At 35.3% G+C, this 57,671-nt stretch carries 56 protein-coding genes, 1 tRNA gene and 1 pseudogene (1 of these 58 running past the window's edge); 35 read left to right on the top strand and 23 right to left on the bottom strand.

Features of this window, described 5'->3' with window-relative positions; all coding sequences use genetic code 11:
• The first annotated feature begins 304 nt into the window (after positions 1 to 304).
• A complete protein-coding gene (locus ABD792_RS12850) occupies positions 305 to 655 on the top strand; it encodes a hypothetical protein (RefSeq protein ID WP_345006629.1) in 351 nt (116 codons plus the stop codon).
• A 5-nt stretch (positions 656 to 660) separates the two neighbouring features.
• Positions 661 to 2,979, top strand: coding sequence for a S8 family peptidase (locus ABD792_RS12855; protein WP_345006631.1), 2,319 nt, complete (start codon positions 661 to 663; stop codon positions 2,977 to 2,979).
• Positions 2,980 to 3,192: 213 nt separating this feature from the next.
• Here the strand turns inward: ABD792_RS12855 and ABD792_RS12860 are convergent, their stop codons facing one another.
• From ABD792_RS12860 to ABD792_RS12870, 3 genes are all read right to left on the bottom strand, one after another.
• Complete coding sequence (locus ABD792_RS12860) at positions 3,193 to 3,768, bottom strand: BfmA/BtgA family mobilization protein (RefSeq protein WP_345006632.1); 576 nt, start codon at positions 3,766 to 3,768, stop codon at positions 3,193 to 3,195.
• A 450-nt stretch (positions 3,769 to 4,218) separates the two neighbouring features.
• The gene (locus tag ABD792_RS12865) at positions 4,219 to 5,490 is read right to left on the bottom strand and encodes a site-specific integrase (protein WP_345006633.1); all 1,272 of its coding nucleotides are present in this window, start codon (positions 5,488 to 5,490) and stop codon (positions 4,219 to 4,221) included.
• Between the two features lie 217 nt (positions 5,491 to 5,707).
• Positions 5,708 to 5,782, bottom strand: a tRNA-Pro gene (locus ABD792_RS12870).
• 184 nt (positions 5,783 to 5,966) lie between these two features.
• Here ABD792_RS12870 and ABD792_RS12875 point away from each other — a divergent pair.
• The 14 genes from ABD792_RS12875 (at position 5,967) to ABD792_RS12940 (ending at position 20,424) form a co-directional block, all read left to right on the top strand.
• Positions 5,967 to 8,261 (top strand): TonB-dependent receptor domain-containing protein, encoded by a 2,295-nt coding sequence (locus ABD792_RS12875; RefSeq protein ID WP_345006635.1) that lies wholly within the window; start codon positions 5,967 to 5,969, stop codon positions 8,259 to 8,261.
• A gap of 180 nt (positions 8,262 to 8,441) precedes the next feature.
• Positions 8,442 to 9,566, top strand: a complete 1,125-nt coding sequence (locus ABD792_RS12880; RefSeq protein ID WP_345006636.1) for a PQQ-dependent sugar dehydrogenase — start codon at positions 8,442 to 8,444, stop codon at positions 9,564 to 9,566.
• A gap of 184 nt (positions 9,567 to 9,750) precedes the next feature.
• Complete coding sequence (locus tag ABD792_RS12885; protein WP_345006637.1) at positions 9,751 to 10,152, top strand: c-type cytochrome; 402 nt, start codon at positions 9,751 to 9,753, stop codon at positions 10,150 to 10,152.
• A 66-nt stretch (positions 10,153 to 10,218) separates the two neighbouring features.
• Positions 10,219 to 10,827, top strand: coding sequence for a uridine kinase (gene udk / locus ABD792_RS12890; RefSeq protein ID WP_345006638.1), 609 nt, complete (start codon positions 10,219 to 10,221; stop codon positions 10,825 to 10,827).
• Positions 10,824 to 11,159, top strand: a complete 336-nt coding sequence (locus ABD792_RS12895; protein WP_345006639.1) for an FtsB family cell division protein — start codon at positions 10,824 to 10,826, stop codon at positions 11,157 to 11,159. The genes udk and ABD792_RS12895 overlap by 4 nt, the downstream gene beginning before the upstream one ends.
• Positions 11,152 to 12,537 (top strand): methylmalonyl-CoA mutase subunit beta, encoded by a 1,386-nt coding sequence (locus ABD792_RS12900; RefSeq protein WP_345006640.1) that lies wholly within the window; start codon positions 11,152 to 11,154, stop codon positions 12,535 to 12,537. The genes ABD792_RS12895 and ABD792_RS12900 overlap by 8 nt, the downstream gene beginning before the upstream one ends.
• Position 12,538: 1 nt before the next feature.
• Entirely contained in the window at positions 12,539 to 13,171 is a 633-nt protein-coding gene (locus ABD792_RS12905) for a hypothetical protein (protein WP_345006641.1), read from the top strand.
• 38 nt (positions 13,172 to 13,209) lie between these two features.
• Positions 13,210 to 15,333, top strand: a complete 2,124-nt coding sequence (gene scpA, locus ABD792_RS12910) for a methylmalonyl-CoA mutase (protein WP_345006642.1) — start codon at positions 13,210 to 13,212, stop codon at positions 15,331 to 15,333.
• Between the two features lie 54 nt (positions 15,334 to 15,387).
• Positions 15,388 to 17,238, top strand: a complete 1,851-nt coding sequence (locus ABD792_RS12915) for a sensor histidine kinase (RefSeq protein ID WP_345006643.1) — start codon at positions 15,388 to 15,390, stop codon at positions 17,236 to 17,238.
• Positions 17,239 to 17,396: 158 nt separating this feature from the next.
• On the top strand, positions 17,397 to 17,837 hold the full coding sequence (locus tag ABD792_RS12920; protein ID WP_345006644.1) for an RrF2 family transcriptional regulator: 441 nt from the start codon (positions 17,397 to 17,399) through the stop codon (positions 17,835 to 17,837).
• A gap of 55 nt (positions 17,838 to 17,892) precedes the next feature.
• A complete protein-coding gene (gene ric / locus ABD792_RS12925) occupies positions 17,893 to 18,624 on the top strand; it encodes an iron-sulfur cluster repair di-iron protein (RefSeq protein ID WP_345006645.1) in 732 nt (243 codons plus the stop codon).
• A 155-nt stretch (positions 18,625 to 18,779) separates the two neighbouring features.
• Positions 18,780 to 19,991 carry a hypothetical protein gene (locus tag ABD792_RS12930; RefSeq protein ID WP_345006646.1) on the top strand — a complete coding sequence of 404 codons (1,212 nt, stop codon included), beginning with the start codon at positions 18,780 to 18,782 and terminating at the stop codon, positions 19,989 to 19,991.
• Positions 19,963 to 20,208: a hypothetical protein gene (locus ABD792_RS12935; protein WP_345006647.1), complete on the top strand. Its 246-nt coding sequence runs from the start codon at positions 19,963 to 19,965 to the stop codon at positions 20,206 to 20,208. Before ABD792_RS12930 ends, ABD792_RS12935 begins: the two co-directional genes overlap by 29 nt.
• A gap of 78 nt (positions 20,209 to 20,286) precedes the next feature.
• Positions 20,287 to 20,424 (top strand): hypothetical protein, encoded by a 138-nt coding sequence (locus ABD792_RS12940; protein ID WP_345006648.1) that lies wholly within the window; start codon positions 20,287 to 20,289, stop codon positions 20,422 to 20,424.
• Here the strand turns inward: ABD792_RS12940 and ABD792_RS12945 are convergent, their stop codons facing one another.
• The 6 genes from ABD792_RS12945 to nirK form a co-directional block, all read right to left on the bottom strand.
• Entirely contained in the window at positions 20,425 to 22,425 is a 2,001-nt protein-coding gene (locus tag ABD792_RS12945; RefSeq protein ID WP_345006649.1) for a TonB-dependent receptor plug domain-containing protein, read from the bottom strand.
• Positions 22,426 to 22,537: 112 nt separating this feature from the next.
• Complete coding sequence (locus ABD792_RS12950) at positions 22,538 to 23,383, bottom strand: hypothetical protein (protein WP_345006651.1); 846 nt, start codon at positions 23,381 to 23,383, stop codon at positions 22,538 to 22,540.
• Between the two features lie 396 nt (positions 23,384 to 23,779).
• On the bottom strand, positions 23,780 to 24,178 hold the full coding sequence (locus ABD792_RS12955; RefSeq protein WP_345006652.1) for a hypothetical protein: 399 nt from the start codon (positions 24,176 to 24,178) through the stop codon (positions 23,780 to 23,782).
• 129 nt (positions 24,179 to 24,307) lie between these two features.
• On the bottom strand, positions 24,308 to 25,021 hold the full coding sequence (locus tag ABD792_RS12960; RefSeq protein WP_345006654.1) for an SCO family protein: 714 nt from the start codon (positions 25,019 to 25,021) through the stop codon (positions 24,308 to 24,310).
• 2 nt (positions 25,022 to 25,023) lie between these two features.
• Positions 25,024 to 25,749: a formylglycine-generating enzyme family protein gene (locus ABD792_RS12965; protein WP_345006692.1), complete on the bottom strand. Its 726-nt coding sequence runs from the start codon at positions 25,747 to 25,749 to the stop codon at positions 25,024 to 25,026.
• Positions 25,750 to 25,807: 58 nt separating this feature from the next.
• Positions 25,808 to 27,286, bottom strand: coding sequence for a copper-containing nitrite reductase (nirK, locus tag ABD792_RS12970; RefSeq protein ID WP_345006655.1), 1,479 nt, complete (start codon positions 27,284 to 27,286; stop codon positions 25,808 to 25,810).
• A gap of 270 nt (positions 27,287 to 27,556) precedes the next feature.
• Between nirK and ABD792_RS12975 the strand changes: the two genes are divergently transcribed.
• From ABD792_RS12975 to ABD792_RS13005, 7 genes are all read left to right on the top strand, one after another.
• Positions 27,557 to 28,321, top strand: a complete 765-nt coding sequence (locus tag ABD792_RS12975) for a ParA family protein (protein WP_345006656.1) — start codon at positions 27,557 to 27,559, stop codon at positions 28,319 to 28,321.
• A 4-nt stretch (positions 28,322 to 28,325) separates the two neighbouring features.
• The gene (locus ABD792_RS12980) at positions 28,326 to 29,240 is read left to right on the top strand and encodes a ParB/RepB/Spo0J family partition protein (protein ID WP_345006657.1); all 915 of its coding nucleotides are present in this window, start codon (positions 28,326 to 28,328) and stop codon (positions 29,238 to 29,240) included.
• Positions 29,230 to 29,847 (top strand): DUF5683 domain-containing protein, encoded by a 618-nt coding sequence (locus ABD792_RS12985; RefSeq protein WP_345006658.1) that lies wholly within the window; start codon positions 29,230 to 29,232, stop codon positions 29,845 to 29,847. The genes ABD792_RS12980 and ABD792_RS12985 overlap by 11 nt, the downstream gene beginning before the upstream one ends.
• Before the next feature lie 2 nt (positions 29,848 to 29,849).
• Positions 29,850 to 30,554, top strand: coding sequence for a 4-hydroxy-tetrahydrodipicolinate reductase (gene dapB / locus ABD792_RS12990; RefSeq protein ID WP_345006660.1), 705 nt, complete (start codon positions 29,850 to 29,852; stop codon positions 30,552 to 30,554).
• Between the two features lie 64 nt (positions 30,555 to 30,618).
• Entirely contained in the window at positions 30,619 to 32,214 is a 1,596-nt protein-coding gene (gene lepB / locus ABD792_RS12995) for a signal peptidase I (protein ID WP_345006661.1), read from the top strand.
• A gap of 50 nt (positions 32,215 to 32,264) precedes the next feature.
• On the top strand, positions 32,265 to 32,888 hold the full coding sequence (locus ABD792_RS13000; protein WP_345006662.1) for a WbqC family protein: 624 nt from the start codon (positions 32,265 to 32,267) through the stop codon (positions 32,886 to 32,888).
• Positions 32,888 to 33,196: a DUF6122 family protein gene (locus ABD792_RS13005; protein ID WP_345006663.1), complete on the top strand. Its 309-nt coding sequence runs from the start codon at positions 32,888 to 32,890 to the stop codon at positions 33,194 to 33,196. Before ABD792_RS13000 ends, ABD792_RS13005 begins: the two co-directional genes overlap by 1 nt.
• Here ABD792_RS13005 and ABD792_RS13010 read toward each other — a convergent pair whose 3' ends face one another.
• The 8 genes from ABD792_RS13010 to ABD792_RS13045 form a co-directional block, all read right to left on the bottom strand.
• Positions 33,197 to 34,219, bottom strand: a complete 1,023-nt coding sequence (locus ABD792_RS13010; protein WP_345006664.1) for an endonuclease/exonuclease/phosphatase family protein — start codon at positions 34,217 to 34,219, stop codon at positions 33,197 to 33,199.
• 4 nt (positions 34,220 to 34,223) lie between these two features.
• On the bottom strand, positions 34,224 to 35,072 hold the full coding sequence (locus ABD792_RS13015; RefSeq protein ID WP_345006666.1) for a rhomboid family intramembrane serine protease: 849 nt from the start codon (positions 35,070 to 35,072) through the stop codon (positions 34,224 to 34,226).
• Positions 35,072 to 35,818 (bottom strand): rhomboid family intramembrane serine protease, encoded by a 747-nt coding sequence (locus ABD792_RS13020; RefSeq protein ID WP_345006667.1) that lies wholly within the window; start codon positions 35,816 to 35,818, stop codon positions 35,072 to 35,074. The genes ABD792_RS13015 and ABD792_RS13020 overlap by 1 nt, the downstream gene beginning before the upstream one ends.
• Positions 35,819 to 35,821: 3 nt before the next feature.
• Complete coding sequence (gene mutL, locus ABD792_RS13025; protein WP_345006668.1) at positions 35,822 to 37,675, bottom strand: DNA mismatch repair endonuclease MutL; 1,854 nt, start codon at positions 37,673 to 37,675, stop codon at positions 35,822 to 35,824.
• Between the two features lie 3 nt (positions 37,676 to 37,678).
• Positions 37,679 to 37,966: a riboflavin synthase subunit beta gene (locus ABD792_RS13030; RefSeq protein WP_345006669.1), complete on the bottom strand. Its 288-nt coding sequence runs from the start codon at positions 37,964 to 37,966 to the stop codon at positions 37,679 to 37,681.
• 18 nt (positions 37,967 to 37,984) lie between these two features.
• Positions 37,985 to 38,218 carry a hypothetical protein gene (locus ABD792_RS13035; protein ID WP_345006670.1) on the bottom strand — a complete coding sequence of 78 codons (234 nt, stop codon included), beginning with the start codon at positions 38,216 to 38,218 and terminating at the stop codon, positions 37,985 to 37,987.
• 251 nt (positions 38,219 to 38,469) lie between these two features.
• Positions 38,470 to 38,955 carry a 6,7-dimethyl-8-ribityllumazine synthase gene (gene ribH / locus ABD792_RS13040; protein ID WP_345006671.1) on the bottom strand — a complete coding sequence of 162 codons (486 nt, stop codon included), beginning with the start codon at positions 38,953 to 38,955 and terminating at the stop codon, positions 38,470 to 38,472.
• A 1-nt stretch (position 38,956) separates the two neighbouring features.
• Entirely contained in the window at positions 38,957 to 39,727 is a 771-nt protein-coding gene (locus ABD792_RS13045; protein WP_345006672.1) for a tetratricopeptide repeat protein, read from the bottom strand.
• 136 nt (positions 39,728 to 39,863) lie between these two features.
• Here ABD792_RS13045 and recF point away from each other — a divergent pair, with 136 nt between their 5' ends.
• The 4 genes from recF (at position 39,864) to ABD792_RS13065 (ending at position 41,942) form a co-directional block, all read left to right on the top strand.
• Complete coding sequence (gene recF, locus ABD792_RS13050; protein WP_345006673.1) at positions 39,864 to 40,943, top strand: DNA replication/repair protein RecF; 1,080 nt, start codon at positions 39,864 to 39,866, stop codon at positions 40,941 to 40,943.
• A 66-nt stretch (positions 40,944 to 41,009) separates the two neighbouring features.
• Positions 41,010 to 41,306, top strand: a complete 297-nt coding sequence (locus ABD792_RS13055; protein WP_345006674.1) for a DciA family protein — start codon at positions 41,010 to 41,012, stop codon at positions 41,304 to 41,306.
• A gap of 98 nt (positions 41,307 to 41,404) precedes the next feature.
• The gene (locus ABD792_RS13060; RefSeq protein WP_345006675.1) at positions 41,405 to 41,596 is read left to right on the top strand and encodes a cold-shock protein; all 192 of its coding nucleotides are present in this window, start codon (positions 41,405 to 41,407) and stop codon (positions 41,594 to 41,596) included.
• A 154-nt stretch (positions 41,597 to 41,750) separates the two neighbouring features.
• Complete coding sequence (locus ABD792_RS13065; RefSeq protein ID WP_199112962.1) at positions 41,751 to 41,942, top strand: cold-shock protein; 192 nt, start codon at positions 41,751 to 41,753, stop codon at positions 41,940 to 41,942.
• A 131-nt stretch (positions 41,943 to 42,073) separates the two neighbouring features.
• Here the strand turns inward: ABD792_RS13065 and ABD792_RS13070 are convergent, their stop codons facing one another.
• A complete protein-coding gene (locus ABD792_RS13070) occupies positions 42,074 to 42,493 on the bottom strand; it encodes a nucleoside-diphosphate kinase (protein ID WP_345006676.1) in 420 nt (139 codons plus the stop codon).
• Positions 42,494 to 42,581: 88 nt separating this feature from the next.
• On the opposite strand from ABD792_RS13070, the gene ABD792_RS13075 reads away from it, so the two are divergent.
• The 7 genes from ABD792_RS13075 to ABD792_RS13105 are packed head-to-tail and all read left to right on the top strand — an operon-like array spanning position 42,582 to position 48,790.
• Positions 42,582 to 43,601, top strand: coding sequence for a DHH family phosphoesterase (locus tag ABD792_RS13075; RefSeq protein WP_345006677.1), 1,020 nt, complete (start codon positions 42,582 to 42,584; stop codon positions 43,599 to 43,601).
• Positions 43,594 to 44,142, top strand: a complete 549-nt coding sequence (gene gldI / locus ABD792_RS13080; protein WP_345006679.1) for a gliding motility-associated peptidyl-prolyl isomerase GldI — start codon at positions 43,594 to 43,596, stop codon at positions 44,140 to 44,142. The genes ABD792_RS13075 and gldI overlap by 8 nt, the downstream gene beginning before the upstream one ends.
• 7 nt (positions 44,143 to 44,149) lie before the next feature.
• A complete protein-coding gene (locus tag ABD792_RS13085) occupies positions 44,150 to 45,280 on the top strand; it encodes a peptidylprolyl isomerase (protein ID WP_345006680.1) in 1,131 nt (376 codons plus the stop codon).
• A gap of 17 nt (positions 45,281 to 45,297) precedes the next feature.
• Positions 45,298 to 46,224: a prolipoprotein diacylglyceryl transferase gene (gene lgt / locus ABD792_RS13090; RefSeq protein WP_345006681.1), complete on the top strand. Its 927-nt coding sequence runs from the start codon at positions 45,298 to 45,300 to the stop codon at positions 46,222 to 46,224.
• 5 nt (positions 46,225 to 46,229) lie between these two features.
• Positions 46,230 to 46,718 carry a DUF192 domain-containing protein gene (locus ABD792_RS13095; protein ID WP_345006682.1) on the top strand — a complete coding sequence of 163 codons (489 nt, stop codon included), beginning with the start codon at positions 46,230 to 46,232 and terminating at the stop codon, positions 46,716 to 46,718.
• A 10-nt stretch (positions 46,719 to 46,728) separates the two neighbouring features.
• Positions 46,729 to 48,159, top strand: a complete 1,431-nt coding sequence (locus ABD792_RS13100) for a sulfatase (RefSeq protein WP_345006683.1) — start codon at positions 46,729 to 46,731, stop codon at positions 48,157 to 48,159.
• A gap of 25 nt (positions 48,160 to 48,184) precedes the next feature.
• Entirely contained in the window at positions 48,185 to 48,790 is a 606-nt protein-coding gene (locus tag ABD792_RS13105; protein WP_345006684.1) for a hypothetical protein, read from the top strand.
• A gap of 473 nt (positions 48,791 to 49,263) precedes the next feature.
• Here ABD792_RS13105 and secDF read toward each other — a convergent pair whose 3' ends face one another.
• The 4 genes from secDF to ABD792_RS13125 all read right to left on the bottom strand — a co-directional run bounded on the left by secDF (position 49,264) and on the right by ABD792_RS13125 (position 55,618).
• Positions 49,264 to 52,260, bottom strand: a complete 2,997-nt coding sequence (gene secDF, locus ABD792_RS13110; protein ID WP_345006685.1) for a protein translocase subunit SecDF — start codon at positions 52,258 to 52,260, stop codon at positions 49,264 to 49,266.
• Positions 52,261 to 52,477: 217 nt separating this feature from the next.
• Positions 52,478 to 53,083 (bottom strand): hypothetical protein, encoded by a 606-nt coding sequence (locus tag ABD792_RS13115; RefSeq protein WP_345006686.1) that lies wholly within the window; start codon positions 53,081 to 53,083, stop codon positions 52,478 to 52,480.
• A 321-nt stretch (positions 53,084 to 53,404) separates the two neighbouring features.
• Positions 53,405 to 54,331 carry a malate dehydrogenase gene (mdh, locus tag ABD792_RS13120; protein WP_345006688.1) on the bottom strand — a complete coding sequence of 309 codons (927 nt, stop codon included), beginning with the start codon at positions 54,329 to 54,331 and terminating at the stop codon, positions 53,405 to 53,407.
• A 270-nt stretch (positions 54,332 to 54,601) separates the two neighbouring features.
• On the bottom strand, positions 54,602 to 55,618 hold the full coding sequence (locus ABD792_RS13125) for a DUF6588 family protein (protein ID WP_345006689.1): 1,017 nt from the start codon (positions 55,616 to 55,618) through the stop codon (positions 54,602 to 54,604).
• Between the two features lie 428 nt (positions 55,619 to 56,046).
• Between ABD792_RS13125 and ABD792_RS19210 the strand changes: the two are divergent.
• A pseudogene (locus ABD792_RS19210) lies at positions 56,047 to 56,133 on the top strand (PorT family protein); the annotation flags it as partial.
• 89 nt (positions 56,134 to 56,222) lie between these two features.
• Here the strand turns inward: ABD792_RS19210 and gyrB are convergent.
• A protein-coding gene (gene gyrB, locus ABD792_RS13130) for a DNA topoisomerase (ATP-hydrolyzing) subunit B (RefSeq protein WP_345006691.1) crosses the window boundary here: on the bottom strand, positions 56,223 to 57,671 show its 3' portion. It continues 501 nt past the right edge of the window; 1,449 of the gene's 1,950 nt are visible here — the last part of the coding sequence; its start codon lies off the right edge, out of view — the gene reads right to left on this strand; it ends in the stop codon at positions 56,223 to 56,225.

Consider the following 57,671-nt stretch of genomic DNA (forward strand, 5'->3'; position numbering starts at 1 on the left):
ATGTTTCTAAGATATTTGTTTTGTAACAAACAGTCTTAAATTTTATGTCCGAATAAAGGTAACAACTCCAAAATGCAAAAAGAACTATTTTAAAACAAAATGTATTAACGCTTTGTTACCGTAAATATACATCAAAGTTTAATAATTCACACCATAATACACTAAGTTTAGCAAATTGTATTAACACTAAAATTTAGCCTCCATAAACAGATTTTTTTGCAAAAACACGCAACCATTTTAAGAAAACATCATCTTATGGTTAATAATGATACTAAAATCAAAGAATATTCTTAACTTTATTCCTATGGAAAATCTTACAAAAATGAAATTTATTTTTTTAATTCTTTGTGCTACCTTAATTGGTTGTACCAATAATGATGATGATGAAATTGTTCTTAAAAACGTTAAGGGAACTATAATCGGAACTGTTTCTTGTGATACAGAATCAAACGGACCAGCTTATGAAATCCAAATTGAAAATTTAGATACAATAGAAAAAATAATTGTATCCAATTTGCCAATTGAATTTAAACAGGATGGAACTAAAATCAGTTTTGATATGGAAAAATCAATTGAGGACTTTGGTGCATGTGTGTCTTTATACTCTCCTGATATATTTTACAAATTAAAAAATATAACAATCGTAAATAACTAGAGCAAATGAAATTTAAAACTACTTCTGCACTACTTCTAATTTTAGCCATTTTTATGTTGCCAACGGGCCTAATAGCTCAAGATTACTATTGGTCTAATAACAAAAAAATACCACTTATTAAAGAGGACAAAGCCTTTTTAATTAGAGCCAATGAAAAATCTGAAACTGAATCGAATCTGACACGAGAAGTTTCAATTGAAAGCCTCATGCGAGTCAACCGAAAATCCCTTTTGGTAAAACTAAAATCATCAGAAAGGTCTGTATTAGAAGAACTTTCTGCAATTTCCGATAATAAGATAGCGTCATTTAAGACAGAATTAGGTTATGAGGCAATCCCTACTGGCGAAATTCTTTTTAAGCCGAAAAAGGGAATTACATTTGATAAAATAAACGAATTGTCAGGCGAACAGCTAAGTATTGTTAAAGAAAAATATGGAACATTTAGTGTGTACGTAACTGATTATAGGGAACTATTGAATCTTTCCAATAAAATATATGAAAGTGGTTTAGTGGAATATTGCCAACCTGATTTTATTATGGAAGTTGAAAAATTCCAAAACGATCCGCTTTACACTGACCAGTACTATTTGAACAATACTGGACAATTAGGTGGTACTGCTGGAATTGATATTAATGCTCCACAAGCTTGGGGAATTTCTACAGGACTTCATAATGTGAGAGTAGCGGTTTTGGATGATGGGGTTGAAAACCACGAAGACATTAATGGAAGAGTTGTTGCAGGTTTCACGGCAACTGGTGCTGGTAATGGTGCTCCGGGAGCTGGTTCAGCACATGGTCAAGCTTGTGCAGGGATTATAGCTGCATCACATAATAATCTTGGAATTGCTGGTGTAGCACCATGTGCAGATATAATACCTATTCGTATTCTGGGCGTTGGCGCATCTGTTGGTCAAATTGCAGCTGCCATTGACTGGGCATGGGATGACGGAAATGCAGATGTTTTGAGCAATTCGTGGGGATTTACAGATCCAAACGCCTATCATGATGCAGTTGAAGATGCAATAGCAAGGGCAAGAACACAAGGAAGGGGTGGAAATGGCAGTATTGTTGTTGCAGCCTCTGGGAATTCACAACAAACCTTCAACGGGGTATTACATCCTGCAAATGTTCCAGGTGTGGTAACAGTAGGAGCTGTAAATAATAATGGTAATATCTGGAATTACAGTAGTAGAGGCTCAGAAATGGATTTGGTTGCTCCTTCAGGAAATACAAATAATAATGGTGATGTTCGTACAACTGATAGACCTGGAGGAAACGGATATAATAATGGCAATTATACTAACACATTTGGAGGTACTTCTGCAGCTTGTCCTCAAGCATCTGGAGTAGCAGCCCTTATGTTGTCTGTAAACCCTACGCTAACCGAAGCACAGATTGTTTCGATTCTAAAGAATACTGCCACAGACATGGGAACTTCTGGTTTCGATAATACTTTTGGATATGGAAGATTAAATGCCCAAGCCGCTTTAAATGCTGCTCTGCCTCCAATCAATGGCGATAACACAATTTGTTCCACTGGTTCAACATTTTCGATAAACAACCTTCCTTCAGGAGCCAACATTACTTGGAGCAATAGCAGTAATCTTACTAGAAATTCATCTCAAGGTGCCAACCCTTGTACATTTTCTGCTATAGGTTCTGGAAGTGGCTGGATACAAGCAAGTATAACATCCCCTAATAGTTGTGGAAATCCAACAATAATTCGAAAAAATGTAGATGTCGGTGTTTCATCAAGCAATATTGTTATAGGTAATGTTCCTTCTTCCATACCAGTTAATACTCCAATAGAGGCTGTTGCAGGCTACCCTCCTATGTTCCATTGTGATTTATTGGACGTAGAGTGGAGGTATATGCCCAATTCAACGATAATGAACGGCAGTTTTGCCTGTCCATCAAACAATAATAGCCAAAAACGTATCATATTCCATTCACCAGGAACATATTATATACAAGCCAAAGTCAAGACAAGTTGTGGATGGAGTAATTGGAGTGGACCAGTAAACATAAATGTAACAAGTGGAGGTTATTATTATTCTGTATACCCCAACCCTGCATCAACGGATATTTTTGTTTCCGAAATACAATCTGAACGCGTGTACGATTCAAACCTCACTACAGACGACAGCCCCACTAATATTAAACTTGAACTTTATGATTTTACAGGAAACACGGTGCGAGACCTAAATTTAAATTCTAAGAAAAATGAAAGCAAATTGGATGTTTCAGGTTTGCCTAAAGGCAATTACTTTCTTCGTATTGTGAGCAAAGAAGTAGATGAAGTCCATCAGATACTTATTGAATAAGAGAAAATTATACAATCTTAAACGAAGAAGAATCAAAAGACCAAGCAGTAAAAGCTTGGTCTTTTGATAAAACTAAGAACGTGAACTTGCTGTCAAATGCTTTTTCATCCATACCAAAACTTGGCTAATCTTTGATTCGATAAGTTTTGGTATGTGCCCTAGCGGCAGCGACACATAACACTGGGAAATAAAGATTGGTTTGAAAACAAAGAATCAATAATCTTTAAGATTCCTTTTAAAAATAGCAAGTTCCGTTGCATCCATTTCCAGTTTATGATATACCTTACCAAATCGAGGTTTGACTAGGGTAATTTTTTCCAATAATTCAAACATTCTTTCTCGCTCTTCATTTCTTTCGTTTATCATGGCATCATACTTTTTTTTGGGTACGGTATCTTCTTTTAAGTTCCATTCTTCACGGGTAAGCTTTTCAAACATAGGTTCAATGAACAATGTTTCTTTCCGTTCTGCACATTCCAAACAAGTATTTCCCTCAAATAAGACTTTTAGCATATCATGGGTGGGCTTGTGATATTTGCGTTCATGCTCCCGAAGCAGTTCAATAATATAATCCAAACGTCCTGCCATATATTTTTGGAACTTATAAAAGCTCATCATAAATGTACTTTTTGGAGTGATGTTGGCTTTTTCAAAGAAATCAATCATGGTATCGATGGTCTCTGTATGTGATTTGGTAATCGTCTTGGAATATTCCCTAAACCGTTCAGCCGTGATACGATTTATACTTATAGCCGAAAACGTGTTTTTTTGCTGTTTTTTTATTTCCATTACTGTAGTTTTTTTCAATGCTTATAAGGCTTTACAATCGCTTTGACGCAAAATTGGTATACCGTTTTATTTTTATTAAAAATTATCAATTTCGTAATCATCTCATAATCAATATTCTAATTTCAATTCTTTCAATAAGGCAAATTTGTTTACTGTAAATTTTTCCAATGTTCTTGGGGCTTTCCAAGGGGTTTGTTTCAAAATTGCACCATTGAAAAAAGCAAAACACTTTATAAATAATTGATTTTCAACGATTTGAATAAACGTAACGTCGCTTTAGCGCGTTACCCTCTTGCTATTCAAATCTTATCCGCTGCGCTACTAATTTTTGAATACATCAAACCGAGTACAAATAAACCTCACATTTAGTGTTGCTCCCTATCTGATTTTACATGACGCTTATCTTTCCGAATGCTACAAAAACCTGACAGGAAGCTTGTGCAAGATTGGTTATGGTAAAAATTGGGGCTGCCCACTTTGTTTTACTTCGCTCGACTTTTGCTCCTTTTCTTTATAGTGGTGAATCAATAGGTCCATATCTTCTCCTACTTTCTTTTGCAGTACCCTTGCATAAATCTGTGTAGTGGATAATTTGGTGTGTCCCAATAACTTGGACACTGTTTCTATGGGTACACCATTGGACAGGGTTACCGTTGTTGCAAAAGTGTGTCTTGCAGAATGAAATGTAATATGCTTATGAATGCCACTGGCTTTTACAATTTCTTTCAAATATTGATTGGTCTTTTGATTGCTGAGCACAGGAAGTAGTTTTTTGGTAGCTTTACTTTCTTGCATGTACTTCTCCATTATCTGTTTTGCTTTTGGGAGCAAAGGTATTTTTACCGTTTCATTGGTCTTTTCCCTTTTGGTATTTAGCCAATAGTTCCCATCTATACCAATCAATAGTTGCGTAGACATCAGTTCTTTTACATCAACATAGGACAATCCTGTATAACAACTAAAAAGAAATATATCCTTTACACGTTCGTAAGTTGGACTTTTGAACGTAGTATTGTCAATAAGGTCAATTTCTCTTTGGGTAAGATAACTTCTTTCGTTTTTAATATAGCTGAGCTTGTAGTTCCTAAAAGGGTCTTTGTCCAACCATTCTAGTTTTACAGCAAGATTGGTCATTTTCATCAACCGTTCCAGATGTTTCATCGTACCATTGTTAGTACAGGTCTTTCTTGCTTTTTTTGGTTTATATGTTCTTATGTACTGTTCAAAGTCTGTTATGAATCGATAACTTAATTGTTTAAGGTAAATATCCTTTGTTTTCCGTTTTTCCATTAAAAACATATCTAGGTACTTCTTGGTGGAATAATAGTTTTTCATGGTACCTGGCTTTAAAACATTATGCATGGTCGTATTGTGGTACTCTACCAGTTCCATGAGTGTTTTATGTTGGTCATCCTCGCCTAGATAACGAGCTTTTACAGCTTGTGGAGTAATCATCTTGTGTTCTTGGAGCAATTGCTTATGGCTGTCCAATATATGCCCATAGGCTTGATCCAAATAATTGTTCAATATTCGGAGGTTTTGAGTGTTTCCTCTTGCCCTACCTTTGGAAGCATCCCAATGGTTCACCGGAACACTCCTTTTTAAACTGATTTCCGTGCGTTGCCCATTGACCGTGATACGAGCATAAATGGATAGGTTTCCTGAATTTTTACGTGTGTTCCTTGTAAAGAAAAGAACGGCGAAAGTGCTGTCTGTCTGCATGTTGTACGTCTTTAGATTAAACTTTGTTTTTAACAAAGACGAAAATCAAATCGCTTTAAAAGCTCCTTAAATTTACAACAATTAATGTACCATACAGTTCACCGAATCGTTCACCAATGCATTGGTTTTAAATGATATCATTTGATATCAATAAAAATGAAAAGCACTGATAATCATAAGATTAACAGTGCTTTGATATTGCCGAAATGGCAGTTCGTCGGGGTGGCAGGATTCGAACCTGCGACCTCCTGCTCCCAAAGCAGGCGCGATGACCGGGCTACGCTACACCCCGAAGACAGTGTAATTGTCAAATTCCAATAAACAAAAATACAGCTTACTGTAACAGGCTGCAAATATACCTTTTTTTTCAATTCATTATTAAATTAATTTCAAAAAAATAGATTCTTATTTTATGTCCTCAACAATATGTTTAAAAAACAAGTATTTTAGCTTCTTCAATATATAACTTAAACTACGTGCATTTTATAATAGATAAGCTCTCTTTTCTCTTTATATGTATTGCCTTTTCTTGTTTCGGACAATCAAAAATAGAAGGAAAAGTTTTAGATGGAGACAGCGGTTTTCCCATCCCACATGCTAGCATTACAAATCTTAGCGATAATAGCGTTGTTTTTACGAATGCCGAGGGCATGTTTCAACTTGTTAAAACAGGCACCTATCTATTTGAAAAGGAAGGTTACACAAAAAAAGAATTGAATATAACCGATATTAGATATCAAATAATACAGCTAAGTATTCTCCCTTCTTATCTTTCTGAAGTCATAATTAGTACCAACCAACTGCCAAAAACCTTAAAAAAAGTAAGTGCAACAATAAGTATCATTTCAAATCAAGACATATTAAAAAACAACAATATAAACATAGCTTCGGCATTAAATAAAACACCCGGTATTTTTATGCAGTCTGGAGCATTAAACACAAACCGAATCACCATAAGAGGTATTGGTTCCAGAAACTTATTTGGTACAGCTAAAATAAAAGCCTACTTCAAAGACATACCTCTAACAACTGGTACAGGCGAAACAAACATAGAGGATTTTGAACTTGGCTCTATTGCCCAAATACAAATACAAAAAGGCGCTTCAACTCTTTATGGTTCTGGTCTGGGAGGCTCAATTAACATCATACCCCAAAACGCCTACTTTAACCAATCTAATATAAACAGTCAATTTACCATAGGATCATTTGGACTGGCTAAAGAAATGGTCAATATAAATCATGGAACTTCCAAAACTAGTTTTAGAGCAATTTACAGTCATACCCATAGTAATGGTTACCGTGAAAATAACAACTATAACAAACAAACCATTACCTTAAACTCTAACCACTATTTTAACAAAAAAAGCGACCTATCGTTCCTTGGCAGCTATATAGACCTAAAGGCCTTTATCCCTAGCTCTATAGACGAAACATCTTTTATCAACAACCCACAATCTGCAGCTTACACCTGGAAACAATCAAAAGGTTATGAAGACACCCAAAGAGGCCTTTTTGGAGGCACTTGGAACTATCAACTTAACAAAGACCTAAAAATCATTACGAGTATTTTTACATCTTTCAGAAAAGCCTACGAGCCCAGACCTTTTAATATCCTAGCCGAAAACACCATTGCACTTGGTTTTCGATTTCGATTTTTAGGAAACAACAAACTCTTTAAAAAGCCCCTTAATTGGACATTGGGAAGCGAATTATTTAAAGACAACCATAAATCGGGCACCTTCGAAAACCTATATAATGACTTTCCTGAAGGAACGGGCAGTGTGAAAGGTAATCGCTTATCCGATTATAAGGAAAAACGACAATATTGTAACATATTTCTGGAAACCAACTACGAACTCTCCAAAAAGACAAGCCTATCGGCAGGGGTTAATTATAACAAAACATCGTACAATTTAAATGATAGGTTTCCTCCTTCAGAAACCAATCCGGACCAATCTGGAACTTTCAAATTCAAAAACATATGGTCTCCCAAATTTGGGGTTATTCATCAACTTTCAAAACATATCAGCTTTTATACAAACATAAATCATGGATTCTCTCCTATTTCCCTTAATGAAACACTTTTACCTGACGGACAAATAAATACTCAATTAAAACCTGAAACCGGATGGAATTTTGAATTAGGCTCGCGAGGTCAATTATTAAACAATCGATTATTCTATAATGTGGCTGTTTATCGATTGGATGTTAAAAACCTATTGGTTGCTAGAAGAACCAACCAAGATGAGTATATTGGTGCCAATGCCGGGCACACACAACACGACGGAATTGAATTAGACATTAACTACAAGCTAATCGATAACAAAGTCCTTTTTGTAAAAGTCTTTATGACTTATACTCGCAACAATTTTAATTTTAAAAATTTCATAGACGACACTAACGATTATTCTGGAAATAAACTAACAGGCATACCTTCCAATATTCTAAATCTTGGAATGGACACAAAGCTTAACACCTACTTTTACGGAACTATCAATTTCCAACATGTTGGTTCTATGCCAATCACAGACAACAATAGTGTGTTTACAAAAAAGTACAACCTTGCCAATTTTAAAATTAGTTATACAAAACCTATAAATAAAACTTTAAAGCTAAATGCTTTTTTCGGAATCAATAACCTATTCAATACCAACTATGCATCACAAGTTTTAATCAATGCCCAAGGGTTTGGTGGAAGTGCTCCAAGATATTACTACCCTGGAAATCCAAGAAATTATTATACTGGAATCAATATTAATTATATCTTTTAGTATATCTTTAAATCTGAAAACAAAACGCATGATTATGACAATAATCATAAAGTAAAAATCGCAACACACTATTTTATAAATGACATCAGTTATTATTTGAATTTACCGTAAATGAAAACAAAAAGAAAAATGTTTTTGCCTCGCTAAATCCAATTGGTAAATGGTATAATATCCAAAACAATGAAACAGACGGTATCCTTATTAACAGCCATCCTTATAGCATGCTTTTCCTGCGCACAACAATCAGAATCCGAAGTAAAAGCAGAAACTCCAAATGTAATTGACTATACTACCGAAATGGTTGTCCCCGATCTTAACATTCCTTGGGGCATGGCATTTCTTCCCGATGGCAGTATGCTCATTACAGAAAAGTCGGGAGAAATCATTCATTTTAAAAATGGTAAAAAAACCAACATTACTGGTGCTCCTACTATTGTTAATCGCGGACAAGGAGGACTATTAGATATTAAATTACATCCAAACTATATAACCAACAGATGGATATATTTATCGTTTTCCTCTCCAGAGGGTGAAGGAGAGGGTGCGAACACAGCCATCATGCGAGCTAAATTAAAAGACACCTCCTTAATAGATCATCAAATAATTTATAAAGGCGCTCCCAATACCAGAAAAGGACAACATTTTGGTTCACGCATAGAGTTCGATAACCAAGGCCACTTATATTTTTCAATAGGAGACAGAGGTAATCGTGACGAAAATCCGCAGGATGTCACTCGTGATTGTGGAAAAATATACAGACTTAATGACGACGGCAGCATCCCTGAAGACAATCCCTTTGTTAATACACCTAATGCTAAACAAGCAATCTTTAGTTATGGCCATCGTAATCCCCAAGGTTTAATAAAACATCCCGAAACAGGAGCCATTTGGGAACACGAACATGGCCCTAAAGGAGGCGATGAAATCAATATCATTCAAAAAGCTAAAAATTACGGTTGGCCAATCATTTCTTATGGCATTAATTACGACGGTTCCTCTTTTACAGATATTACAGAAAAAGAAGGCATGGAACAACCTCTTTTTTATTGGGTTCCTTCAATTGCACCATCTGGTATGACATTCGTATCTTCCGACATCTATCCACAATGGAAAGGTAACCTCTTGGTAGGCTCATTAAAATTTAAATACTTAGAACGACTCGTGCTCGATGATAATAAAGTGCTAAAACGCGAAAAGCTATTAGAGGACATAGGGCGGGTTAGGAATGTGATTCAAGGTCCCGATGGTTATATATATGTAGCTGTAGAAGGAAAAGGTATCGTAAAAATAGTATCCAACAACTAAGTATCTAAATCATTTTTTACAGTTAATACATACACTAACTTTTCAGTATTTATTAAAATTAAATCCATATTATAAAAATCCACAAGAAAACGAGTGCAACGATTGCCTGTATACAGGTAAGCTGGATTGCATGAGTTCTTGAATTCTTAAATAGTTTATTTAAAAGTTAAAAATTTCAAAACACATGAAAGTATTTTTAGTCCTACTAGTTTCCTTAATAACACTAAGTTTTATAAATATTGACCGACAAGATCCTTTAAAAGAAAGTATTGAAAGGGGAAAAGATATCTACACCGAGTTTTGCGTTACCTGTCATTTGCCTTCAGGGGAGGGTGTGGAAAACGTATATCCTCCATTGGCAAAATCAGATTACCTAACCAAAAACAGAAGTGCCAGTATAAAAGGACTTAAATATGGTTTAAAAGGAGAAATTGTTGTTAATGGTAAAACCTATAATGGATTTATGGCTCCATTAGGTCTCTATGACGACGAAATAGCCGATGTGATGAACTACATCAATAATAGTTGGGGCAACAAAAATGATTCAATCGTTACTAAAGAAGAAGTCTTAAAAATCAAGAAATAGTTTAATCGTACTTAACTGGATGCTTCATTTTAATTAAATTTGTAAGACGAACTAAACACAACACGCATGCTCATTATTGGAATTGCTGGAGGTACCGGTTGTGGAAAAACAACCGTTGTTAATCAAATTTTAAACGAATTTCCCGATGGTGAAGTGGGTGTTATCTCCCAAGATTCATACTACAAAGATACAACACACTTAACTAAGGAAGAACGTATAAATATTAATTTTGACCACCCCAGATCCATCGATTTCGATCTATTAACTGCTCACTTAAAAAACTTAAGAAACAATGCCCCTATTCAACAACCCGTTTACTCTTTTATCGAACATAATAGAACCGGAGAAACCGTACTAACTAAACCCAGAAAAGTTATCATTGTTGAGGGCATTTTAATACTTACAAACCCAGAACTAAGAACCTTATTCGATATTAAAATATTTGTCCATGCAGATACAGACGAACGCTTGATTAGACGATTGAAAAGGGATATTTCGGAACGAGGGAGAGACGTTAACGAAGTACTTACACGCTATCAAACAACACTAAAACCCATGCATGAGCAATTTATTGAACCCATGAAGCAGTATGCCGACATTATTATACCCAATAATAAGTATAATACAGTTGCCATAGATATTGTTCGTTCCATCATTAATGAAAGATTACAATGACATTGTTTAAAATAAATAATAAACGTCTTTTTTTAAAACCATTAAAAAACATATTTGTTATTATCTTGGTTATTTTTATTGTCTGGATGTTATTTTTTGATGCAAATTCATGGCTTATCCACAACGAGCTGAATAATGAAATTGAAGCGCTCGAAGCCGAAAAAGAATATTACAAACGTGAAATTGAAAAAGACAAAAAAGCCATAAAAAAGTTAAGTACAGATGAAGGCCTTGAAAAGTTTGCACGCGAAGAATATTACATGAAAAGGGATAATGAAGAAATATACATCATCGAATACGAAGACAGCTTAAAAAACAAACAAGATGACTAAACCTTTGTTCAAAGAATTTAATCCTGTTTCGTCAAAACAATGGAAACAAAAAATTCAATTCGACCTCAACGGTGCAGATTACAACAGCACTCTTGTTTGGGAATCAAATGAAGGCATTGCAGTAAAACCGTTTTATCATGCTGATGATCTTCTCAAACATCCAAAGGTTTCCAACACCAAAACAACACAATGGCTTGTCTGTCAGTCTATTTTTGTCACAAACACAACCACATCAAACCTTAAAGCTATTAATGCAATTAAGAAGGGCGCCGAAAGTATCAGGTTTATTGTACCATCTAAGGATATAGCAATTAAAGAACTTCTCCAAAACATAAACCTCGATACCATCCGCATTTACCTTGAACTCCAATTTTTATCGGAAACCTATATTAAAACGATACGTTCAATCCCTACAAAAGCTGGTATCTATACCTTAACCGATAGCATTGGGCATTTGGCAAGAAATGGCAATTGGTTTTATAATTTGAATAAAGATTTTGAACTATTTACCAACTATTTTTTAAATAACACTTCAAAATCGCAAACCTATACGAGTGTAGACACAACACTTTATCAGAATGCTGGCGCCAACATCGTGCAACAACTGGCTTATGCATTGGCTCATGCCAACGAATACTTAAATCTCCTTAATACCAAAGCCCCAAACGCTTTACAAACCATTAGAATGGTTTTTGGAGCATCCTTAAGTTCCAATTATTTCTTTGAAATAGCTAAACTTAAAGCATTGCGATCCTTATGGCTAACACTTGCTAAAGAATACAACATAATTTCGGATTGCCATATTATTGCCTATCCAACAAAGCGAAACAAAACGCTCTACGACCCTAACACCAACATGCTTCGCACCACAACAGAGTGTATGAGCGCTATACTAGGCGGTGCCAATACCATATGCAATTTACCTTACGACACCATATACCACAAAGACAATATATTTAGTGAACGCATTGCCTGCAACCAACTACTTATTTTAAAACACGAAAGCTATTTCGATAAAGTTAACAATCCAACAGACGGAGCCTATTACATAGAATCCATAACACAACAACTAGCCGAAAAGGCATTGGATTTATTTAAGGAAATAGAGACCAGTGGCGGTTTTTTAAAACAACTTAAATCTGGTACTATTCAGCGAAAAATAAAAGAAAGTGCTTCCAAAGAACAAAACCAATTTAATACAGGAAAGGAAATATTACTAGGCACTAACAAACACCCCAATGAACAAGATAAAATAAAAGCAACATTGGAACTGTATCCATTTGTGAAGACACACCGACGAAAAACCTTAATAGAACCTATTATAGAAAAACGATTAGCAGAACAGATAGAACAAGAACGATTAAAAAAAGAACATTAAAATGAACACAAAAATCAAATTTATTGCAGCTTTATTAATTTTCACACTATTTAATTGTAAACAAAAAACCACATTATCGGAATACAAATATGCCGACAAAAACACCGTCCTAAACTGTGAAGATGCCAAATCTAAATTATACAACGAAGCTTTATTCTCTTTCGAAAACGACATCTTAAACTTTTATGGTAAAAATAACAACAAACAAAGCCTAACAACAGCCTACGCTCAATTTATACGTAACACGCAATACAACAGGGTGAAGTTTAATGAACTGGTCTCAGAGCACTCATTAGAAATATTCAACGTCTTAAAAGAGGATACAAGTTTATGGCAGGTTGGGAACACCCAAAGTAATTTAAATTACTATAGTCCTTTATTTAAATGTATTGCAAGCAACATTGAAAACAAAGATTTAAAAACAACACTTAACGCCCTTCTGGACACCCATAGTATGAGCCAAAAACTTTTTGCGCCCCCGCTACAATCTAATTATAGATTTGCCATTAAGGATAAGTATTTAGCAGCATATATTGCCTTCGATCTGTTTTATGCTAAACTTTTTGATGTTGATTTAACTGTTGTAAAAACCCAGAGTCAAAGTGTTGATTTCAATAAGAAACCAACCAAATAGCAAACTAAAATTAAGATAATTATAAAATAAGGTGCATAATGCAACGTAAAGACCTTCAACACATCAACTTACAAGAGCCTGAAGAAAGCCTAAGCACAACTGCTGAACATAGCTTCTTAACTGCTGAAGGTATTCGCATTAAACCTACCTATTCCCCAAAAGACCTAGAGTCCCTAGAACATCTCAACTTTGCTGCTGGCATTACACCCAATCTACGTGGTCCCTACAGTACTATGTACGTACGCAGGCCTTGGACAATACGGCAATATGCTGGATTTTCAACTGCCGAAGACAGTAATGCCTTTTATCGTCGTAACCTTAAAGCTGGCCAAAAAGGACTATCGGTTGCATTCGATCTTGCTACGCACCGTGGCTATGACTCCGACCACGAACGCGTTGTTGGTGACGCAGGAATGGCTGGTGTAGCCATTGATAGTGTGGAAGATATGAAAATACTCTTCGATAAAATTCCATTAGACAAAATGAGTGTTTCCATGACCATGAACGGTGCTGTTTTGCCCATCATGGCTTTTTATATTGTTGCAGCCGAAGAGCAAGGAGTACAACCCCATCAGCTCTCTGGTACTATTCAAAATGATATTTTAAAAGAGTTCATGGTACGCAACACTTATATCTACCCCCCTACGCCTTCTATGAAAATCATTTCAGATATTTTTGAATTTACAAGCAAGCAAATGCCTAAATTCAATAGTATCAGTATCTCTGGTTATCACATGCAGGAAGCAGGTGCTACTTGCGACATTGAGCTAGCCTATACATTGGCAGACGGCCTAGAATATATTCGTAAAGGACTCGAAGCCGGTATGGATATAGATACTTTCGCTCCCCGCTTATCTTTCTTTTGGGCCATTGGGATGAATCACTTTATGGAAATAGCTAAAATGCGTGCAGCGCGTATGCTTTGGGCCAAATTAGTAAAACAATTTCATCCGAAAAATGAAAAATCACTGGTTTTAAGAACCCATTGCCAAACATCTGGATGGAGCTTAACAGAACAAGACCCTTTCAACAACGTCGCCCGAACTTGTATAGAAGCTTCGGCAGCTGCCTTTGGCGGCACACAAAGCCTACACACCAATGCGTTAGACGAAGCTATTGCCCTACCAACCGATTTTTCGGCCAGAATTGCTAGAAATACCCAAATCTATTTACAAGAAGAAACTAAAATAACAAAAACTGTTGACCCGTGGGCAGGTAGCTATTACCTAGAAAAGTTAACACACGACATATCCCACAAAGCATGGGAGCTAATTGAGGAAATCGAATCCTTAGGTGGCATGACAAAAGCTATTGAAGCTGGCATACCAAAAATACGCATTGAAGAAGCCGCTGCCAGAAAACAAGCCAGAATTGATTCTGGAAAAGACATTATTATTGGCGTTAATAAATACCAATTAGAAGAAGAAGCTCCAATAACCACACTCGAAGTCGATAACAAAACGGTGCGTTCCCAACAAATAGCAAGACTGAACAAAATTAAAGCTAACAGAAATTCCAGAAAAGTAGAAATGGCTTTAACTAATTTAACCGAAGCTGCTCGCAACGGTCAAAATAATTTATTAGCTTTAGCTATTGAAGCTGCTCGCGAACGTGCCACCCTCGGAGAAATTAGCGATGCACTCGAAACGGTATTTGGAAGATATAAAGCACAAATAAAATCATTTTCAGGCGTGTATAGTAATGAAATAAAAGATGATGACTCCTTTAAAAGAGCTAGGGAACTGGCAGATATTTTTGCAGAACAAGACGGCAGAAGACCTCGTATTATGATTGCAAAAATGGGGCAAGATGGTCACGATCGAGGAGCAAAGGTGGTTGCTACTGGCTATGCCGATGTTGGTTTTGATGTAGACATAGGTCCCTTATTCCAAACCCCTCAAGAAGCAGCAAAACAAGCTGTAGAAAACGATGTGCATATATTGGGCATTTCATCCCAGGCTGCCGGACACAAAACTTTGGTGCCTCAGGTCATTAAAGCTCTTAAAGACTATGGAAGGGACGATATTATGGTTGTTGTTGGAGGAGTAATACCAAAACAGGATTACCCCTTTTTATTTGATGCCGGTGCCGTTGCCATCTTTGGTCCCGGAACTAAAATAAGTGAAGCTGCCATTAAAATCCTTGATATTTTAATAAATTAGTTCTATCTTTTATCCTATTGGAAAACCTACTTATTAAGCAAAATTAATCTAAATATGATTAAAGCCCCCAAAGAAACTGAAACTGAAACCCTTACAACTGACGCTAAAAATAAAATACTGAATAAAGCCCTTCTTATTTTTACGCCTACCATAATTGTAATTATTATTGCCTGCGTAGCAATAATATTAAACCAAGAGAAGCTTGAAATTGAGGTTTACCAACATACAGAAAAAACAATTGTTGATGCTAAACTTAAAAGTATAAACGATCAATTATCCCATGTGCTAAGTGATCTTTCCACCCTTAAGTCCAATAGCTTAATAAAAAACATCTGGGATAATAACAATAGCGACTATATAGAAACCCTCTCCAAAGATTTTGCAGACTTTGTTCATTATCAAAAAAAATACGACCAGGTACGTTTACTAGATTTAAACGGTATGGAAATTATACGTATAAACTTTAACAATGGAAAAACTACCATTGTTCCAGATGATAAATTGCAAAATAAAAAGAACCGCTATTATTTTCAAGAAGCCATTACCTTAAACAAAGACGAGTTTTTTGCTTCCCCTTTCGATCTTAATGTCGAAAATGACAGTATTGAAAAACCCATTAAACCTGTAATTCGCTTTGCAACGCCTGTCTTTGACAATAATGGAAAGAAGCAAGGTATTTTAATTTTTAACTATTTAGGGAAAAACATATTAGACTTGGTCGACCTCTATTCGAACCCTAAATTTTCAAGTCAACCCATGCTTTTAAACACTGAAGCTTATTGGATTAAAAGTCCTTTTCCAGAAAAGGATTGGGCCTTTATATTCAAAGACCGAAACCACCTTAAATTTTCATACAACTACCCTGATGCTTGGAATAATATAATAAATCAAGATTCCATTCAATTAATAAATAAGAATGGTTTATTTACCTCCCAAACTATATATCCATTAATGCCCAACAATACGTTAAATATTGGCAATGTTGGGCAATTCCAAAAAAGCCACAAAAATTACTCATGGAAAATTGTTTCTTTTATCCCTTACCAAGAACTATACGGAAAGCAACATACTCGAAGGTATATTATTATTAGCCTATTAACACTATTCGCCATAGGACTATTTTACTTCTCATGGCGGTTTTCCAAAGCTCAATACTTAAAACTAAAAGCTATTGATGCTCTAAAAATTAGTAATACTACCAAAGACAAATTCTTTTCCATTATAGCACATGATTTAAGAGGGTCGTTTAATGCGCTTTTGGGACTAAGTGATTTAATGGTTACAGATATAAACAGTGGAGTTACCAATGAAATCAAAAATTATGGAGAAATGATAAATTCAACTATAAACAGTACCCATGGTTTATTAAACAATTTACTAGATTGGTCTAGGTCCCAAACAAACCAAATGAACTTTAAACAAGAAACTTTTAATCTTTTTTCATTGGTTTTAGAGATCTTTGAATTCTTAAAATTTCAATCGGAACTTAAACATATTGCGCTAAAAAACTTTGTCCCTATGGACTTAGATATTTATGCGGATAGAAACATGCTAAATACTGTAATTAGGAATATTGTTTCGAATGCTATAAAATACAGTAACAAAAATGGTTCTGTAACCATATCGGCTTTAATAGACAACAACAATATACGCTGTGCAATTACTGACGATGGTGTTGGAATGTCTAAAGAGACCTGCGACAGATTGTTTAATGTAAAGGATATTAAATTAATTAGTAAAAAAGGAACTAATGATGAGCATGGAACCGGTTTAGGGTTAATCCTTTGTCGCGAACTCATTGAAAAGCATAACGGATCTATAGGTGTTGATAGTATTGAAGGAAAAGGTTCCACATTTTGGTTCGAAATACCTATTATTAAGCCTCCCAAAAATGATACTAACTAATTAGCAAAGTACAACCTTGACATAGAGATTAATCTCCTCAAATTACACTACACTCCTGTCTCCACAACCCCACAAACCATGCATATAAAATTTTAAACTAAGATAAACTTGTCTTAATTGAAATTATTTTCTACATTTGCCAAACAAAACCATTAATTATGTTTTCAAAGGCTTGTGAATATGGAATTAAGGCGTCTATTTTTATAGCTATAAATTCTTTTGAAGGCAAACGTGTTAGCCCTAAAGAAATAGCCAAAGAAATAGATTCACCCCAAGCTTTCACAGCCAAAATTTTGCAAGCTTTGGTTAGGCACGGTGTTATAAACTCGGTTAAAGGTGCTTACGGTGGTTTTGAAATAAACAAAAAGGATATTGCTGCAATTAGACTATCACAAATTGTGAATGCAATTGATGGTGATAAAATTTATAAAGGATGTGGGTTAGGACTCCATACTTGCGATGAAAGCAGACCCTGCCCTGTACATGATAAATTTAAAATAGTGCGGGACGAACTCAAAGACATGTTAGAAAACACAAGCTTAGAAGAATTAGCATTTAATATAAAATCTGGAACTACCTTTTTAAAAAGTATTGCATAAAAAACTAAAAAAATTTAACCACAAATAAGACAATTTTATCCTAAATAAAACAATTATGGAAGTATTAAACAACAATTCCCAAAAACAAATCGGACAGTTTGTTGCCGAAGACTATAGAACTGCGGCTATATTTAGCAGCTACGGTATCGATTTTTGCTGTAAAGGTCATAGAACCATTGAGGAAGTTTGCGAAAAAAAAGGAATAGACAGTGACGAACTATTAGACAAATTAAGCAGTATTATAAACGCATCTGTTAACGAATCTATTGATTATAAATCATGGCCCTTAGATCTACTTACTCAATATATAGAAAAAAAACACCATAGATACGTAGAAGAAAAAGTTCCAGTTTTAAGACAGTTCTTAGATAAACTATGCCGTGTACATGGTGAAAGGCACCGGGAATTATTAGAAATAAACGCCCTATTCATTGCTTCATCTAAAGAATTGGCTGCCCATATGAAAAAGGAAGAATTGATATTGTTCCCATTCGTTAAAAAAATGGTACAAGCCACTTTAGATCATAATCCCATACAAGCTCCCCAATTTGGAACAGTAGAAAACCCCATTACGATGATGATGCAGGAACACGATAATGAAGGAGAACGTTTTAGAAAAATTGCAGAACTAACAAATAATTATACACCTCCGGTAGATGCTTGCAATACATACCGCGTAACTTTTGCTATGTTAGATGAGTTTGAAAAAGATTTGCATTTACACATTCATTTAGAAAATAACATTTTATTTCCCAAAGCCATTAAATTAGAAAAACAGTTTACATAATTGGAAGCTTAAGAATTGATTAATAGTGCCCTCTAATTTAATAGGTTTAAAAATTCCAGAAAGTCCTTGTTACTTTCTGGAATTTTGAATTTAAAAGCTTATATATTTATACCGTCTTGCTTCTAAAGCACTATTAATCGAACAAGAATATAGCTATGCAAAAAAGACTAGTAATTGTATGCTTAATTAACTTTTTAATTGCCGCCCTTATGGGTATGGCTTTGCGCTACACCTTTATACAGCCCATTGGACTAAACTATCGTTTTTTAACACATGCGCATTCGCACGTTGCCATGCTAGGTTGGCTTTACTTAATGTTATATGTATTGATTATCCATTTTTTTGTCCCAGAAAAGCGTCCAATATATAATCGGTTATTTTGGCTTACACAATTTGCTGTAATTGGTATGATGCTTAGCTTTCCCTTTCAAGGTTATGCTGCTATATCCATTAGTTTCTCAACCTTACATATTTTTTGTAGCTATTATTTTGCATATCTCATATGGAAGCACCATAAAACAGAATCGGCAGCAACAAAGTTATTGTTAAAAACCTCGCTTATTTTTATGTTGCTTTCTACTATAGGCGTTTGGTGTTTGGGACCCGCCGTATCTATGTTGGGACAAGCTTCTGCTTTTTATCAAATCGCTATACAGTTCTTTTTGCATTTCCAGTTTAACGGTTGGTTTATAATAGGGGTTGTTGCTATTTTTTTTCACCTATTGCAGCTTCAAGACTCAAAAAGATTTGGGGTCTTTTTCAATCTTTTAGTTACATCTACCATCCTAACGCTTGCGTTGCCTGTTTACTGGTTTATAGAAAACAATAGTCTTTTATGGATAAATGGTACTGGCGTCATCATTCAATTAGCCGCCTTGTTTCATTTTTTACAACTTATAAAACCCAAGCTACCATTGGTGCTAAAACAGCATTCAAAGCTTGTTGTACATGTTTATAGCTTTGCAATTTTTTGTTTTGTTTTAAAGATACTCTTACAATTGCTTTCACTACTTCCAAATATATCAGAAGTTATCTATCAACACCGAAATTTCATTATTGGTTTTATACATTTAACGATGTTAGGTATTGTATCAGGTTTTATATTTTCATTTATACTACAAAGCAAATTAGTAAACCGCAATAGTAGCCTGACGTTCGCCATCTATACCTTTATTTCAGGATTTGTTTTAACCGAGTTGCTTTTAATGGTACAAGGCGGTATGTTTTACTATGGCAAAGGACTTATCCTCAATTACTATCCCTTATTATTTCTTTTCAGTGCTTTATTACCCATTGGTATAACAAGCCTACTATTCAATATTATAAAAAACAAAACGCATGGACAAAAAACCCTTGAAACGTCATAAAGCCCTACAACCACTTAGTAGAGAACACCATCACGGTTTATTACTATCATGGAAAATACGCAGCGGACTAAGTAGAAATATTCCAGTTGAACGTATTAAGATATACACCGATTGGTTTTTTGAGACGCATTTAATTCCCCACTTTGAAATGGAAGAAAAATACATATTTCCCATTTTAAATGAAAATTACCCACTTATAAAACGTGCTTTGTCCTAACACAGGAACCTAGAGTATTTATTTACTACATCTAAATATGATGAAAATACGCTTACCGATATAGAGGGCGCACTGGAGGTGCACATAAGATTTGAAGAGCGCATACTGTTTCAGGAAATACAAAGCAAAGCGACTGATGCCCAACTACTAATCATTGAAAACGTCCATAGCTCGTCTACATTTGAAGACAAACTTGATGATGAATTCTGGAAATAATTAACGCATTACAAAAGACACATTCATATAAAAATTTCGTCCTTGTCTTGCTATATTATTCCAATCGGCATAAGTTGAATATGTAGCATCCAATAAATTTTCAATACCGTATTTTAGAACCACTTTGTTGCTTTTAACATAAAGCATGTTTCCTAGGTTTAAGTTTAATGTACCATAAGCGGGCGTTTCATCTTCACCATAAAAGCTACTATATCGACTTTGGTTGGCATTACCCTCAAACTGCAATGCAGCATTAAACATATGTGTATTATAATTAAGTTCGGCTAAATATGAAAACGGCCTGATTAATGGTAACTTCATACCATTCTTCCCTTCCCCATAATTATATCCAACAGAACTGTTAATAGCAAACTTTTTGTTAAATGTATAACTGGCATTAAAGTAAACATCTAAAATTGTCGCACAATCAATAGCCTTATAAACCCTTGCACCATCTGCGCCAATAGTCATCGAATTTATGGAAGGATCTGTATTCCCTATTATATAATCTGACATGTAAAAACACGACGACTCTAACCCTATTTTTAGGTTATCGAAATGAACATTAGAATTGACATGAAACTCCAAGTTTTTTTCCTTTTTTAAGTTCGGGTTTCCTATGTAATCATAATTATCGAAGCTGTTAAACAGGAAAAAACCATACCCTTCACTTACCGAAGGTGCCCGTTCCCCATAACCAAATGCAAATAAAGCATCGTAGCCATCCTTATTTAGCTTATATCCTGCCGAAAAGCTCATTAACAACCTATTTTTGGAATCTGTTATTTTGGGGTGAAAAATTTGTAGACTCTCCAAACCTGTTTGTTTAGCAATGGTATTGTTATGATAACCCAAGCGCAATGCCCCGGATACTTTTTCAAATGCATTAATAGCATATTCATCTTTAATATAAACTCCCGAATAAAATGTTCTAATATCAGGCCAAGTATACATAAACATATCTGGTTGATTCGGGTCATTGGGATGCATCGTCATTTCTGCTATCGACCTGTTATAAAAACTATTGAGGTTAACCAGTAATTTATGTTTTCCTTTATGTAAAGCAGCTTTACTATAACCCCCATAGGTATCACTCCAACCAGGCATATCCATACGAATAGCAACATCATCACGTTGCGAATCGTCCATAATATGAGTTATGGTATTAAAATATATCTTTGATTCCCATGATTGCAATAATGAATGATGGCCTTTATAACGATACGTTATAGAGCTTATTAATGCCTCTGCTAAAGATACATCCATTGGCAAAGCTGGATATCCAATATTGGTAGCCTTATCGTAAATTATATTAGTTTCCAGAATATGCCTATCGGAAAGCTTATAGCCTCCTTGTAACGATAGATTATACTTTTGAAATTGGGAATGGAAGACCTCTGTTTGATTTCCCGCTTTATAATTATCTGATTTACGAAATATCCCATCAGTATTCGAATAAAACTTATCACCTGAATATTCCAGATCCAATCCAGTAGTTCTATAGTTTCCATTGGTCTCATACCCCATATCAATATTCATGTTTAAACCTGTTCCGTAAAACTTTGATGAGGGTTGCTGCATGTCGATAGCGCCACCAATACTATGTCCATTTTCAGCTCCTTGCTGACCTGAATTAACAGTTACCTTCTCTAAATTAGAAACGTCGACATAAGAAGTAACGGGATCCATTTTATCGGTACATGCGCCAAAAATCTGCATACCATCTATGGCAACATTTAAACGTTCACTCGTCATATTGTTTAAAGTCGCTTCCCATGCATAATTACCACGCTTTAGCATTGTTATCTTATTCGACTTTTCTAAATAATCATCAATACTCGAAAGTGTTTTTTCTTGACGGTAATTACTTAATTTACGTTGTCCGATTAAAATAACCTCATCTAATTGCGTTGTATCTTTTTTAATAAATTGCTCTTCCTGCTGGGCATACACACTCATACAAAATAGAGCACAAACACATATTAATACAATCTTTTGCATAATAAAAAAATTAAAATGATAAGTAAAGGAAGGCTACCTAAAAGTTTGAAATCCAAATGGTCTAATTCAGACTTTTAGGTCTCCTTAACCTATAAAACAAAGAACTGCCTTATTAAAATTCGAGCTCTAAATACAAACTGCTTTGCGTATGCGCTTCCGTTACACCTTCACCTTTAAGCACCTCATCTTCTGCATCTACAAGTTTTAAATTTAAAACCCAATACCCGGTCATTGTTAGTGAAAGCTCTCCTTTATACATGGCTTCTTCTTGATTGTATGTCAAATTGGTATTGTTGGGCGAACTATGGTTACCCATCCCTGGCATTCTAGGATCTGAAAATATCGTACAACCTTCTACCACAGGGAAAGCCATCATACTTTCCATTCTATAAACACCTACCACAAAATCATTTACACCTATTATTGGTTCATTAGGCTCAATGAGAGCTACAACATAACGTTTATCATCCAACCCCATAAAACTGCTTACATTTTTCGTTTCGCTTTGCATAACTGTTATAGCTTGACTAACCGAATAATTATCTCCATTAACGGTATAATCTATAGTTAGTGTCCATCCAGAAGCGTCTAAGTTTGTCATTTGATAGATTACATACCCTTCATAAACTGTTTTTTTACCTGTAGCCTTTTTAATCACAGATTTTGGACATGAATGCTGCATGCTTGGCATTTGCATCATTGGCATCCATGTTAGTGATGCATCGGTTAAATAAGCCCCAGAACTATTTTCTTTTATTCGGATACTAACGGCATTATAGCCCGTATAAAATTTACCCGATGCCGTATATAGTTCTACTGTATGGCTATTGTTTGTTAATTCTTGAATTTTTAAAAGGCCTTCAACTTCATCTATTTCAGGCGTATCATCGTTATCGGTAGAACATGCTGTCGCTAACAGAGCGACTAATAAGATTGGGAATATATATTTTAATTTCATGTGCTTCTTTTATTGTTTTTATTGGCTAAATGCCCGCTTTGTATTATTTAAGTTTTGGTTTGGAGACATTGTATATTGTATCATAGGCATATACCTTATCTCTTTTAAGATTACCGTAATAAACATGTGTTTCATTTACGATAATTTCAAACAAAGAATTATTTCAAACGAACTACTCCAAATGAGGCAGGGTACTGAGGAATTCTTATCGAATAAAAACTTAGATATAAGACATCCACAAACGAATGCTAGGTAAACTACACATCGTAATGAATATCTGTTAATAATTATTTTTAGGAATAATGCCGACCAGCCAACTTACTTATGCAAGCCAGAAAAGAAAACCCTTTTAGGTTTTTATACCATTTCTGATTTAAAACGGTATATCAGCAAATCTTAACTTAAAATTGGAGGTGGTGTTTCTACAGCCAAAGCTGTTTTTGTTATTTTGAAGACGTTTCTTGATACTGAAACTTTAGGCAATAGTGTTTGTATAAACTGTATTTCGATAGTGCTCGACTTAGCCAAACAAAACACATCTAAGGATTGCGGCTTATTTTCTGGTAAAGGGGCATCTTGATTATTAGAGCGCGAATCGTTTTGGGCCAACTGCTTTTGTAAATGACATTTACCATTACACCCCTGTTGGTTATCTTTTTGAACACAAAGTGTCGCGGCAATAAAATCTTGGTTCCATAAAAAGTGTCCCATAATAACCAAGGTATTGATGTTATTGAACAACAATCCAATAACCAATAAAACAACGGTGGCTTTATGTAAAACACGTTTTATCATGTTGCAAATTTAAAACTAACAGACCTTCCAAAACATGACGGAAGTCACTATAGCTAAAACTTTATTCTTTTTCAAAGCCGCAAAAGTAGCTGTTTGTTTATTTAACTCCTAGTTAATTTACAAAGTATTCTATTGCACCAATTTTAAAATACTATCCACAGTTTCTTTGTTATCTACACCCAAACCTTCCTGTTGATGTACCAATTCGCCTCCCGAATTAAAAACACTAATAATATTGGAATGCGAAAAATCTATTGGTGAAATTTGTTTATACTTCACAGCAAGCACGTTAGCAAATTCCCTAACACCACTTTCGTTTCCTTGCAAGAATGTCCATTGTTCGCCATCCATAAAATTCTCTTTGGCAAAAGCTTTTAAGCGGGTAGGTGTATCATTTTTAGGATCGATACTAACCAATACAAACTGAAGGTCGTTTAACTTATCTTTGGGTATTTTAGCTTCAATATTACGCATATCGGCTACCAAGCGCGGACAAGCAGCTTTACAAGTTGTATAGATCATAACCATTACCAACGTTTTCCCCCTTAAATCTTTAAGTTGTATGGCGTTCCCTTCTTCTGTATGCCAAGTAGTTGTAAGGTTGAAAATGGATTCATCAGAAATGGCATCTTCCGTAATTTTTGAGTTTTGGTTTTCAACCATTGCCAAATCCATTTTACAAACTGGACAACTTTCCAATTTGGTATAGGCTTTATTTCCTTCACATTGCATTGGGCATTTATAAACAGCTTTCTCAGCACCTGCCTTATGTGATGTACTATCTTTACAAGCTATAATAACCGTTAAAACTACCAGCGTTACAATAAATTTTAAATACCTCATTATTATTCTATTATATCTCTTACACATCTAAACCCTAAATTTTTCATAGCATACTTGGCCTTTAAACTGCCTCGGATAGCATAACGCATAAAAGCCGCATAATTCATTAAATCGGTGGCTCCTACTGCCGCACTTCCGCAAAACAAATTGGTATCGTTATCTACATCCTTTCTCGATTCGCCAGATACTAAAACCGAATTGAAATCTAAAGTCCACTCCCAAACCAAACCATGAAGGTCATAAACATGCCAATAGTTTTCAAAAGTAGAACCTATTTCATTATTGAATGTTTTTGGTTTTTCGTACCAACTCAATATAAATTTATTATAGCTTTTCAATGTTCGTGCGTCAGGAACCGTTTCGTTCGACATAGCCACATATTCCCATTCATCTATTGTTGGCAACCGTTTCCCTTGACACTCACAATAATCCTTTGCAGCAAACCATGACACATTTGTAACCGGAGCTTTTAAGGCCTGCCGGTCACCAAGTTCTGTATCCGACCTCCAGTCTTTTAAATAATTTTTATCTGCAAATAACTTTTTAACTTGAGAACGTTGCCATTTTGGATTTGCTTTAACAAATTCAATAAATTCTTTATTCGTTACCGGATATACATCCATTTGAAAATCTGCTATGGTAACCTGTAGCGAATCACGTCCATAAAGTGGAACATAAGTCCCTCCTTTAATTTTTACCATTTTAGATTGACAATCTGCTGAATGCATCCAAAATAGTACTGTGCAAATTGTCAATCGTAAAATAGTTTTCATTTCTTATTTAGATTTAGTGTTCGCTTTTAACGCGATCAACCATTGCCTTGGTTACATTGGTTTTATTATTACCCCATGAGTTATACACATAAGTCAATACATCTGCAATCTCTTCGTTGCTTATCGATTGCCTTGTCATCACACTATTATATTTCTGACCGTTAACAGTAATTTCTCCTGTCTTTCCTTTAAGTACGATCTCGATAGCACGATCTACATCTGCATTTAAATAATCCGATTTAGCCAATGGAGGAAATGCATTAGGAATACCCTGCCCTTCTGCTTGATGACAAGCAAAACAGGTTTGCATGTAGATTTGTTTTCCGGACTCCATTTTTTCTGCCAAGGTTTTTTCTGTAGTTGCTACAGCTTTCTTTGCTTTACCATCATCTGGCATTGTTTGCACACCGCCTCCTTCAGGGTTATAAATACCTTCTTGAACCACCCCAGAATAAATAGTTTTATTGTCTTCACCTTCTACTTTTAACATTCCTAAGGCTCCTTTGTTAAAAGCTCTAAAAATAGCATGATCTACCAAAATAAAAGTCCCTGGCACATCTACTCTAAATTCAACTATAGCTGCGCCTCCCGCAGGAATAGACGTCGTTTGTACATTCTCATTTATCATGTCACCTCCTTCAACGAAAACATTGTCAAATATCTCCCCTATAACATGAAACGACGATGTTAAATTAGGCCCACCATTACCAACAAATAAACGCACAGTCTCACCTACTTTTGCTGTAATAGCATTATCACCCGTTAATGCATTTACACTACCATTAAACACAACATAATCGGCATCTTCATCTACAGCCTTATTCATATCAAACGCCTGCAAACCAGGCTCGCCATTTTCACCTTTAGTATAAAAATCGCCTTGCATAATGTAATACTCTTTATCTACAGGGGGCAATCCACCTTCCGGTTCTACTAAAATTAAACCGTACATACCATTCGCTATGTGCATTCCAACTGGAGCAGTAGCACAGTGGTACACATATAGACCGGGATTTAACGTTTTAAAACTAAACGTTTTTTCATGACCGGGTGCTACAAAAGACGATGTTGCCCCTCCTCCTGGTCCAGTTACAGCATGCAAATCAATATTATGTGGTAATTTATTATCTGGATGATTAGACAATGTAAACTCTACTTCATCCCCTACCCGGGTTCTAATAAAACTACCTGGCACACTACCTCCAAAAGTCCAGTATACGTATTTTACACCATCGGTCATTTCCCCTTCTTTTTCAAGAATTTCCATGTTGACAATCAATTTTTTAGCCAAACGCTTTCCTACTGGTGTTGGCACATAAGGTGGTGCTGTTAATTCTGCCACCATTTCTCTACTTACTGGAATATCGGCCGCATTTTCATAGGCTTTCTTTTCATTGTTTACGCACGATACCACAAGTAGTATTGTTATTAATCCTAAATAAGGCAAAAAGTGCGATAGCTTAACTTTTAACATGTTTCGTTTTAGTATCATAATAATGCTTTAATTAAATTGGTTACTATAATTAGGATAATTTTATCCTAATTCATAAAGCCAAAAGTAACTTCTAATCGCTTTTAAAAATATGATTTTTATCATATTACCCGCTTTAAAATGAAAATAATCTAAACTATATTTTAATTAAAGTTCTCAACAAGTACAAGAATTTCAAGACCAATCCTTGAGCATGTGCTTTGTTAACAAGTAACATTTTTTATACTCGTAAATAATTGTATTTTTACAGTCATAAAAACCAAATCATTAATGGGTAAAATTATTGCAATTGCTAACCAAAAAGGAGGTGTTGGAAAAACAACTACATCTGTAAACTTAGCTGCTTCACTTGGTGTTTTAGAAAAGAAAGTATTATTAATTGACGCAGACCCTCAAGCAAATGCAACATCTGGTATAGGCATTGATGTCGAGACTGTTGAAATTGGTACTTATCAGCTTTTAGAACATTCTAATACTGCAAAAGAAGCTATTATAAAAACCGAAACACCAAATCTGGATATTATTCCGGCTCATATTGACCTTGTTGCTATTGAAATAGAACTTGTAGACAAAGACCAACGTGAGTATATGTTAAAAAATGCATTGGCCGACATAAAAGAGGACTACGACTATATTTTAATAGACTGTGCGCCATCTCTAGGCTTATTAACCTTAAATGCCTTAACAGCAGCTGATGCAGTAATTATTCCTATTCAATGCGAGTATTTTGCTCTGGAAGGCTTAGGAAAACTGTTAAACACCATTAAAAGTGTTCAAAAGATTCACAACGAAGCATTGGATATTGAAGGCTTACTTTTAACCATGTACGATTCGCGCTTACGCTTGTCTAATCAGGTTGTAGACGAAGTTCAAAAACACTTTAACAACATGGTTTTTCAAACCATCATACAACGCAACGTACGCTTAAGTGAAGCCCCTAGTTACGGTGAAAGTATTATAAATTATGATGCCAGTAGTAAAGGAGCCAGTAACTACTTAAGTTTAGCAAAAGAAATTATCAATAAAAACTCCTAAATATATGGCGAAGGCAACGAAAAAACAGGCTTTAGGAAGAGGTTTATCGGCACTTTTAAAAGATCCCAGTAACGATATTCAATCCGCACAGGATAAAAACGCCGATAAAGTTATAGGTAATATTGTTGAATTAGACATCGATTTTATTGAGGTCAATCCATTTCAGCCTCGTACCAATTTTAATGAAGAATCATTACAAGAACTTGCTTCTTCCATAAAAGAACTAGGCATTATTCAGCCTATAACCGTCAGAAAACTGGACTTTAACAGTTATCAGCTGGTCTCTGGAGAACGACGTTTTAGAGCTTCAAAACTTGTTGGTTTAAAAACCATTCCTGCCTATATACGAATTGCCAACGACCAAGAATCTCTTGAAATGGCATTGGTTGAAAACATCCAGCGCCAAGATTTAGATCCAATTGAGATAGCTTTGTCTTACCAACGTCTTATTGACGAAATTAACTTAACACAAGAGCAAATGAGTGAACGCGTTGGCAAAAAGCGTTCGACCATAACCAATTACCTGCGCTTGCTAAAATTAGACCCAATAATTCAAACCGGTATGCGCGATGGTTTTATTTCGATGGGGCATGGCCGTGCTTTAATTGCTATTGAAGACCAAGCAATTCAACTGGATATTTATGAAAAAATACTTTCCAACAAACTCTCTGTAAGAGAAACGGAAGCCTTGATTCGTAATTTTAACAATACACAAAGCACAGAAGTACCTCCTAAAAAAGATGCAGAAACCGATAGTGTCCCCAAATACATAAAAAAAGGTATTACAACCTTTTCGGAATACTTTGGACATAAAATTGACGTTAAAGTCTCTAAGAACGGAAAAGGAAAAATAACCATTCCTTTTCATTCAGAAGAAGATTTTAACCGCATTAAAAAATTAGTACAAGGTGCCAAATAAACTCCTAATAACGGGCATAGTCTCATTGCTATTTTCTGTTACAATAATAGCTCAAGAAAAAAAAACTCCCGATACTAAGCTACCTAAAGCAATTGAAGTAGACACCCTTACACAGGTTACTAAGGACCCCATAGACCCCTTATCCCCTGCACGAGCTGCTTTTTATTCAGCTATTTTACCTGGCTTAGGACAAGCCTACAATAAAAAATATTGGAAAATACCAATTGTTTATGGTGCTTTAGGGACAGGTATCTATTTTTATATTAACAACAACAATGAATACAACCGCTATCGCGATGCATATAAAAGTAGACTTGCCGGTTTTACCAACGATGAGTTTTATCTAGATGCCCAGGGCAACCAACTCACTACGCCAAGGGTAACGACAGAAGGTTTGGAACGCGGACAAAAATTTTATAGAAGAAACAAGGAGATTTCCCTTTTAGTCATTTTGGGTATTTATACCTTAAATATAATCGATGCCAATGTAGATGCACATTTATTACAATATAATGTAGATGAAAACCTATCTTTGGCTCCTCATTTTAATATTGACAAGATGGATGCAACAAGCAATCTTGGATTAACTTTAAATTTTAAATTTTAAAAATGAACATAGCTTTACTTGGATACGGAAAAATGGGGCAAACTATTGAAAAGATTGCCTTAAATCGCGGACATAATATCGTATTAGCCATCGACAAAGACGATAAAGAATATAATATCACCAAAGCCGATGTCGCCATAGACTTTAGCATTCCTACAGTTGCTTTTAATAACATATCCAATTGTATTAACAACAATGTACCTGTTGTATCGGGCACTACAGGATGGTTAGACGATTACGAAAAAGCAGTAGCCTTATGCAAGGAAAAAAACGGTGCATTTATTTATGCTTCTAACTACAGCTTAGGGGTTAACATCTTTTTTGAACTCAATAAAACATTAGCAAGAATGATGAGCAACCTAAAGCAATACAATGTCTCTATGGAAGAAATTCACCATACCCAAAAACTGGATGCTCCAAGTGGCACGGCTATTTCTCTAGCTAACGACATCATCTCCAATCATGACAGTTACAAAACGTGGTCGCTAGACCAACAACATGAGGCAAGCATCCCAATTGTAGCAAAACGCATAGAAGACGTACCTGGAACACATACAGTAAATTACGAAAGTGAAGTAGACACCATTACTATAGAGCATATTGCACACAACAGACATGGTTTTGCCCTTGGTGCAGTTATTGCAGCCGAATGGTTGGTTGGAAAAACGGGAGTCTTCACAATGAATGATGTGTTAAATATTGGTTAATACAATTAAAAACGATAACAACATTAGTAAGTTTGGCTACTAACAAAAGATAAATTCTACAATTATGACGTTAATGCAATGGTTTATATGCTTTTTGATTATTCAAGTTATTCATGGGCTAGGCACATGGAAATTATACATTAAAGCAGGGAGGCAAGCCTGGGAAGCTTTTGTTCCCGTATACAATGGCATTGTATTGATGAAAATAATAAACCGTCCTTGGTGGTGGATATTTTTGTTGTTTTTACCCATTGTAAACCTTATTATGTTTATTGTTGTTTGGGTTGAAACAGCTAGAAGTTTTGGTAAAAACCAACCTACAGACACATTTTTGGCAGTAGTCACCCTTGGTTTCTACAACTATTACTTAAATTACGTTGCCGACGTTAATCACATTGAAGACAGAAGCTTACACCCAAGAACAGGTTTAGGCGATTGGGTTAGTTCCATTCTATTTGCCATTGTAGCAGCAACCATTGTACACACCTACTTTATTCAACCATTTACAATTCCAACATCTTCCTTAGAAAAGTCCCTATTGGTAGGTGATTTCCTTTTTGTTAGCAAATTTCATTACGGTGCCAGAATACCAATGACAACCGTTGCTGCCCCTATGGTTCATGACACCATTCCCGTTTTAAAAAAGAAATCGTATTTGTTTAACGACAATTATGATAAACGTAAAACATCTTGGCAAAATAAATTGCAATTGCCATACCTTAGAATACCTGGGTTTGAAAAGATTGAACGAAATGACATTGTAGTATTCAACCAACCAGCAGACACCTTGTTGGATATGAACAACTTTCATCCTGATAGAAATTATTACAAACCTATTGATAAAAAAACAAACCTTGTAAAACGCTGTGTAGGTGTCCCTGGCGATTCGTTGGAAATTAGAAATGGCTATGTATACATTAATGGCAAACAAAATGTATTACCAGATCGTGCCCATTTACAATTCAGTTATTATGTGCAGCCTAAAACAAATCAGTTCAACCCTAAGTTTTTAGCAAACCGCTACGATATTACGGACAGATTCCAGATTATTAACAACCAAAACACCTATCATTTTTCTGCTATTTCAGACGAAGCTCTGGCTAAATTTAAAAACCATCCCAATGTAGCCAGTATCATCCCCATAAAACAAGAAAAGGGTGTTAGAGATCCTAGTTTGTTCCCTCATGATCCAAATTACAAATGGAACGTCGATTTCTTTGGTCCCCTGTATATTCCTGAAGAAGGAAAAACGATAAACATCAATCTAGAAGTGCTCCCTCTTTACAAAAGAGTCATTACAGAATACGAAGGCAATACATTAAATGTAAAGGGCAATCAAATTTATATAAACGGTGCAAAAGCAGACACCTATACCTTTAAACAAGATTATTACTGGATGATGGGCGATAACCGCCACAATTCATTAGATGCAAGAGCCTGGGGCTTTGTTCCTTTTAACCATGTAGTTGGGAAACCTGTTTTCATCTGGATGAGCTGGGATTCATTTGCCGATGGCTTTAAGAAAATACGTTGGGATCGTTTGTTTACAACTGTAGGAGGCAGTGGTAAACCTACATCCTATTTTATACCATTTGTAGTATTACTTTTTGGCTGGATAGGTTATAGTAAGTGGAGAGCTCGTAAAAAATTGAATAGTTGATCTGTTAAAGTGTTTAGTCGCTTATAATTCAATAACAGCTAACTAAGCAAATGAACATCATACTACATCCAACATACTTTCCGAACATTGCTCATTTTGTAGCCATGATTAAGGCGCATCATGTTCTGTTTGAGGTGGAAGACAATTTTTTAAAGCAAACCTATAGGAACAGGACTTATGTTTATGGAGCAAACGGCAAATTGGCTCTTAATATTCCTGTAATACACACCCAGAAAGATCGTCAAAAATACAAAGACGTTAAGATTTTCAATGCCGAAAAATGGCAAAGTACTCATTGGAAATCTCTCCTATCAGCTTACAGGACGTCTCCTTTTTTTGAATATTATGAAGACGAACTTTACCCATTGTTCAATTGTAAAACGGATTATATCTTAGATTTTAACCTAAAATGTTTTGAAGTAATATGTGAGTGTTTACAATTAGAATTAAATACTTCAAGAACTCAAACCTTTAATAAGTCCGTTGAAAACTGTGAAGATTTTAGGTGTCTGGTAAATGCAAAAAAAGAACAGCAACAATCTTTTGATGCCTACACCCAAGTTTTTGACAATAAGCATGGCTTTATTCCTAATTTGAGCATATTGGACCTCCTATTTAATGAAGGGCCTAATGCATTGAACTATTTAGAATCCCAAGTAATCTCAACACAATAATGTTACAACCGTTTCTTCATTATGGTTGTCATATCCTCCTGCCGCTTTTTGTTGCCCTAATTTGGTATAAACCGAAATGGCAACTGGCCTTTTTAATCATGCTATCGGGTTTTTGGATAGATATAGACCATTTACTGGCCACCCCTATATTTTCCCCTAACCGATGTAGTATTAATTTTCACCCGCTACACAGTTATTATGCTATTGTAATATATCTATTTTTACTAATCCCCAACAAGACACGCTTAGTGGCATTGGGTTTGGCAATTCATATTATTGCTGATGTTGTAGACTGTTTGCTAATGTAATTATTTCAAAGCCAAAGTGGCCATAATCGGATAATGATCAGAATAATGCTCTCCATAGGTTTTAAATTCCTTAACAGGATAACTTTTATCCGCTAAAATAAAATCGATCCTGACCGGGAAATACCTAAAGTCGTAGGTACGACCAAAGCCATTGCCTGCTTCCTTAAAAGTATCCCTTAAATCACCTTTAATTTTTCGATACACATACGAGAATGCCGTATTATTAAAATCGCCGCAAACTATCATTTTATACTTACACTGTTCCTTATGAGCTAAAAACAACTCGGTTTGTTCCTGCTGTCTCTTAAAAGCACCTCTTACCCGCTTAAAAAGCCGTTCGGAGTCTTCTTTTTTTAAACTTTCAACTTTAGTATTAATACGTAGTGACTCTAGATGAATATTATACACTCTTATCGTATCACCTCCTTTTACCATATCAATAAAAATAGCATTATTAGCCGTATTAGGAAATTCTATGGATCCTGAGTTAATTATAGGATATTGTGAAAAAATGGCCTGACCATACTTCGTTTTCTTTCCTGATAGCTTTTCGAACTTATACTTAAAGAAAGAAAGGTCTATCGCCTCATGGGGGTGGTACTCCTGAACGCTTAAAACATCTGGGGATTCTGCCTTAATAAAATCGGCAATCTTTGTTTCCAAATGCGCTTCGGTTAACCACTCATAAAGATTAAACAGCCTAACGTTATAATTCATAACCTTTATGCTGTCTTTATTTGTTTCTTCCTTGTAAGAAGTGAACTTATACAACGATCCAAAAGCAAAATAGCTAATAATTAATACTACAAGCGACAGCATTAACTGTCTTTTTAATTTAAGTAACCAGTAGATTAAGAACAAGGCATTACTTAAAATTAAAAAAGAAACCCCTAAATTTAGAACAGAGAGACCAGCAAAAGTTTTAGGAGGTATATAGGGTAGTACAAACGACAATAAAAGTGCTAAGGCCGCTATTTGATTCAGCAAAAAAATCAATTTATCAAGGAGACTTAACTGCTTCATAACGCTATTTTCCTGCTCTAAATAAAAATTCCTTCTCCTCGGCCGTTAAGCTATCGTAACCACTTTTACTTATCTTATCTAAAATAACATCAATCTTCTTTTGATGATTAAACTCATTAAAATCGGCTTTAGTATAACCACCTACTTTCGATTTATTTTTATGTACTGTTTTTAAAGGGCCTTTCTTAGCCGACTTAAACATGCCAGCAATAGCGTCCATTAACCTTTCAAAGCCTTTACCTATATCATTTCCTTTAGTCAATTGTTTGGCATACGCATACCCTAACAAAGCACCTCCCAAATGTGCTAGGTTACCACCTGCATTAGCTCCAAAAAGCCCTATACCATCCAAAATAACAATAGCCAAACCAATGTGCCAAAGCTTTAAACTAAAAGTAAAAAAACGTATATCCTGATTAGGCAAATAAGCACAAAGAAAAATCAATAGTGCTCTTACTGCAGCCGAAGCTCCTACCAAACGTGAGTTTACACCAAAAATACTGGGGAATAAGGTATAGGCTAACATAAACAACAAGCCACCAGCAATAGCCCCTAAAAAGTAAACGTTTAAGGCCATTTTTGGGTTAAACAAATTTAAAAACATGCGTCCTATAATATACAACCAAAGCATGTTAAAAAGAATGTGTAAAAAGTCATAGTGCAAAAAAGCATAACTTACAATTGCCCATGGCTTAACGATAAAATCACTAAAGTCACTTGGCAGTTCTAACCACCCTAAACTTGATCGGACTAGAAGCCCTACAATAAAAACAAGCACATTAACAGCTATGATCTTTTCCAATACATTAAGCCGTGATAACTTATACTTTATATCTTGTGTTAGAGACGTCATTAATACCAGCGATTTCTATTAAACTGATTCTTTTTCCAATACCACATGATAAGGAAACCAGCTAATGCGCCTCCAACATGTGCCATATATGCTGTATTGCTAGGACTAAAAAACGATTGGCCTGTGATTCCTGAAATTAAATCTAAAATAATAATTCCCGGAATAAAATACTTTGCTTTTATTGGAATTGGTAAAAATATAAGCATTAACTCAGCATTTGGGTTCATCATTCCAAAAGCGGCAAGTATCCCCATAATACAACCTGAAGCTCCTACCATACTCGCGTTAAAAGCTGGAAAAATAGCTTGTAACTCCAAAAGTTGTGATTGGGAGACCCCTTCCATCAATTTATTGGTAGCCAGCATTTGCTTGATATGTTCCGGAGACAACCCAGAGGCTAACAAAGCATTATAATTAGGCACGTATTGAAAGTAATAATATCCCACTTGTAAGGCAACAGCTCCCAGGCCTGCTGAAAAATAAATAAATAAAAAACGTTTGGTGCCTAAAACTTGTTCTACAGGTGTTCCAAACATCCAAAGGGCAAACATGTTAAACAATATATGCGAAATACCCCCATGCATAAACATATGTGTAACAATTTGCCAAGGCTGGAACGCATCGTTCTTTGGAAAATACATGGCAAACCATTCATAAAAAATGCCGTTCCCAATAAACAATGTACCTATAAACATAATGACATTAACAATCATTAAATGCTTAACGGCTTCAGAAAACCTCATCATATACTATATAAATTTTTTATCTAATTCATCCACGCTCATCGTAATGAACGTCATTCTATTACTTGGAGAAACATTAGGTTCCTTACATGCAAACAGCTTATTTACCAAGTGTTCTTGCTCTTCCTTTTCTAAAGATTGCCCTGTTTTAATAGCTAAACTTTTTGCCATAGATTTCGCCAATAAATCGGCTGCACTAAAATTACTGTCGGGCACTTCATTTTCGATATCGCTTATTAACTGTTCTAAAATAATAGACACCTCACTATCGGGCACGCCTACAGGCACCCCCGTAACTTCAACAGTTTCATCAGCAAGGTTCGAAAACACAAATCCAGTATGTTCTAAATCTTCTTTTAATTGCTCAATAACAGTAACTTCTTGAGGTGAAAAATGAAGTTGAAGCGGAAACAGTAACTGTTGGCTCACAGCATCCTTAATCGTAATATTCTGAAGAAAATCTTCGTAAAGTATACGTTGGTGCGCCCGATGCTGGTCGATAACCATCATGCCCGATTTTATTGCACTAACAATATACTTATTACTAATTTGGTACGTGGTATGCACTTGTTCAAGCGCTTTATGATCTTTAAAGATTACCGGTTCCAACTCCTCGCTCTCAAAATGTACCTCGCTAAAATCATCCTGGGTTTGTGTCCCTTTTGATTCCAGACCAACATATAAACTTTCCCAAGTTGCAGTTGGTTCCTTCTTATAAGCAGTTGACCTTGGTCGCGAAGATGTTTCATCTTGAAACGGATTAAAGCTTCTATCTACTTCTATAGTTGGTGCACTAACAATTACTCTTTGGCTAATATCATAAGGTGTATCCAAACTGGCATCACGATCAAAATCAAGTACCGGCGCAATATTAAACTGTCCTAAACTATGCTTTACAGCCGCACGCAATAAAGCATATAGGGTATGTTCATCATCAAACTTAATTTCAGTTTTCGTTGGATGGATATTAATATCAATTGTTTGTGGATCTACCGTTAGATTTAAAAAATAACTGGGGTGCGTACCATTCTTTAATAAACCATCGAAAGCCGATGAGATCGCATGGTTAAGATAAGCACTTTTAATAAAACGATTGTTAACAAAAAAATACTGCTCTCCTCTAGATTTTTTTGCAAATTCAGGTTTTCCAACAAAACCCGATATTTTAAGCACATCGGTATCTTCCTCTACAGGCACGAGTTTTTCGTTGGTTTTACTTCCAAAAATGTTTACAATACGCTGTCGGTAATTACTAACAGGCAGGTTAAACGTTTCATTACCATTGTTGTAAAATGCAAATGTAATATTGGGATGCGCCAAGGCAACACGCTGAAACTCATCAATTACATGTCTTAATTCAACTGTGTTCGATTTTAAGAAATTACGGCGTGCCGGAATATTATAAAACAAGTTCTTTACCGATACCGAAGTTCCTTTTGGTGTTACTACAACCTCCTGCGATATAACATCACTTCCTTCGATTATAAGGGCACATCCTACCTCATCCTCTTCCTGCTTGGTTTTTAATTCTACATGGGCAATAGCTGCTATACTTGCCAATGCCTCACCCCTAAAGCCTTTTGTATGCAATTGAAATAAATCATCGGCACATTTAATCTTAGAAGTTGCATGGCGCTCAAAGCTAAGCCGTGCATCGGTATTGCTCATTCCCTTTCCGTTATCGATAACTTGGATAAGGGTTTTCCCTGCATCTTTTATAATTAGTTTAACTGTTGAAGCTTCAGCATCAATAGCATTTTCCAAAAGCTCTTTTACGACTGAAGCAGGTCGTTGAACCACTTCTCCAGCTGCTATTTGGTTTGCTACATGATCTGGTAATAGCTGAATGATGTCTGCCATGTATTATTTAGAAAAGAAAATAGATAAATCGAAATCGATGATAAAAAGAAATATAAAAACCAGGACAAGAGCTATTATCAATACGCGTCTGTCTGCCTCTTTGTTACGGTTGGTCTTAAAATCGTCTAAAGCATTGTTTAGTTTGTTTTTTAATCCTGAATTGTTGCCTACCGTTTTTCTAAAATCATCAAACTTATGCTTAATTTCAAAAGGGTTACCCTCCCCCTTATCGTCGAAATAACGTGGCGTATAACTAAATTTTTTATTCTTACGTAATTTTAAGATTCCCATAATTCCTAAGCTTTTAAGTTACATAAACTTTGTTTCCAATAAATACATACAAATCAATAACAATACCAAAAGTAAAATGAGTGTACGTATAGGCATAACGCCCCGAACTTTCGATTTATTGGCTTCGCGTGCTCGTTTCCATTTAGAAATAAAATCTTCATCCTTAAGTCTCCCCTCTTTAGAGTCCGTTTCCGGATCTTGAGAAAACCTAGGCTTATAATCAAAGGTTTTATTTTTACGTTGCTTAAACAAAGTACATAAAGCTTATACCTCAAAATTACTTAAAAATAGGCAAAAACAAGGAATAGAATTGCCAAAAATTGTTAACAGCACTCTTTGGTAAATCCAAAACACCCAACAGTTTTCAAAAAAGATAAACCAACCACAATTTGCTTAATGAAGCCTGTTTTATTCATGCTATTTTAGCTTGAATTGCAGAACAGCAATCCTTTTTGATTTCGAGACAAGCTTCGACTCGATATCGAATAAAAAGAAAAGTAGATTTAACTCTTTTGTCTTAATGCTGCCATCTTTATAGCAGCTATCGCAGCTTCGGTACCTTTATTACCATGCTTGCCTCCAGAACGATCTATAGCCTGTTGCAAAGTATTGTCTGTTAAAACACAAAAAATAACAGGAGTTTCATGCAAAACATTCAAGTCTTTAATACCTTGCGAAACAGCTTCACATACAAAATCGAAGTGTTTTGTTTCTCCTTGAATAACACTACCTATAGCAATAACGACATTAACCATTTGTTCCTGCATTTTTTTACTACCATAGATAAGTTCGTAGCTACCAGGAACATCCCACCGTATGATATTCTTTTCCAAAGCACCGTTGGCTAATAAGGTTTCGTAAGCCCCATTATACAGGCCTTCGGTGATCGAATCATTCCATTCTGAAACAACAATCCCAAATCGAAAATGTTTCGCATTTGGGATTGTTGTTTTATCGTAATCGGATAAATTTTTATTTGCAGTAGCCATATTATTTATTTGCCAATGCTTGTGCTTTTCCTATAAACACATCTATTGTTGATGCTTCTGTAGCATTAGGATATTCCTCTTTTATGCGCTTAAAGTATTCAAGGGCTTTATCTGCTTTACCTAAGTCCAAAGCTACTGCTCCCGCTTTATACAAATACATAGGCGTTGTATACTCGTTATTACGCATTTTTGCGGCTTGCTCGTAATAACCCAAGGCATCTTCTGGCTGATTTAATTGCACGAAGGCATCGCCTATATTCCCTTTTGCCAAAGGTGCCAATACTTCATCTTCACTTGAAAAGTCACTTAAATGCTCTACTGCCTTTTTATAATCTTTCAATCTTAAATAAGCAGTACCCGCATAATAGTTAGCTAAATTAGCTGCAGGTGTACCACTGTATTCATTGATAATATCAAGCATACCATATTTACCCTCTCCCCCATTCAATGCCAAATTGAAAAGAGAATCTTTTTCAACACCATTTATAGCCTGATCAAAATACTTTTGTGCCTGAAACATATCGTTCATTGCAGCCGTTTGCTTTGGTTTTGCTATAAACTCCTTGTACCCTAAAGTACCCAAAACGACTAGTGCAACTACACCTATTATTATAAAAATATACTTTTGATTCTTTTCTACAAACGCTTCTGTTTTGGACGCTGTTTCGTCCAATGTATTAAATACCTCTGCTGTAGTAGATCCTTCTTCAATATTGTGTTCTTTCTCTACTTTATTTTTTGGTTTGTATCCTCTTTTACTATACGTAGCCATATATTCATAATATTAATGCGCCGCAAAAATATAATTTTTCTTTATAACTAAAAGGTTATTTATTTGATATTTTTCAATAATTTGCACTTCTTTTTAAAGCATTATAGATTTCCAACAGCATTAGATAACTTTTTGCATGATTTTAAAATCGCTCTCGCTACTTAATTATAAGAATTTTGATAATAAAACATTTACGTTTAACAGTAAAATAAATTGTATTGTTGGAAACAATGGCATAGGTAAAACCAATATTCTGGATGCCATTTACCATTTGTCCTTTGGAAAAAGCTATTTTAATCCGGTAGCAACGCAAAACATTAAACACGATGAAGCCTTTTTTGTAATTAACGGCGACTACATTAAAGGTGATGCTATTGAAAAAGTAGTTATAAGTCTTAAACGCGGACAAAAAAAGGTAATAAAGCGTAACGGCAAAGAATATGATAAATTTAGTGATCACATTGGTTTTTTACCATTGGTTATTATATCGCCTGCAGACAGAAACCTTATAATCGAAGGGAGCGATACCCGCAGAAAATTTATTGACAGCGTTATTTCCCAAAGCAATAAAAACTACCTATCCCACTTAATTAAATACAATAAGGTTTTAGCTCAACGCAATGCCTTGCTAAAGTATTTTGCTTTAAACCATACGTTTAACGCAGATACTATAGACATTTACAACACACAACTATCCGATTACGGCACTTACATATTCAAAGAAAGAGCCGCTTTTTTAGAAACATTCATCCCTATTTTCAAGGCTCGTTACAAAGCCATTAGCAATGGCAATGAAACAGTTGACTTAGTATACCATAGCGATTTATTCGACAATGACCTTAACAGTCTTCTTCAAAGCGCATTAAACAAAGACAAAGCGCTTCAATATACAAGTACAGGTATCCATAAGGACGATTTACATTTTAATATAGAATCGCACCCTATTAAAAAATTTGGGAGTCAAGGTCAGCAAAAATCGTTCTTAATTGCCCTAAAATTGGCTCAATTCGATTTTATAAAAAAGCAAAGTGGAGTAAACCCTATCTTATTGCTAGATGATATTTTCGACAAACTAGACGCACAACGGGTTTCTCAAATTATTAAATTGGTTGATGATGAAAATTTTGGTCAAATTTTTATAAGCGACACCCATGCCGAGCGCACCGAAGAGGCTGTAAAACAAGTACACCAGTCATACGAAATTTTCAAATTGTAATTTATTCCCTTTTAATCCCAAAATAAATATTTTAGGATGTATTTTTGTATTAGCTAATACATCCTCATGGCAAAACGAAACAACGAACATATAAGCATTGCTGACGCTTTAAAAGAATTTGTAGAAACCCACAAACTGGAAAAGGGCTTAAATAAAGTGAACGTTGCCGAAGCCTGGGCAAGTCTTATGGGCAATGGGGTAAATAACTACACTACTTCTGTAAGATTGGAGCGCGACACACTTTATGTGCAACTTAGTTCCAGTGTGCTTAGGGAAGAATTAAGTTACGGCAAACAAAAAATCATTGACTTGCTTAATGAATCCTTAGGTAAAGAAATCGTTAAAAAATTGGTGCTCCGATAAGAGCAATATTAATTTTATTTAAATAATTGAATTAAAACCAACAAGATATCTTTATTTACACTACCTTTGGTGCTTAATTTTTTATAATACAAAATACAATGAGTAAAGGTACCGTAAAATTCTTCAACGATTCTAAAGGTTTTGGATTCATCATTGAAGATGACAACAACAAAGAACATTTCGTACACATTTCAGGACTTATCGATGAAATTCGTGAAGGTGATGCCGTAGAATTCGATCTACAAGAAGGTAGAAAAGGATTAAACGCCGTAAACGTAAAAGTAATCTAATACATATACTTTAACAATTACAAATTAAAGTCTATCATTTTTTTGATAGACTTTTTTTATTTAGTATCTTTCCTACTAACTTTCTGTTAAATATTAATTTTTACTATTTGACATAGAGTTTATTAAACAATTTTATTAATTAATATTTTTAACAATGAGTAAAGGAACAGTAAAATTCTTCAACGATTCAAAAGGGTTTGGATTTATTATAGAGGAAGGTTCAAAAAAAGAACATTTTGTTCACATTTCAGGATTAGTCGACGAGATTCGCGAAGGTGATGACGTTGAATTTGACCTACAAGAAGGCCGAAAAGGATTAAACGCAGTAAATGTAAAAGTAATTTAATATATACTATTTTATTTTTTTTTGGAAACAAAAGCCCTGCAATGAAAATTGCAGGGCTTTTCTATTAATTATGTACCATCCCCAAATGCATTATACAAAAATCAGGAGGTGTTCAATATGTTTTCCTAAATCTAGAACATGTCTCTTCCAGAAAAGTGGAATGCCCCTTCGATAGCTGCATTTTCATCACTGTCGCTACCATGAACTGCGTTTTCACTTATAGAAGCTGCATATAGTTTACGAATGGTTCCTTCGGCTGCATCAGCTGGATTAGTAGCTCCAATTAATGTCCTAAAATCTTCTACAGCATTTTCTTTTTCCAAAATTGCTGCAACTATCGGACCTCGTGTCATATACTCTACCAATTCACCAAAAAATGGACGTTCATTGTGTATTGCATAAAATGTCTCAGCATCGGCTTTGGTCATTTGGGTTAATTTCATAGCTACAATTCTAAATCCTGAAGCTGAAATTTTTTCTAATATTGCGCCTATGTGCCCTTTTTCAACAGCATCTGGCTTAAGCATTGTAAATGTTCTGTTTGTTGCCATTTTATAGTTTTAATTTCGTGCAAAAGTAATGCATTTATCAGTAAAAACAAGCCTATCCAATTTTAAAAATGTCGTATCTTCGTGGCTTATGAAAAAACAAGATATTTCAAGTATAAAACATTTACTTTCCGACCCCAAGAATATTGTAATTGTTCCACATAAAAACCCCGATGGAGATGCTATTGGTTCGATATTAGGACTCTATCATTATCTTTTAAAATACAATCATAATATATCCGTTATTACTCCCAACGACTATCCCTCCTTTTTAAAGTGGGTACCGGGAGAGGAGGCTATTTTAAAATACGATTTACAAACAAAGCTATGCAATGACTTAGTGAAGTCGTCCGATATCATTTTCACCTTAGATTTCAATGCGTTCCATCGAACTGGTGGCATGGAAATGGTTTTATCTGAAAGTAACGCCCTAAAGATAATGATCGATCACCATCAAGCTCCAGACGATTATGCAACATATATGTTTTCGGATGTAAGCATGAGTTCTACCTGCGAAATGGTGTACCACTTTGTAAACATGCTTGGTGATACAAATTTAATAGACAAAACCATTGCTACCTGCCTATACCTTGGTATAATGACCGATACTGGATCGTTTCGTTTCGCTTCCACCTCAAGCCAAACACATAAAATTATAGCACAACTTATCGAAAAAGGAGCCAACAATGCAGAAATACACAACAATGTATACGACACAAATAGTTACGAACGCCTGCAGTTATTGGGGTGCGCTTTAAATAATTTAAAAGTCATCCCCAAATCCAGAACCGCTTATATTAGTCTTTCTCAAGAGGAACTCAACACCTATAACTATAAGAAAGGAGATACAGAAGGTGTGGTTAATTACGGCCTTTCTCTAGATAACATTGTTTTAGCCGCTATTTTTATTGAGGACAAACAAGAAGGTATTATAAAAATATCGCTACGTTCTAAAGGTGATTTTTCGGTAAACGAAATGTCCCGTGCGCATTTTAACGGTGGAGGACACACAAATGCTGCCGGAGGCAAGAGCTATTTGCCCCTTCAAGAGACTGTTGAAAAATTTATTAGTATATTGCCTAGTTATAATAAAGCTCTGAACGATGTCTAAACTACCTATACTACTAATAGCCGTTTTACTAATCTTTGGCTGTAAAGCACCTGAAGCCCGAAGACCTATCACCGTTAAAACCGGATCGTTTATTGATGATTCAGTCGAACGAAACAAAAAACTTAACGCCCTAGAAGAAGCCAGTATAAAAAAGTTAATGGCCCAAGACGACAAAGAATATTTGGCATCTGAAAGTGGTTTTTGGTATTACTACAATAACAAAACAACTGTTGACAGCTTAAACACGCCCAATTTTGGAGATATTGTTAATTATAATTATAATGTAAAAGCATTAAACGGTGCTTTAATCTATTCCAAGGAAGACTTAAAAACACAAAATTACGCTATGGACCAAGAGGAGCTATTTACAGGGCTTCGTGAAGGTCTGAAACTTATGAAAGCGGGCGAGACCGTCACCTTTTTGTTTCCTTCCCTAAAGGCATATGGCTATTATGGCGATCAAAATAAAATAGGTAGTAATACACCTTTAATTTGTGAAGTAACAGTAAATTCTATAACCGAAAACAAAACTAACAGATAATACATCTATGGTAACACTAAAATGCCCTTTTAAAATCTTATTTTTTTCACTAACCATTATTTTAACTTCCTGCAAGGCACAATATCCAGATCTTGAAGATGGCTTGTATGCAGAGTTCATTACCTCTAAAGGTATTATGGTTGCTAAACTCACGTATGACAAAACACCTGTTACGGTTGCCAACTTTGTGTCCCTAGCAGAAGGCTCCAATACCATGGTAGACAATAAATATTTGGAGAAAAAATACTATAACGGCACAATTTTTCATCGTGTTATAGATGATTTTATGATCCAAGGTGGCGATCCAACAGGAACAGGAACTGGTAGTCCAGGCTATAAATTTGATGATGAATTCCATCCAGATTTAAAACATGACAAACCTGGCATTCTATCTATGGCAAATTCGGGTCCGAAAACTAACGGAAGCCAGTTTTTCATAACTGAAAAACCAACACCGCATTTGGACAACAGACACACTGTTTTTGGAGAACTCGTTATTGGGCTGGACATACAAGATTCTATTTCTAATGTAGAAACCACAAAACCGCAAAACAAACCCGTAAAGGATGTTGTTATCAAGGAATTGAACATTATTAGAAAAGGTAAAGACGCGAAAGCTTTTAATGCAGCAAACACCTTTAACAATTACTTTGAGGAAGCAACACGACTTGAAAAAGAAACTGCAGCAAAAATAGAAGCCGCTATAAAAGCTGCTAAAGAGAAATTCAATACACAACAAGCTAGTGCCACTACACTATCTTCTGGTCTGCAATATATTGTAACCGAAAAAGGAGCAGGTGAAAAGTTATCGGAAACAGCTCAAGTATTAACACACTATGCAGTTTATTTTGAAGACGGCAAACTATTAGACACCAGCATATTAGAAACAGCCGAAAACTACAATGCTGTTAACGAAAGAAAAAAGGCAAAAAATGGTTACCAACCAATAACGGCCGACATTAGTCCCAATGCAAGTATGATTGCTGGGTTTAAGGAAGGTCTACAACAGTTGAGCGTAGGAGATAAAGCTACATTATTTATCCCATACCATCTAGCCTACGGAGAAACAGGCAACAGAGGTATCCCACCAAAATCTAATTTAATTTTTGAAGTTGAAATAGTTGAGCTACTTAAATAATTACATAATAAAAAAACATGCACCTATTAAAATTTGATTGGAACCCTATAACCGGAATTGACATTATTGGAAATTTTAAGCTTCATTTTTACAGCCTCATGTGGGTAGTAGCTTTTGTGATTGGGTGGTATATTATGAAACGTATCTTTACAAAAGAAAAAGTTTCCCTAGATTACTTAGATCCTTTATTTATTTATACCGTTCTGGCCACTATGATTGGTGCACGTTTGGGACATGTACTCTTTTACCAATCGGAACTAATAACACAGGATTTTTTCAGCATTTTCCTTCCTTTTAAATTTAAAGGCGGCTTTGAATTTACAGGATTCCAAGGGCTAGCAAGTCATGGTGCAGCCATAGGAATAATAATAGGCATGTATCTATATCGCAGGAAATACACATACAAATCCTTGTTATGGATTTTAGACAGGGTAGTTATATCTGTAGCATCTGGTGCCATCTTTATACGCATAGGCAACTTTATAAACTCAGAAATTATAGGCAAAGTGACCGATTCTAACTTAGGCGTCCGTTTTATTCAAGATTACTATTACAAAAGTGAAATTGTAAGACTAACAGGAATTAAAGACGTTCAAAAGGCCTATAATGCAGTAACAGAGAACCCGAAATTCCAAAATCTTTTAGAAGCAGTTCCCTATCGCCACCCAGCCCAATTATACGAATCGTTTTGTTATATTTTTGTGTTCTTAATTTTATGGTACGTATACTCTAAAACATCCAAAAGCCAACAAACAGGTTTCTTATTTGGCTTATTTCTGGTTTTATTGTGGACCATTCGGTTTTTTGTTGAATTTGTTAAAGAAGCTCAAGTTGACGAAAGGGCTTCATGGGCATTAAATACCGGACAATGGTTAAGTATTCCTTTTGTCTTATTAGGCCTTTATTTTATGTTTATATACAAACCAAAATCTGCAGTTAAATAATAAAAATGCACATACGATTAGTTATAATATCGTCCATCTTTTTATGCTTAAATCTTAGCATGCATTCATGTAAGGACGATAAAAAAGAAATAAAACAAACAGAAGTGTACTTTAAAAAAGAAGGAGAGCTCAGTATATTCAAATCAACAAGCGATAGCCTAAAAATTTCCCTTGATATTGAAATCGCCGATACAGATTACGAAATCCAAACGGGTTTAATGTACAGGAATTCGATGCAAAATAACCAAGGTATGCTTTTTGTGTTTAAAGATGCACAGGAGCGTTATTTTTACATGAAAAATACCCGTATCCCCTTAGATATTATTTTTATAAGCGAAAATAATGCTATCGTTAGTTTTCAGAAAAATGCGAAACCATTCGATGAAAGCTCCTTACCATCAAACCTTCCTGCCAAATATGTTCTGGAAGTCAATGCTGGTCTAATAGATACTTGGGGACTAAATGTTGGTGATAGCATACGTTATAATAAATAAAACTTGCAAGATGAAACAATTAATATTACTGTTATTTCTAATTAGTGGGGGTACCTACGCTCAAGATAAAAAACCTAACATCTTGTTTATAATTTCTGATGATTTAACAGCAACTGCTGTTTCTTCATATGAAAATAAAGCTTGCCATACTCCTAATATAGATCAATTAGCTTCTGAAGGCACACTTTATACCAGAGCCTATACGCAATATCCCGTTTGTGGCCCCTCCAGAGCATCGCTTATGTCTGGTTACTACCCCAACGCTACCAAAACGTTTGGTTATGTAAGCGGTCGTGAAAATATTGGCCCCGATCGAAAAACATGGTCTCAATTATTTAAGGATAATGGCTATTACACAGCTAGAGTTAGTAAAATATACCATATGGGAGTTCCCATAGACATTGAAACAGGGTCGAACGGGCAAGACGATGAGGCTTCCTGGACCGAGCGTTTTAACAGTCAGGGACCTGAATGGAAAGCAATAGGAGATGCCGAATTGGTTCAGAACAATCCCGATGGTAAAATTGAACGCAAAGGCGGTAATGTTATGACCATTGTAAAAGCGGAAGGAGACGATCTTGTCCATTCAGACGGAAAGACAGCCAAAAAAGCCGTTGCATTAATTAAAGAACATAAAAATGAGCCTTTCTTTCTGGCTGTTGGCTTTGTTAGGCCACATGTTCCTTTTGTTGCTCCTAGACCCTACTTCACACCATACCCTTACGAAGATATTGTAATGCCTAAAAAAGTAAAGGGCGATTGGGACGATATCCCCAAAAGAGGTATTAATTATGTAACGAGCGTTAATGGACAAATGTCGTTAGAGCAACAAAAGAAAGCCGTAGCTGCCTATTATGCTTCTGTTTCTTATATGGATGCCCAAGTAGGCAAAGTTTTAAAAGCTCTTAAAGATGAGGGACTGGAGGATAACACGATTGTGATTTTTACCTCAGACCACGGTTTTCATTTGGGCGAGCATGACTTTTGGATGAAAGTAAGCCTTCACGAAGAATCGGTACGTGTTCCTTTAATCATTAAAGTACCTGGCAAACAGCCACAGGTATGCCATTCGTTTGTAGAACTTCTTGACCTATACCCCACCATTTCAGAACTGGCGGGACTAAAATATCCGAAACATATTCAAGGAAAAAGTTTGACAAAAACCTTAGACAAGCCTCAACATAGTGTTAGGGATATGGCATTTAGCGTAACACAAGGTGGCAAATCGTTTTTATTAAGAACTGAAAAATGGGCTTATATCCAATATAATGAAGATGCCTCAGCTGGTATTGAGCTATTTGATATGGAGAATGACCCAAAGCAGTACACAAACTTAGCCAACATACCAGAGTATGCCAAAACTGTTACTTTCTTCAAAAAGAAGCTGGAAAAGAAATTAAAAAAGGTAAGAGCTAACGATTTAGGGATTGTATACCCGTAAGTTCTGCAAAAATTAAAACCAAACTATGAGAAACTTATTACTATTGATTTTAGTATTTAACTTATCTAGTTGTCATTCCCAGAAAAAAGAAAAAACAGAAAAAAATATTGTTGAATATTCTTGTGATTGTATAGCTGAAATTCCAAAAGACAAAGACAATCAAGAATTACTGATTGAAACACAAAAGTGTATTTCTGATAGTTATGAAGTTTACACAAAATACGTTGAGAATTTAGCTAACAAATACTTTGAAAAAAATCCAAATGCACAATTAACCGATGCTCAAAATTGGATTAGAAAAGTATTGACCGAAAAACTTGTAAAAAATTGCCCGAGATATAGCAAAATAGTCTCTCAAATAGCATTTAAAAAAAGAAACGATTCGGATATAATCAAAGAAGTTGCAAAAAAAGTCTGTGAAGAAATAAACGCTTTGAAAGTAAAAGAATTAAGTTGGAATGAAATTGATCCTATTTTCGTCAGCCAGACAGTAATGAATGACCAAGCAATAAGAGAAAAATACGACCTGAATAACAAAACAGAGATGACAAAATATTCGACTGACCTAGTTCAGGAATTAGTAGCTACTTGTGAAAGATACAGGCAATTTACAGTTAAAATAAAAAAATAACTTTATAACTTTTGCTAATCAATCGAGTATAAGTTTCATTACTTCGGGACTTTACAACTGAAACCCTTCGCTTTTTTCCTTATTTCAGTCACTCTAGAAAATCCTCAGAAATTTCAATACCACAAAAGCGTACGCAAGTTAATTGAATTTTCAGATAAATATAAACGCGAAAAGCAACTAAACTAACATGGCATTGGATTTAAATACCTATTCGGCAAATTTCAATATTTAACTAAACCACTATGAACTGGAAGTCCTTAGGTTTATTGCACGAAGGACTAAAGTCCCTATCATGATTTGAATAGCTTAAATTAGGATTTTTAAACTCTAATGTTGAAAAACCGTTAAAAACGGTTTTTATATTACTAAAGTAGTGCAATGAAATTGCAGGGTTTTAGCCCCTAATTTGAAACCAATAAAAAAGCCCATCAACCAAATTGGTGATGGGCTCCTTAATAAAGAAAAAATTTGAGTTAGCTATTTTTCTTCTTTTTATCTTCTAGTTTTTGAACTGTATCGAACATTACTGGTGTCGCAATAAATAGCGAAGAATATGTACCAACAATAACCCCAACAATTAATGCAAACATAAAGCCTCTAATAGAATCGCCTCCAAAGATGAAGATTGCCAATAGCACTACTAAAGTTGTTAAAGAGGTGTTTAAGGTTCTACTTAATGTACTGCTAAGCGATATATCAACTACTTTATTGAACTCCCAAGAGGTGTGCTCGTTAAAATACTCACGAATTCTATCGAAAACAACCACGGTATCATTCAAGGAATAACCGATTACTGTTAGGATAGCTGCTATAAATGCTTGATCGATCTCCATACTAAATGGCATGAATCGGTACGTTATAGAGAACACACCCAATACGATTAATACATCGTGAAATACAGCGGCAACAGCTCCAAGTGAATATTGCCACTTTTTAAAACGTAATAAGATGTAAAGGAACACCACGATTAAGGATCCTAAGATCGCCCAAAAAGATGCTTGCTTAATATCATCAGCAATTGTTGGACTTACCTTATACTGTTCCATGATACCTACCGTTTTAGTATCACTAGTATTATCAATAAACGCTTCGTATGTTAAATTTGGTAAGTACGGTTGCAAAGCAGTAAACAATTTACTTCTTATTTCTTCATCTACTTCTTTACCTGTTTCATCAACTTTATACTTCGTTGTAATTTTTAGGTTATTCGCCTCTCCAACAGTTTTAGCATCAGCACTACCAAATACATCTGGTTTTGATAAAACACCTGAAATTTCAGATGCACTTACATCCTGTGCAAAACGTACCTGATAGGTTCTTCCTCCTACAAAATCAACACCTTGATCCAATCCGTTTGTAAATAACGACCCCAAACCTAGCGCAATAACCACCCCAGAAATGATATAAGCCATTTTACGTTTTCTTAAGAACTCAATATTAATATTTCTAAATAACTTTTTAGTAAGTGCAGTAGAGAAATCCAATTTACCACCTCTGTTTACGTACCAATCAATAAGCAGGCGGGTAATAAATATCGCTGTAAAAAGAGAAGTACCAATACCTATTAACAATGTAGTTGCAAATCCTTTAATAGGACCAGTTCCGAATACAAATAAAATCAAGGCTGTTAAACCTGTTGTAATGTTAGCATCCAAAATTGAGGAAAGTGCATTACTAAATCCATCTTGAATGGCCTCTTTATAAGCTTTGCCCTTTGCTATTTCTTCTCTAACACGTTCAAAAATAAGCACGTTGGCATCTACCGACATACCTATTGTAAGTACTATACCTGCAATACCAGGTAAAGTTAATACCGCTCCTAGACCAGATAAAATACCAAATATCAACAAAATGTTCAATAACATGGCAATATCAGAAAACACCCCTGCTTTTCCATAATAAAACACCATCCATAGTAATACCAACACCAATGCGATCATGAACGACATACTACCACTATCGATAGCTTCTTGCCCTAAAGATGGTCCAACAACATCACTTTGAATTATATCGGCCGAAGCTGGTAATTTACCTGCACGTAATACGTTTGCTAAATCGATCGCTTCATTTAAAGAAAAGTCTCCCGAAATTGAAGAGCTTCCTCCTGCAATTGGTCCCGATGTTACACCCGGCGCGGAATATACAATGTTATCTAAAACAATCGCAATCTGACTGCCTTGGCTATACGCTTTTCCGGTCATTTCTTCCCATATCTTAGCGCCCTTCGCATTCATTTGCATAGATACTTCAGACTTCCCTGTTGGGCTAAATTGGTTTCTAGCATCGGTAACTACAGCGCCACTTAACGGTGGTACATTATCTCTATTCCCAACCAAAGCATATAAATCTACAAGCTCACTGTTTTTTTCAGGCTTTCCAAATGCAAACTTAACATAACGCTGCTCGGCAGGTAACAAAGCTCTTACTTCTTTTGAGTTCAAATAGTTTAAAAGCGTTTCCCTGTCTTTTAGTTCGAACTTAGCAATAACTGGTCCACCTGGATACCCTTGTCCTCTAATTAAATCGAATATCGGGTTCACTCCAGCAACAGCTGTAGAGTCAGTTTCAGCATCTCCTAAAAGTTCATCAATCTTAGAGTCGGTTGCATCTTCGGCATCTTCGCTTTTTACTTCTTCTGTAGTTTCTTTTACATCGACAATGTCTTTTAAGACCTCATTAGCCTGTGCTAAAAACGGAAAGAATTGCTCTCCTTTATAGGCATCCCAAAACTCTAATTGGGCAGTACTTTGTAAAAGGCTTGTGGCACGCTCAACATCTTTTACACCTGGTAATTCGACTAAAATACGTCCTGAAGTTCCTAAACGCTGAATGTTTGGAGAGGTTACACCAAACTCATCAATACGCTTACGCAATACTTCAAAGGCAGAAACGATGGATTCATCAATTTTCCTTCCTATAACTTGCTTTACCTCATCATCACTCATTGTGCCGTCAATTTCACCATCAAGCTCCTTGGTATAGAAAATATCTGGTGATGCCAATTTAGTGTCACCTTTAATAGCATCAAATGCTACGAAAAAATCCTCTAAGTAAGTACTTTGACTATCTTTTTGAAGCTCTGAAGCATCGTCCAATGCCTTGTTAAAAACAGGGTTGGTTGTATGATTGGCCAGTCCTTTTAATATATCTTTTACAGATATCTGTAGAATAACGTTTAAACCTCCTTTAAGGTCTAAACCTAAATTCATGGATTTAGCTTTCACTTCATTATAAGTGAATTTTGCAATACCTATATTAAAAACGGTATCTGTCGCAATAGACTCTAAATAATCAGCCTCTTCTGCACTTCGCTTAGCTCTATAGTTTTCTTCAGTCTCTGGAATTTTATTAATAGCAATCTCTTCTGCATTTTTTTCAATCTGATTCGCCTTAAACGTAAAGGATAGTTGGTAAATACTAACCAACCCGAATAAAACTGCAAATAATTTTACTAGTCCTTTATTTTGCATGTTTCTGTTTTTTTAATTTGAAATGTTTCTGGCAACAACACAAACCTTGTCACCTACATTTTTTATGGTTAATTTAAATGTATCCTTCTAAACATTAATATTTAGAAAGTAGTGGTATACTAAATGTATAGTTTTGAAATTTTAATTAGTGGCATAGTACTAAAATGTACAAAGAAGAAACTTTCACATGTCCTAAATGTACTCAAGCCACACATACCTAAGCCAACGGTCCCGCCCTGACTTCTGGTATATTACGTGAAGTGGTATCAAGTGCTACCGCAATATTACGACACACTTTAAATGCTACTTTAACGATTTTATTTTCGTCCTTAGCATCTATCTCATTATTAAAGTTGTAAAGATTGGTGTTGTAAAACCTATCGAAATCCTGTTTTACATTCAAAACACATTTTCCATCCAATCCCGAAGGTGCTTCTTTTCCTTTATGGATTTCGAATACATCGAGCTTGTACTGCTTTGAATCGTCATTTGGAGACCTTTCATGCTTATTCGAAGATAAATAACCTGTTTCAAGTGCCTTAGCCTCAAAAAGCTTTTCTTTTACAAACTCGACATCGGTCGAACTGTAGTAAGTTATTTTAAGTTCACCGTTACTTAACTCTTGCACATGAACTTTATCAATTCCAATAGCATGCAATTGATTTTTAACAGCCGAAATAGCGCTTTGGGCTTCATCAGATGTGATATTCGCATCTGAGAATTTCAATACAACCTCCTGATTAGGGCCAGAAATTCCATTCTGGCAAACACCTAATACGATTAGGATAATTGTAAGAGCAACAAAGTACCATTTTTTGTTCATGCGCCAAATATAAAAATAAAGACTGTATTTCTACAGTCTTTATGTAAATATCTATTTTTAAATCCGTTGTGCCTTTTAATAAATCCCTGTCAATTCGAGTGAATTTTACGATTGAAACGAGTAAAATTTATATCGAGAATAGGAACTTTAGCCTTTAAAATAGTTCTCGATACGATTTTTTTATCAAAAAACCACTCGAACAGACATTTTTGAAACTAGTTCAATCCAAAATGCACAATGGTTATTTTTAAATTATTGAATAATAAAGAATTTCTTGAAACGAACTATCCCCGACGCTGAGCGTCGGGGAATTCTTTTTGATTAAAATTCTAATAATCCGTTTGTTTTCCTTACACCTTCGGCGCTAGCTTGCATATGTGCTTTTTCGGCATCACTTAAAGGTATATCAACAATACGCTCTATACCATTTTTACCTAAAATTACTGGCACTCCTATACAAATATCTTCTAATTGGTATTCACCATCCAACAATGTTGAACATGGGAATAACTTCTTTTGATCGCATGCAATTGCCTGTACCAAACCACTTACTGCTGCTCCCGGAGCATACCAAGCTGATGTTCCCAATAACTTGGTAAGTGTTGCGCCACCTACTTTGGTATCGGCAGCAACCTGCTCTAAGCGCTCTTCACTTAAAAATTCTGATACTTTAACACTGTTTCTTGTAGCATGAGAGGTTAATGGCACCATACCTGTATCGCTATGTCCACCTATTACCATACCATCTACATCACTTATTGGTGCATCTAATGCTTCGGCCAACCTGTACTTAAAGCGTGCCGAGTCCAATGCACCTCCCATACCAATAATTCTATTTTTAGGTAGGTTAGTTGATTTGTGTACTAAATAGGTCATCGTATCCATAGGGTTACTTACAACTATAATAATTGTATTTGGGGAATGCTCAATTAAGCTTGATGCAACGGTTTTTACAATGCCTGCATTGATACCTATTAATTCTTCACGTGTCATTCCTGGTTTACGTGGTATTCCAGAAGTGATAACACAGATATCACTATCAGCCGTTTGGCTATAATCGTTAGTGACTCCAGTGATTTTTGTATCAAACCCATTTAATGATGCGGTTTGCATTAAATCCATAGCTTTTCCTTCAGCATAGCCCTCTTTAATATCCAATAAAACGACCTCTGAAGCAAAATCTTTAATAGCAATATACTCTGCACAACTGGCACCTACTGCTCCTGCTCCTACTACTGTTACTTTCATAAGTTAACTTTTTAAGAATTTTAATGATTATATGTTTCTTCAAACAAAAGGAACTCTCAATTTACATTGAAAATCCCTTATGTTTTCACCTTAATCAATTTTGTTATTTCGTTGATTTTTATAGCTCAAAAATACGAATAAATATACGGTTAATAAAAAAAGTGCAAGATTAAATCTTACACTTTTCGCAATAAATTTTATATAATTTAAACTAAAACGTTATAGGGTGCTACCAACAAATAGTAACACTTCTAAATACCACTTTTAACATTATCTAAATCCAAAATTGATTCCTACAGAAAAGGCATTAAATTCAGCTAAGTGGTATTCTGCATTAAGTCTAAAGAATCCTAATTTTAATTTTGTTCCTATAGTACCTCTCACACCAGAAATTTCGCTAGACACAGAAAATGGGTCAACAATATCATTTGTTGTTAAAATACCATTAGAAACTCTATATGTCCCCAATAAATCTGATTCTGACTTCCCTTTTAAATAGCCCAGTCCGCCATAAAAATTAATAACTGGCATTTTTGTAGATGCTATTAATTGAAGCAGCCATGTATTGGTTGCTGTTTCTAAACGCTGATTTTCACCTTCTATGTTTGAGGAATCGTCTAAATTATACTTACCATCTAAATGTGTATAAGCAACCAAACCAGATATAGCAACTGGCAATAGTTTATCGGCTGGCAACCATTTTGTGAATTCAAGCTGCAAACCAGCTCCGTACATACTTAAGGACACATCATCTGTATCAATTTTAGGCACAAAACGCGCTTTAACCTCTATACCCTTGCTTAACCCTAATGCCCCTTGAATAAAAGCGGTAGGTAATAAATTGGCTGTTTCTGAACCAATTCCAGAAGGCAAGGTTATTTCTTCTGTTTGCTGTCCAAAAATAGGATCGTCGTAAGCAATCTCTACAACCACATCTGGATCATTTTCTCCTAGGGCAGTTGCTACCATTTGGGCATTAGACCCTTGAACAAAACGGACGTTATTATACGTATCGGTATCCATTAAAAATGATTTATGCTCATTTTTAATCATGGCCGCATTTGCAACTATGGAAATTTCAAAACCGCCTAAAGGTTTTGCATCGGCGGTATTAAACCAATTGGCATTCATACTATACATAAGGCCATTGGTTCCTGACATTAAATAGTCATTAGCAAAATGTTCTGCATCTTCAATACCTGCCGCCAAAAGAGCATCTAAATCGTTTTGTGCTTCTACTGTAATTGCTACTAAACTTAGTAACATAAATAAGGTTAACTTTTTCATCTGTTTATTTTATTTGTTTTTTTATTAGTCAGATGCAATTATTCACATCGTTAATAATTGCTTTTCAAAAGTGTTCATGAATCTTCGATTTCGCCAACAATCATACCGATGGGTATCAAGATTTGTTATGGCTCATTTCATAGTTCTATAAATTTGGGTGCAACAAAAATAGTAAATTACATTAAAAAACAACACTTAATCGATTAAAATTGTTTTTAATCGATATTTATTTTATTTTACACTTAAAATTTAGCTCTAAAACCCACATTAGGGGTTAAACCCAAAGACGTATTATCAATTCGAATTGCAGACTCAGAATCATTAGGGTCTACTTCATAATACCGATTGATACTATTTTTTCTATTCAAAATGTTTAATATACCAGCTCGTAAGGATGCTTTTACCGATTCTGTAATATTAAAATGATAACCGACTCAGGTGTTAGTCTTGGTATACGTTATCATTTGGGTCTGGGAAGTATTTATGACAATGGCAGTCCCAATAATAGGGTTTGACAATTCTCAATTGGTTTTGACTTTTAAATTAACTAAAAATGCCGCTTAATTTAAGCGGCATTTTTAGTTCGTGTTTATGTTATATCACACTAAGCATCAATATTTGCATAAACGGCATTTTTCTCAATAAACTCACGACGCGGTGGCACCTCATCTCCCATCAACATAGAGAAAATTCTATCGGCTTCGGTTCCATTATCTATTTGAACGAGTCTTAATGTTCTAAACTCTGGATTCATAGTTGTATCCCAAAGTTGCTCTGCATTCATTTCTCCAAGACCTTTATATCGTTGAATATTCACCGAACCACCAAAAGACTCAGCTATTTCATCACGTTCCTTATCTGTCCAGGCATATTGTTTTTTATTTCCTTTTTTAACCAAATATAATGGAGGCGTTGCAATATAAACATGACCTTCTTCAATAAGCTCTTTCATATAACGGAAGAAGAACGTTAAAATTAAAGTAGCAATATGACTACCATCAATATCGGCATCACACATAATTACTATTTTGTGATAGCGCAATTTCGACAGGTTTAAAGCTTTACTATCTTCTTCTGTCCCTATAGTTACACCAAGTGCCGTAAAGATGTTCTTTATTTCCTCATTCTCGAATACCTTATGGGTCATAGCCTTTTCAACATTCAGAATCTTACCACGCAATGGTAATATGGCCTGAAAGTTTCTATCGCGACCTTGTTTTGCAGTTCCGCCTGCCGAATCTCCCTCAACAAGGAATACCTCGCACTTTGCCGGATCTTGCTCGGAACAGTCACTTAATTTCCCTGGTAAGCCACCAATACTCATTACTGTTTTACGTTGCACCATTTCACGTGCTTTCTGTGCAGCATGACGAGCTTGAGCCGCAAGAATAACCTTTTGGACTATTGTTTTAGCATCCTCTGGGTGCTCTTCCAAATAATCGGTTAACATCTCTGAAACGGCCTGACTCACCGAAGCAGAGACTTCGCGGTTACCCAACTTGGTTTTGGTTTGCCCTTCAAATTGAGGCTCGGCAACTTTTACCGATACAATAGCTGTTAAGCCTTCGCGGAAATCATCACCTGCAATATCAAATTTTAATTTATCCAGCATTCCAGATTCATCGGCATATTTCTTTAAGGTATGTGTTAAACCACGACGAAAACCTGATAAGTGGGTACCACCTTCATGGGTATTAATATTATTTACGTACGAATGTAAATTTTCTGCATAGGACGTGTTATAAACCATAGCAACCTCAACAGGCACCCCGTTTTTCTCTCCTTCAAAGGCTATAACATCTTTCATTAAAGGCTCACGGGTAGCATCTAAGTACTTAATAAATTCTTTAAGTCCTTCTTCTGAATGGAACGTTTCCCCTTCAAAGGTACCATCCTCTTTTTTAGCCCGCTTATCAACTAAGTGAACCGTAATACCTTTATTCAAATAAGCCAACTCACGCAACCTACTCGCTAGCGTATCATAACTATACTCCAAAGTCTGTTGAAAAATAGTAGCATCTGGTTTAAAAGTAACAATAGTTCCTCTTTTATC

Source organism: Snuella lapsa (genome assembly GCF_039539345.1).
GTDB lineage: Bacteria > Bacteroidota > Bacteroidia > Flavobacteriales > Flavobacteriaceae > Snuella > Snuella lapsa.

Bases quoted from the DNA above. Each gene is read 5' to 3' on its own strand.
- ABD792_RS13125 (WP_345006689.1), bottom strand. From the start codon at position 55,618: ATGAAAAAGTTAACCTTATTTATGTTACTAAGTTTAGTAGCAATTACA.
- ABD792_RS13070 (WP_345006676.1), bottom strand. From the start codon at position 42,493: ATGGCAACAAACAGAACATTTACAATGCTTAAGCCAGATGCTGTTGAA.
- ABD792_RS13085 (WP_345006680.1), top strand. From the start codon at position 44,150: ATGGTAACACTAAAATGCCCTTTTAAAATCTTATTTTTTTCACTAACC.
- recF (WP_345006673.1), top strand. From the start codon at position 39,864: ATGATTTTAAAATCGCTCTCGCTACTTAATTATAAGAATTTTGATAAT.
- mdh (WP_345006688.1), bottom strand. From the start codon at position 54,331: ATGAAAGTAACAGTAGTAGGAGCAGGAGCAGTAGGTGCCAGTTGTGCA.
- ABD792_RS12930 (WP_345006646.1), top strand. From the start codon at position 18,780: ATGCAAAAAAGACTAGTAATTGTATGCTTAATTAACTTTTTAATTGCC.
- ABD792_RS13100 (WP_345006683.1), top strand. From the start codon at position 46,729: ATGAAACAATTAATATTACTGTTATTTCTAATTAGTGGGGGTACCTAC.
- ABD792_RS13015 (WP_345006666.1), bottom strand. From the start codon at position 35,072: ATGACGTCTCTAACACAAGATATAAAGTATAAGTTATCACGGCTTAAT.
- udk (WP_345006638.1), top strand. From the start codon at position 10,219: ATGCTCATTATTGGAATTGCTGGAGGTACCGGTTGTGGAAAAACAACC.
- nirK (WP_345006655.1), bottom strand. From the start codon at position 27,286: ATGATACTAAAACGAAACATGTTAAAAGTTAAGCTATCGCACTTTTTG.
- ABD792_RS12975 (WP_345006656.1), top strand. From the start codon at position 27,557: ATGGGTAAAATTATTGCAATTGCTAACCAAAAAGGAGGTGTTGGAAAA.
- lgt (WP_345006681.1), top strand. From the start codon at position 45,298: ATGCACCTATTAAAATTTGATTGGAACCCTATAACCGGAATTGACATT.
- ABD792_RS12920 (WP_345006644.1), top strand. From the start codon at position 17,397: ATGTTTTCAAAGGCTTGTGAATATGGAATTAAGGCGTCTATTTTTATA.
- dapB (WP_345006660.1), top strand. From the start codon at position 29,850: ATGAACATAGCTTTACTTGGATACGGAAAAATGGGGCAAACTATTGAA.
- ABD792_RS12950 (WP_345006651.1), bottom strand. From the start codon at position 23,383: ATGAAATTAAAATATATATTCCCAATCTTATTAGTCGCTCTGTTAGCG.
- ABD792_RS12960 (WP_345006654.1), bottom strand. From the start codon at position 25,021: ATGAGGTATTTAAAATTTATTGTAACGCTGGTAGTTTTAACGGTTATT.
- ABD792_RS12885 (WP_345006637.1), top strand. From the start codon at position 9,751: ATGAAAGTATTTTTAGTCCTACTAGTTTCCTTAATAACACTAAGTTTT.
- ABD792_RS12850 (WP_345006629.1), top strand. From the start codon at position 305: ATGGAAAATCTTACAAAAATGAAATTTATTTTTTTAATTCTTTGTGCT.
- ABD792_RS13005 (WP_345006663.1), top strand. From the start codon at position 32,888: ATGTTACAACCGTTTCTTCATTATGGTTGTCATATCCTCCTGCCGCTT.
- ABD792_RS12935 (WP_345006647.1), top strand. From the start codon at position 19,963: ATGGACAAAAAACCCTTGAAACGTCATAAAGCCCTACAACCACTTAGT.
- ABD792_RS13055 (WP_345006674.1), top strand. From the start codon at position 41,010: ATGGCAAAACGAAACAACGAACATATAAGCATTGCTGACGCTTTAAAA.
- ABD792_RS12900 (WP_345006640.1), top strand. From the start codon at position 11,152: ATGACTAAACCTTTGTTCAAAGAATTTAATCCTGTTTCGTCAAAACAA.
- gldI (WP_345006679.1), top strand. From the start codon at position 43,594: ATGTCTAAACTACCTATACTACTAATAGCCGTTTTACTAATCTTTGGC.
- ABD792_RS13095 (WP_345006682.1), top strand. From the start codon at position 46,230: ATGCACATACGATTAGTTATAATATCGTCCATCTTTTTATGCTTAAAT.
- ABD792_RS13000 (WP_345006662.1), top strand. From the start codon at position 32,265: ATGAACATCATACTACATCCAACATACTTTCCGAACATTGCTCATTTT.
- mutL (WP_345006668.1), bottom strand. From the start codon at position 37,675: ATGGCAGACATCATTCAGCTATTACCAGATCATGTAGCAAACCAAATA.
- scpA (WP_345006642.1), top strand. From the start codon at position 13,210: ATGCAACGTAAAGACCTTCAACACATCAACTTACAAGAGCCTGAAGAA.
- ric (WP_345006645.1), top strand. From the start codon at position 17,893: ATGGAAGTATTAAACAACAATTCCCAAAAACAAATCGGACAGTTTGTT.
- ABD792_RS12880 (WP_345006636.1), top strand. From the start codon at position 8,442: ATGAAACAGACGGTATCCTTATTAACAGCCATCCTTATAGCATGCTTT.
- ABD792_RS12855 (WP_345006631.1), top strand. From the start codon at position 661: ATGAAATTTAAAACTACTTCTGCACTACTTCTAATTTTAGCCATTTTT.
- ABD792_RS12905 (WP_345006641.1), top strand. From the start codon at position 12,539: ATGAACACAAAAATCAAATTTATTGCAGCTTTATTAATTTTCACACTA.
- ABD792_RS13075 (WP_345006677.1), top strand. From the start codon at position 42,582: ATGAAAAAACAAGATATTTCAAGTATAAAACATTTACTTTCCGACCCC.
- ABD792_RS13060 (WP_345006675.1), top strand. From the start codon at position 41,405: ATGAGTAAAGGTACCGTAAAATTCTTCAACGATTCTAAAGGTTTTGGA.
- ABD792_RS13030 (WP_345006669.1), bottom strand. From the start codon at position 37,966: ATGGGAATCTTAAAATTACGTAAGAATAAAAAATTTAGTTATACGCCA.
- ABD792_RS13020 (WP_345006667.1), bottom strand. From the start codon at position 35,818: ATGATGAGGTTTTCTGAAGCCGTTAAGCATTTAATGATTGTTAATGTC.
- ABD792_RS12955 (WP_345006652.1), bottom strand. From the start codon at position 24,178: ATGATAAAACGTGTTTTACATAAAGCCACCGTTGTTTTATTGGTTATT.
- lepB (WP_345006661.1), top strand. From the start codon at position 30,619: ATGACGTTAATGCAATGGTTTATATGCTTTTTGATTATTCAAGTTATT.
- ABD792_RS12980 (WP_345006657.1), top strand. From the start codon at position 28,326: ATGGCGAAGGCAACGAAAAAACAGGCTTTAGGAAGAGGTTTATCGGCA.
- ABD792_RS13105 (WP_345006684.1), top strand. From the start codon at position 48,185: ATGAGAAACTTATTACTATTGATTTTAGTATTTAACTTATCTAGTTGT.
- ABD792_RS12860 (WP_345006632.1), bottom strand. From the start codon at position 3,768: ATGGAAATAAAAAAACAGCAAAAAAACACGTTTTCGGCTATAAGTATA.
- ABD792_RS12915 (WP_345006643.1), top strand. From the start codon at position 15,388: ATGATTAAAGCCCCCAAAGAAACTGAAACTGAAACCCTTACAACTGAC.
- ABD792_RS13045 (WP_345006672.1), bottom strand. From the start codon at position 39,727: ATGGCTACGTATAGTAAAAGAGGATACAAACCAAAAAATAAAGTAGAG.
- ABD792_RS12895 (WP_345006639.1), top strand. From the start codon at position 10,824: ATGACATTGTTTAAAATAAATAATAAACGTCTTTTTTTAAAACCATTA.
- ABD792_RS13010 (WP_345006664.1), bottom strand. From the start codon at position 34,219: ATGAAGCAGTTAAGTCTCCTTGATAAATTGATTTTTTTGCTGAATCAA.
- ABD792_RS12865 (WP_345006633.1), bottom strand. From the start codon at position 5,490: ATGCAGACAGACAGCACTTTCGCCGTTCTTTTCTTTACAAGGAACACA.
- ABD792_RS12945 (WP_345006649.1), bottom strand. From the start codon at position 22,425: ATGCAAAAGATTGTATTAATATGTGTTTGTGCTCTATTTTGTATGAGT.
- ribH (WP_345006671.1), bottom strand. From the start codon at position 38,955: ATGGCTACTGCAAATAAAAATTTATCCGATTACGATAAAACAACAATC.
- ABD792_RS13115 (WP_345006686.1), bottom strand. From the start codon at position 53,083: ATGAACAAAAAATGGTACTTTGTTGCTCTTACAATTATCCTAATCGTA.
- ABD792_RS13065 (WP_199112962.1), top strand. From the start codon at position 41,751: ATGAGTAAAGGAACAGTAAAATTCTTCAACGATTCAAAAGGGTTTGGA.
- secDF (WP_345006685.1), bottom strand. From the start codon at position 52,260: ATGCAAAATAAAGGACTAGTAAAATTATTTGCAGTTTTATTCGGGTTG.
- ABD792_RS12965 (WP_345006692.1), bottom strand. From the start codon at position 25,749: ATGCATTCAGCAGATTGTCAATCTAAAATGGTAAAAATTAAAGGAGGG.